The sequence below is a fragment of the Streptomyces sp. 6N223 genome, from assembly GCF_052246635.1.
Classification (GTDB): domain Bacteria; phylum Actinomycetota; class Actinomycetes; order Streptomycetales; family Streptomycetaceae; genus Streptomyces.
The window spans coordinates 1-55,159 of the sequence record NZ_JBQQCA010000034.1; the positions used below are offsets into that span (position 1 = coordinate 1).

Sequence of the window (55,159 nt, forward strand, 5' to 3'; positions counted from 1 at the left end):
GGGGCAGAACCCCCCCCCCCCCCCCCCACGGCCGTCTCCCCCGGGCCTCAGCCCTCTCTCAACTCCCCGACATCACGCCGGCGCCCGCCAGCCTGTCCTCGAACTCCCCCCTCGCTCCGCTGTCGCTGCAGCGCTCCAGGCATTCGCGGAAGTCCCTCAGATACGCCGCGCCGAGGTGAGAACGCAGTCCGCCGAGCAACTCCACCGCGCGCAACGCGTGGTGACACCCCTCGGCCACCTCACCGGACTTCACCCGCGCGGTGGCGAGCAGCAGCAGGTCGATGGTGCGGCGGCGAACGTAACGTTCCGGCAGGCTGTCGAGCGCCCTCTCGGCCCAGCGCGCCGACTCGGCCGGACGGCCGAGGTCGCGGAAGCAGTGCGCCAGCCCGTCGGCCAGGTGCGCCGTGTCAAAGTACCCGATCCACTCGGGCTCGTCGTCCGGGCGGACCCCATCCAGCGTCTCGATGGCCCGTTCGGCGCTCTGCTCGCAGGCTTGGGCGTCGCCGAGCAGGGCGTGCCCGCGCGCCTCCGCCACGTGGAACAGCGCCTCGACGGCAGGGGTTACCTGGCCGCGGGTGCCGCCGCGCGCGGCCAGGGCGAGCTGCACCACCTCGCGCGGATGGCCGAGATGCGGCGCGACGTGGCCCATGCCGTCGGCCAGCACGAATCCCCCGAAGGCGCGGTCGCCGGCGGCCTGGGCCAGCCGCAGCGCCTGGATGTAGTAGCGCTGCGCCAGATTCGGCCGGTCGCTGTCCACCGCCATGAAGCCGGCGAGCTTGGTGAGCCGTGCGACGGCGGCGAAGAGGCGGCGGCCGAGCTTCTCGGAGTACGTTCCCGTGAGCAGCCCCGAGACGAAACTGTTGAGGTAGTGCACCGCGACGGAGCGGATGTGGCCGCTGCCGAACCTGCGGTCGAGGCCGGACAGCGCCCGCGTGGTCTCCAGCACCGCTTCCACGTCGGCGACGCGCACCTGCGAGCCGCCCTTCCGGGAGACCTCCGCGTCGCAAGCCGTGATCAGCCAGTCGCGGCTCGGGCCGATCAAGGTGGACACCGCCACGGTGGGCCCGAAGACCAGGCCCCGGGGATCGGCGTCGCAGGACCACAGCTCGCAGGTCATCTCGACGGCGCCGGCCAGGTCGGGCGCGAATTTCAGACCGACACCGCTGGCCAGATTCTTGCCGTACGCCATGCCGATCTCTTCCAGTGACACGGTACGGTCGAGTTTCTCGCTGAGCACCTCCGCGATGATCACGGCCGTCCGGCCACGCGGTCGCTGGCCTCTCACCCACCGACTTACGGAGGTCTTGTCGTGCCGAAGGTCGAGTCCGAGCTTGCTGCCCCGAATATTCACTCGGCGAGCCAGTCCGGCGTTCGAGATCCCCGCCTCCTGGATCAACGCCTCAAGTCGCTGGTTCGGCTGGCGAGAAACAATCTGACGGGCAGCCATCGTTAATGATCCTTTCAATGAACTCCTGAGAGCCTAGAGCGGCCTTACCGACATCCAACAAGGCGATATGGTCAAGCGGCCTCCTTGTATCTATCTCGGACATAACAGCAACCATTCTCATTTTTCAGCTTTCACGTGACAACCGCGCCAAGAGGCGAGGTCACACCGTAGCCAGTTGCGCCCGGCGCACAAGTGGCATTTGCCGACAGGGGCGTCCGGGACGCTCTCCGCGCACGGGCTTCCCGTATACTGATTGATTCGCTTTTCAGACACGGCGCCGAGCGCGCCCGGTACTAGGCGTGACGAGGCACGACGGGCACGAGCCGCCAGAGGGCGATCAGCCGCTCAGGGGGCGGGACGTCCCCGGGCGCTCGCACAGGCCACCCCCCGGTTGAAAATGAAAATCGGCGGCCGCGCACACGACGGGGACGGTGCGCCGCCGGTGGCGGGCGCCCGCGGGATGCTGCGGCAGGCCTGGAGCCTGGGGCCGAGGGCGCCCAGAGCTGAGGCCGAACGCTCCTCTATTAAGTTGAAAGACAAACATCACTTCCTCTTGGTGGAAACTGCGGAGACAGACGAGGCACTCGTCTCGAGGCGCCCCTGACGCTGCCAAGCGCACGTCTATTTCCTCTCTCAAGCCGACTGAGAGAGGCAAGCAGCTTATCCAGAGATAGCCTCAGCGCTCGCAATGGGGACACACCACATCCTGACCGGATGCGGACCTCTGTCGTTTGATTGTCTCTTCGGCCACACCCTGCCAACGACGCTCGGTTGATCCGGGTCCGCAGGTTATCACGAATACTTTCCCTATTGCGCGTCAGGGGCGCACAGGAATTGCACTTGCCGAGTTCTTCACGTGGGGCGCACGTTGTCTTCAGGGGCGCGCAAAATTCATTTGCCCTAACCGGGACTACGCGGCGTGGCATACCCCTCGGTATTTTCGCCGTGGGTGACCACTCATCCGTAGCTCCTGCCCCATGGCGCGTGAAGTACACCATGGTGTCAACCTCGATCCACACATTCACCCCATCGAGCCAAGCCGAACCGCCATCGCCGGCGGCCTGGTGGTCACCGCCGCCGACGAGGCCGAGGCCGATGTGCTCGTCGAATGGCGAGCGGGTCGTCACCCGACCGACGTCTCCGAGTGGCTCCCCTGACTACGGCCAGCGCGCACGAAGATCCTCATGTCGAAGTGGCCCACACCCGACTGCCGCAGCTGGCACAGGCCGAGTTGTGGAGTCTGCGGTGCCACCTCGCGGGAGGGCAGGTCTCGCGCTTCAACGACGCGCAGCTCGGCACCACCGTCGTGGACCGCATCCGCAACCGCCGCATGACCCGACGCGCCCGGCGACGTTCGCTCCGGTGGGGGTGAGCGCCACGGCGACGGACGCGCGGACGCGCGGGCGGCCGCGAACGCTTGTGCGCTCCCGACTGGCAGGATGCCTCCCCGTGGCTGACAACGACGACGGCATCACCATCACGACCTTCGCCGAACGGCCGGGGCTGCTGGCGCGGGTCTACGAGATCGCCGAGGACTGGCCGGAGTTCATGGGGCATGACCCGGTCGGCAACGGCCTGTTCCACCGGGTCGCCGAGGAGTTCCCGGACCACGGCGTGGTCGCCACCGACGGCGACCGCGTCGTGGCGCGCGGGCGCAGCGTGCCCTTCAACGCCGAGCTGCCCGGCCGCGAGGAGCTGCCGGGCCAGGGCTGGGACCGGGTGATGGTGTGGGGCTTCGCCGACAAGCGGCGCGGCCACCGCGCCACCACCGCCGCCGCGCTCGACATCACCGTCGACCTCGACTACCTCGGGCGAGGGCTGTCCCACCGCATGCTGGCCGCGCTGCGGGACGCGGTCGGCAGGCAGGGGCACGAGGCGCTGGTGGCGCCGGTGCGCCCCACGGCCAAGCACCTCCAGCCGCGCGTCCCCATGGCGGACTACGTACGCCGGCGGCGCCCGGACGGGCTGCCCGCCGACGCGTGGCTGCGGGTGCACGTCAGGGCGGGCGGGGTCATCGAGAAGATCGCGCCCGCGTCGATGACCATCGGCGGCTCGCTGGACGACTGGCGCCGCTGGACCGGGCTGCCCTTCGACCGCGACGGCGACGTCGAGGTGCCGGGCGCGCTGGTGCCCGTGCACTGCGACACCGCCCACGACCACGCGGTCTACGTCGAGCCGAACGTGTGGGTTCGCCACCGGCTCCGCTCCCCCGCCGCGTGAGCCACGCCGTGTGACGCTCGTGTTATGTCCCGTCGCCCAGGATGGCCGCAACCCACTGGGACAAGGACACGAAGGGAGTTCAGGCATGGGACGCACCATGGCCGTCACCGCGGCCGCCGTCGTCTGCGGCGGGCTGGTCGGCTTCGGGGCCACCTCGTACGCCACCACGACCGTCACGCCGGGAGGCGCGGGGGCGTACGCGGCCGGCACGGCGGCGGACGACGAGGAGGAGGGATCGCGGGAGGACCACCACGGGCCGCACTTCGCGCTGTCGTGGGGCAACATGCTGCACGGTGAGACCGTCACCGAGGACCCCGAGACGGGCGAGCTCGTCCACCACGTGCAGCAGCAGGGCGAGGTCGTCGAGCGCGGCGACGGCACGGTCACGGTGGAGAGCTCGGACGGCACCACCTGGGAGTGGACGCTGACCGACGACACCGCGATCCACACGGAAGGGGGCGGGGAGGGGGACGCGGAGGCGTCCGGCATCGAGGTCGGCGACACCGTGATGGCCGGCGGCGTCCGCGAGGGCGACGTACGCACCGCCCACCACATCGGCGACCCGGCCCCCGAGCCCGGCGAGATACGGGAGGAGATCGAGCGAGGGCTGGAGGGCCTGCCGGAGGACCTGGAACTGCCGGAGCTGGAGGACCTGCCGCGCTGGTTCGACGAGCACGGCGGCGACGGGGAGGACGAGCAGGACGGCCAGGAGGAGCAGGACGCGGAGGGGTCGGCGGCGTAGTCCCCCCGTCGCGGGCCGCGCGGCGGGGCGGAGTCACGCCGTCAGGGGCGCAGGGGGGAGCCTCACGGCGATCTCCAGCCCGCCCTCGGGCAGGGCGCGGGCGGCGCAGGTGCCGTGGTGCGCCTGCGCGATCGCGGCGACGATCGACAGCCCGAGCCCGGTGCCCGTACGGGCATCGCCCAGCCGCCGGAACGGCTGGAACAGCTCCGCCACCCGTTCCGGCGGCACCCGCGGCCCGGAGTTGGCCACGCGCAGCGTGACCGTGCCCGAGGCGGCGTCGCTGGAGGTCTCGACGGTCAGCCAGCCGCCGTCCTCGTTGTAGCGGACGCCGTTGTCGACGAGGTTGGCGGCCAGCCGCTCCAGCAGGATCCGGTCTCCGCGCAGCGGCGCCGGGTCCAGGCGGGGCGTGAAACGCAGGCCGCGCGCCGCCGCGTCGGGCCACGCCGTGGCGGCGACGGCGGCGAGGTCCACATCCTCGTACCGCTCGATTCCGGTCTGGCTGCGCGCGAGTGCCAGCAGGCTGCCGATGACGCGCTCGTGGCGTTCGGTCGCGGCCCGGACCCGGGTGGCCATGACCGTCAGGGACTCCACGGTGGGGTCGGGGTCGGCGAGCGCCACGTCGACCGCGGCACGCTGCACGGCCAGCGGCGTGCGCAGCTCGTGCGAGGCGTTGGCGACGAAACGGCGCTGCGCGTCGAACGCCGCCGACAGGCGCGCCAGCATGGCGTCGAAGGTGTCGGCCAGCTCGGTGAGTTCGCCGGGCGGGCCGCTCAGGGCGATCCGCTCGTCGAGGTTGTCGGTGGACAGGCGGCGGGCGGTGGCGGTGATGTCGCGCAGCGGGCGCAGCGCGCGGCCGGCGACGACCCAGCCGAGGCCGCCGGCGACGACGGCCACGACGGCGAGCGCGATGGCCGACTGGGTGAGGAGCTCGTTGAGGGCTTCCTTGCGCTGGCCGTCCAGGGCGTCGGTCAGCAGGTTCGCGACGGCCAGGCGCTGGCCCCCGCCCGGCGTGCCCCCGGCCCCGGCGCCGCCCCCGTCCCCCAGGTCGAGATCCACGTCGAGGCCCAGGTCGTCTCCGAGCTCCTCCAGCGCATCCAGCCCGTCCAGCCCGTGCCACTCCCGCATCCCGTCGGCAGTCACCTCCCCGGGCGGGTCGGGCGCGTGGACGGCCCGGTGCTCCAGCTGGCGGGAGAGCAGCAGGTAGGTCGTGGCGAGCAGCACGATCCCGGCGGCGAGGAAGAGCCCGCCGTAGAGCGCGGTGAGCCGCCAGCGGAGCGTGGCGGGGGGCAGGGTACGCGGCGTACGCATGGCGGTGGTCCTCAGGGGATGCGGTATCCGGCGCCGGGCACGGTCTCGATCAGCGGCGGGTCGCCGAGCTTGCGCCGCAGCCGCATCACCGTCACCCGGACCGTGTTGGTGAACGGATCCGCGTTCTCGTCCCACACCCGCTCCAGCAGCTCCTCGCTGGGCACCATGGCGCCGCCGGCGGCAAGCAGCACGCGCAGCACGCCGAACTCCTTGTTCGTCAGCGTCAGCACCCGGCCCGCCCGCTCGGCCTGGCGGCGGGCGCTGTCCACGGTGAGGTCGCCGCGCACGAGGACGGGCGGGGCGGCCGGGTGCGAGCGGCGGCCGAGGGCGTTGACGCGCGCGACGAGCTCGTCGAAGGCGAAGGGCTTGGCCAGGTAGTCGTCGGCGCCGAGGTTCAGCCCAGCCACCCGGTCGTCGAGGGAGCGGGCGGCGGTGAGCATCAGCACCCGGGTGCGGGCGCCGCCGGAGACGACCGCGCGACAGACCTCGTCACCGTGCACCACGGGCAGGTCGCGGTCCAGGACGAGCACGTCGTAGCGGTGGACGGCGAGTCGTTCCAGCGCGCGGGCCCCGTCCAGGGCGGCGTCCACCGCCATGCCCTGCGCGCGCAGGCCGTCGGAGAGGATCTCCACCAGGTCCGGTTCGTCCTCGGCTATCAGCACACGCATCTCGCCCGTCGCCCTCTCCTCGTCGGCTGGCTCATCGGCCCGAAGTCCTCTCAGGCTCGCGCAGGGGACGTAATGCCGGCATAACGACGAGCGGGCAGGGGACCGTTGGGCGAACGGGTCAGCGGCCGGTGGGGATGATCAGGAAGCGCTGGGACTGGTCGTCCTCGTCGCAGGGCGCCTGGATGGCCTCGGCGCCGGAGTGCGTGTCGCCGCCGCTGACGGTGAGGCACAGGCCGCTGGACTCCGGGCGGATGCGGTAGGACTCGACGGGCGGCATGTCGGCCAGTTCGATGCGGAAGCGCTGCGCGGGGCGGTCGTCGGAGCAGTCGTCCCAGGGTTCGAGCATGTCGTCGGCGGGGCCGCCGTCCAGGACGGTCAGGCAGCCCCGGCCGTGGTCGGGGTGCTGCCACTCGATGTGGTAGTAGCCGTCGCCGACCGCCCGCAGGTAGGTGTGGGGCGGCGCCGCCTCGGCGCAGAGGCGCTGGGCGGCGATGGCCGACTCGTAGCGGCCGCTGCGCTCCCGGCCCTCCGTCAGGCACAGCTCCGGCGTGCGCGCCGGGCGTATCTCGAACCAGCCGTTGTCGAACGCCACCGCGTCGCCCATGCCGACGGCTCCCGCCGCCTCGTTGTCCCCCCACTGCACGACCACAACGCCCAGCGTCAGCAGCAGCAGCACGATACTCAGGGACCCCAGGAGGCGGAGCTTGCACGAGCGGCAGCTCCTGAGGGTGTGCACGGGCTCGGCGCGGCGCCGGGGCGCCGCCGTAGAGCCCGGTGGTCCGGCGGAGTCCGTGGGATCGGCGGTGCCCGCGGGCTCTTCGGCGTCTGCGGCGTCTGCGGGCTCTGCGGGCTCTGCGGGATCCGCGTCGGTGGCGGGCCCGGGGCCGCGACCGGGCGCCGGGGCGGGGGCGGCGGCGAGGCGTTCGCGGGCGTCGAGCCACGCCTGGACCTCGCCGTCCGCGACGCCGCAGGCGCGGACGAACGCCGCCAGCACCTCGGGGCGGGGCAGCGAGCGGCGCCGCAGCGCGTCGGCGATGGTGCTGCGCGCCAGCACCTCCCCCCGGCGCGCCGCCCGCTCCTCCAGCCGGCGGTAGGACAGCCCCGCGTCGTCTTTCAGACACCGCAGCAGGGCGACGAATTCCGTGACGTCTCGCGCCAGTTCGGGCCGCACCTCGCGATCTTCGGTCACGGCGGCCATCCTCACGGCGCCGATTGCGAAGATCAATCCACGTTCGCGCCATCCTTCCACCGTCCCGGACACACATCCGGACACCTCGTGGACCTGCCCGGACAGTGTGTGGGGCGTCCGGGACACCGATCGCGTATTGCGTCGCCGCCGGGCTCGGCGGAGGCTCGGTGACCGTGTGAGCGGCTGGCCCGAGACGTACCGGGGGCGTCCCGGGCGGTCATGCCTCGCCGGGCCGGTTCCGACCCCTTCGCGAGACGTCGCGAGGGGAGGAGCCGGCCCGGTGGGTGCGCGCCGCCGCGGCGCCGTGCCGCGCCGCCGCGGCGTTACGCCGTCACCTCGGCGCGGGCGCGCCCGCTCACCTCAGCAGCCCACGCGGGCGGTGGCGACGGCGATGTCGTCGAACCAGAGGGTGTCGGCGCCCTCGCCGTAGCTCTCCCACCCGAGGCGGAGGTCAACGGGCGAGGGGTTCCAGGCGCCGCCGTTCATCCACTGCTGGTCGACGTCCTGGGTGGGGGTGTCGTCCACGATCAGGCCCTCGACGCTCTCGCCGTTGAGCCAGGTCTGCAACTGCCCGGAGGCCGGGTCGAGCTGGTACTCCAGGCAGGACCACTCGTCGACCGGCAGCGGCGCGCTGAGCTCGACGCCCGCCGGACTCTGCGCGGGGAGCGTGGCGTCGTCGGACTCGCGGTTCCACTGCAGGGCCGCGTTCTGGCCGCCCATCCGCAGGTCGTTCTGAGGGCTGGGGCCGTTCGCGTCCTCCATCGCCAGGAAGGTGACGTGCTGGGCGGGCAGTTCCGTGGTGTGCCGGACCCAGAGGCGCACGTAGAGGCCGGAGTCCACGGCCACGTCGTCGAGCGCGGTGCCGACGAAGGCGTGGTTGCAGTAGCCGGCGCCGCCGTCCACGCGGATGGACTTGGTGCCCGCGTGGGCGACCTCGCTGTCCACGGCGACCGTGCCCGTGCCGGTGCAGTCGGCCGCCTCGAACGCCCAGCGGCCCGACGGCTCGGTGCCGGTCTGGGTCTCGAAGTCCTCGCAGAAGCCGTCGGCGGCGCAGGACGGCTGCTGGCGGGGCTGCGCCGTCGCGTCGGTCCCGCCGGACTCGCCGAACGCGGCGGAGGCGCCGGCCGCCGCCAGCGTCAGGGCGAGGGCTGCCGAAGCGGGCGCGCGCCAGCGGGTGGGGGAAAGGGCCATGGGGTCCTCCAGGGAGGTGTGGGGGTGTCGCGGCTCGGCCTCCCAGCCAAGGTCAGAACGATAATGGGAGCGCTCCCATGACCACAACAGGCGTGCCGCGACCAGCTGGACGCGATTGGGCCGGAGGCGACTGGCCGGACGGAGCGGGCGGGACGGAACTGGCGGACGCGACTAGCCGGACGCGACCAGCCGCTCCAGCAGCGCGGGCAGCGAGCGCCCGATGGGCTCGCGGATGACCTCCTCGGCCAGCGGGTCGTACGGCGTGGGCTCGGCGTTGACGATGATCAGCCGCGCGCCGTGCTCGGCCGCCAGCCCGGCGAGGGAGGCGGCGGGCTGGACCTGGAGGCTGGTGCCGACGGCGACGAAGACCTCGCAGGCGCGGGCGACGGCCACGGCGGCCCCCAGCACCTCCGGGTCGAGCGCCTCCCCGAACATCACGGTCGCGGACTTCAGGATGCCGCCGCAGGCGCGGCAGGGCGGATCGGGCTCGCCCGCCTCGACGCGCGCGATCGCCTCGGCCATGGGCGAGCGGGCCTCGCACGCCGTGCAGACCACCGTGCGCGCGGAGCCGTGGAGTTCGAGCACCTTGCGCTCGGGCAGCCCGGCCGCCTGGTGCAGGCCGTCGACGTTCTGCGTGATGACGCGCAGCGGCACCCCGGCGCGCTCCAGGCGGGCCACGGCCTCGTGGGCGGCGTTGGGCCTGGCACGGAACGCCGGGCTGTCCCGGCGCATCTGCCACGAGCGGCGGCGTACGTCCGGGTCGTTCATGTAGTAGTCGTAGGTGACCAGCTTCTCGGCCCCGGGGTCGCGCCGCCACAGGCCGTTCGGGCCGCGGTAGTCCGGTATGCCCGAGTCGGTGGAGATCCCGGCTCCGGAGAGGAGGGCCAGCATCGGGCGCGGGGCCGTTGTCATAGCGACAGATTAGGCTCCCCGGCATGTTCACCACCCGTCCCACCCTGCGGGGCACCTTCGGCATGGTCTCCTCCACACACTGGCTGGCCTCGCAGTCGGCGATGGCGGTGCTGGAGGACGGGGGGAACGCCTTCGACGCCGCCGTCGCGGCCGGCTTCGTGCTGCACGTCGTGGAGCCGCACCTCAACGGGCCGGCCGGGGACGTGCCGATCATCCTCGCGCCCGCGGGGGGAGCGGTGCGGGTGCTGTGCGGGCAGGGGCCTGCGCCCGCCGGCGCCACGATCGGGCACTTCGCCTCGCTCGGCCTGGAGCTGGTGCCCGGCACCGGGCCGCTGGCGGCGGTGGTGCCGGGGGCGTTCGACGCCTGGCTGGTGCTGCTGCGCGACCACGGCACGAAGAGCCTGGCGGAGGTGCTGCGGTACGCCGTCGGGTACGCCGAGCGCGGCCACCCGGCGGTGGAGGGCGTCGGCCAGGCGGTGGCGGCCGTGCGGGAGTTGTTCCTCACGGAGTGGACCTCGTCGGCCGAGGTGTACCTGCGGGGCGGGCGGGCCCCGGCCGGGGGCGCGCTGCTGCGGAACCCCGACCTGGCCGCCACCTGGCGGCGGTTGGTGGCCGAGGCCGAGGCGGCGGGGCGGAGCCGGGAGGGGACGATCGAGGCGGCGCGGCGCGTCTGGCGCGAGGGGTTCGTCGGCGAGGCCATCGCGGCGCACGCGACCCGGCCCGCCATGGACTCCTCGGGCGAGCGGCACGCGGGGGTGCTCGGCGGGGACGACCTGGTGCGGTGGGAGGCGGCGTACGAGGGCCCGGTGACGTACGACTGGCGCGGCTGGACGGTGTGCAAGGCGGGGGCGTGGAGCCAGGGGCCGGTGCTGCCGCAGCAACTGGCGCTGCTGGACGACGGGTTCGACGCCGACGCGCTGGGCACGGCGGAGGGCCTGCACACCCTCATCGAGGGGAGCAAGCTTGCCATGGCGGACCGTGAGGCGTGGTACGGGGACGCGGAGGGGGCGGCGTCGGTGCCGCTCGGCGAGCTGCTGTCGCAGGAGTACGCGGCGGCGCGGCGGGCGTTGATCGGCGGCACCGCCTCGCGGGAGCTGCGGCCGGGGCGGGTGGGCGGGCGCGAGCCCCGGCTCGCGGCGTACGCCAGGCGCGTGGCCGCCGCCGGGCGCGGCGCGCCCGGGGCGGCCGAGACCGGATTCGGGAGCGGGACGGGGACCGGCGAGCCGACGGTCGCGGCCGACGGACACACGCGCGGCGACACCTGTCACGTCGACGTGGTCGACCGCTGGGGGAACATGATCAGCGCCACGCCCAGCGGGGGCTGGCTGCAGTCCTCGCCGGTCGTGGCGGGGCTCGGCTTTCCGCTCGGCACGCGGCTGCAGATGGCCTGGCTGGAGCCGGGCCTGCCGTCCTCGCTGGTGCCGGGGCGCCGGCCGCGCACCACCCTCTCCCCCACGCTGGCGCTGCGCGGCGGGGAGCCGGTGCTGGCGTGCGGCACGCCGGGCGGCGACCAACAGGACCAGTGGCAGGCGCATTTCTTCCTGGCGGTGGCGCTGCGCCCGCCGGTGCGGGGCGGCCTCGATCTGCAGGGCGCGATCGACGCGCCGAACTGGCACCAGGACAGCTTTCCGAGCTCCTTTTATCCGCGCGGAATGGTGCCTGGCGGGGTGACCGTCGAATCGCGGGTCGGGGAGGAGGTCGTGGCGGGGCTGCGGCGGCGCGGGCACGAGGTCGCGGTGGGTGGGGCGTGGACGGAGGGGCGGCTGTGCGCGGTGGCGCGCGACCCGGAGTCGGGGGTGCTGTCGGCCGCCGCCAATCCGCGGGGCATGCAAGGTTACGCCGTTGGCCGATGAGGAATGTTCGTGACACTTAAACTTTCAACAGTGCTCGGCATTCGACGATGACTCGTTCGATAAAAGACATAGGCCGAAATTAGGTGGCACGAAAAACACACGTAGCCTGTCCGTAACAAAGTCTGTAACACGGCTCCGGTTCAGTGATGTCATGGCGGATGTGTCCACCCCCATATCCATGGCCGAACGCGAACTGGCGGCGCGCATGACCGCCTTCACCGACGAGCTGCGGACGGTCGCCGCCGGTCTCGATCCGGAGGTCGGCTGGTACGCGGCCTTCGCCCGTCGGCACCGAGCGGAGCTGGACGCCTGGCTGTCGGGGCGGGAGCTGCCCCCCTGGGACGCCCTCGCCGACCTGCTGCAGGACTACGCCGTGCTGCACGGCTTCGCCGCCGCCGAACGCACCGGCTGGCGGATCAGAGAGCGGTACGAGGGCGCGGCCCGCGCCTGGGACGCGCTGCCGGACGGGCGGGACGAGCTGCTGAGGCGCCTGGCAGCGGCGGGGGATGCCGAGGCGGAGGCGCACGCCCGCGAGCGGCTGCTCGCCGCCGCCGAGCACAACGCCCGCCACGCGGGCCAGGCCCAGGAGGCGGAGCGGCTGGCCGCGCTGCGCCTGTGGGCCCGCGACGACGAGGAACGCAACCAGGCCCGCCAGGCCGAGCTGCGCGCCCGGCTCGCGGCGCGCGACGCGACCTCGCCCGGCGGCGCGCGGAGCGGCGCGGCGGGCTCGCGGCCGACCGGGACGGCCGCGGCGCCGACGCCCGTCAACGGCCGGACGTCGCACGGCGCGTTCTCCGCGCGGACACAGGACGACGGTGCGGCGCGCGCCGCGTCCGACGGACGGGGCGATCCGGCCCTCCCCCCCAACGGCCCGGCCGGGGACGGCCGCGCGGCACCTGGCGGCTCCGCCCCGGGGGCGGCGGCATACGCCCTCCCGGCGGCTCCCGGGTACGGCGACGCGGCGCCCGACCCGGCCGCGCCGCACGCGCAGGAGACGCTCGGCAACCCGGCGCTCGGCTCGTCCGCACACGCCGACGCCGCACCGCAGGCGGGCGCCGGGCCCGGCCCCGCCGACGGGGCCGGGGCGGCGGCGGAGCCCGCCGCGACCGGGCGGGGCAAGGGCAGACGCAAGCCGAGGGGGGCGCGGTTCGCGGGGCTGGACGACGAGGCGGCGCCGGTGGCGGAGGCGCGGCCCGTGCCCTTGCCCGAGCCGGAGGCGGCGGGGTCGCCGCCTCCGGGCGGGTCTCGGTTCGCGGGGGCGCTGCGGGAGTCACGGTCCGACCGGCAGGTGCGCCTCAGCGAGGAGGACCGGCGGGCGGCGGCCGAGACGGCGGCGCGGGTGCGGAGGCTGCGCGCCGAGGGGCACAGCGGGGCGGCGTACGTCGAGCTGTGCGAGGCGGCGAGCGGGCCGGCCGAGCGGCTGCCGGGGCTGGTGGCCGAGTTGGAACGCGCGGGCATGGCCTCGGACCTGGCGACGCTGCTGTGGGAGGCGGCGTCCCTGCCGCCGGGCGGCCTGGCCGCCGTGGCCGAGGCGCTGGCCGCGGCCGGGCGGGGACGGGACTGCGGCCGGGTGCTGCGCCAGGGCGCGGCCCGGCCGGCCGCGGAGGTCGGGGCGGTCGCCGCGGCGCTGTGGTGGGCGGGCCGCGCCGAGGAGGCGGTCACGCTGCTGGCGGCGCTGGTCGAGGCGCGCAGCGCCGAGGAGGCGGTACTGGCGGCCGGCGAGGCGCCGGAGGTGGTGGCGCCGCTGCTGCTGGACGCCGCGCAGCGGGTCTCACCGCGCCACCACTACGCCGTCAGCAGCGAACTCCGGCGCGCGGGCATGGCGTAGGCGTGGCGCAGGCGTGGCGCAGCTCACTCGGCGTGGCCGATGCCGCCGGGTTTCCGCGTGTTTCGATGGATGAGTGCTGAACGCGGAAGGGGTGCTCGACGAAGGGCTGGCCGCCTCCGTCGAGGAGGCGGTGCGCGCGGCGGCGGCCGAGGAGATCATGCCGCGCTGGAAGCAACTCGCCGCGCACGAGGTGTCGTACAAGAGCGGGCCCCACGACCTGGTGACCATCGCCGACCGGGCGGCGGAGCGGCGGCTGACCACCGCGCTGACGGCGTTGCTGCCCGGCTCGATGGTGGTCGGCGAGGAGACGGTGCACGAGGACCCGGACAGCTACGCCGCGCTGCGCGGCGCGGCGCCGGTGTGGATCGTGGACCCCATCGACGGTACGCGCCCCTTCATCGGCGGCGAGACGGGCTTCGCCACCCTGGTGGCGCTGGCGCACCGGGGGGAGCTGCTGGGCTCGTGGACGCTCGCGCCCGCGCTCGGCCTGTTCGCGCACGCCCGGCGCGGCGGCGGGGCGTGGCTCAACGGCGAGCGGCTGCGGGCCGGTTCGCCCGAGCCGGGCGCGGTGCTGCGGGTGGCGTGCTCGCACCCCGACTACACCACGGGGGCGCAGAAGCGGGCCCTCAGGGCACTGTGGACGGACGGGGTGGCGCCCCGGTCGTGCACGGCCGCGGGTCTTGAGTACCTGCGGATCGCGGGCGGCGAGCTGGACGCGGTGGCGTTCACCTGGGAGCTGGCCTGGGACCACGCCGCCGGGCTGCTGCTGGTGACCGAGGCGGGCGGCGAGCACGCGACCGCCGCCGGCGGGCCGGTGCGGATCGCGGGCGGCAACGCGCTGCCCTTCACGGCGGCGCGGGACGCGGGTACCGCGCGGCGTATTCTCGGTTTGCTGGCGTCGGGTTCTGGCCGCCCCGGTGCGGCGGCCTGATCCGCCGCACGCGCACAGTTCGCCGACTACGCCGATCCTCACCGGTGAGGGGAGCCTCAAGTGCCGTCGATGCGTGGAGCGGTCCGCGACGCGATCGTGGTGGGAGCCGGGCCGAACGGCCTGACCGCCGCCGTCGAGCTGGCCCGGCGCGGCATGTCCGTGTCGGTGTTCGAGGCGCGGGAGACGGTGGGCGGCGGGGCCCGCACCGAGGAGCTGACGCTGCCGGGCTTCCGCCACGACCCCTGCTCCGCCGTCCACCCGATGGGCGCGGGCTCCCCGGCGTTCAACGCCATGCCGCTCGCGCGGTACGGGCTCACGTGGCTGAACGCCGAGCTGCCGATGGCGCACCCGCTGCCGGACGGCCGCGCCGCCGTGCTGGCGAGGTCGGCCGGGGAGACGGCGGCGTCGCTCGGGCCGCGCGACGCCGGGGCGTACCGGCGGCTGGTGGCGCCGTACCTGGGCCGCTGGGAGACGCTGTCCGCCGACTTCCTGAAGGTGCTGTGGGACGGGCTGCCGCGCGACCCGGTGCGGCTGGCGCGGTTCGGGCTGACGGGGCTGCCGCCCGTCTCATGGCTGACGCGCCGCTTCCGCGACGAGCCCGCCCGCGCGCTGCTGTCGGGCATGGCCGCGCACGTGATCGCGCCGACCTCCACCCCGGCGACGAGCGCGGTGGCGCTGGTCTTCGCGCTCGCCGCGCACGAGGTCGGCTGGCCCGTGCCGCGCGGCGGCTCGCAGGCGATCTCGGACGCGCTCGCGGCGTACCTGACGGAGCTGGGCGGGGAGATCCACACGGGCGTGGAGGTCAAACGGCTGGACGAGCTGCCGCCCGCGCGGGCGTACCTCTTCGACACCTCGCCCACGGCGCTGGCGCGGATCGCGGGCCTGGGCCGGGCGTTCGACGGCTTCCGCTACGGCGCCGCCGCCTTCAAGATCGACTACGCGCTGGACGGTCCGGTGCCGTGGACGGCGCCGGAGGCGCGGCGGGCGGGCACGGTGCACGTGGGGTCGACGAGCGGGGAGATCAGCACCGCGCTGCGGGCGGCGGTCTCGGGGCGCGCCCCGGAGGTGCCGTTCCTGATCGCCTCGCAGCCGACCCTCGCGGACCCGAGCCGGGCCCCGGAGGGCAAGCACGTGCTGTGGGTGTACGGGCACGTGCCCTCGGGCTGGGACGGGGACCTGACGGACGCGATCGAGCGGCAGCTGGAGCGCTTCGCGCCCGGCTTCCGCGACCTGGTGCTGGCCCGCGCCACGGCCGGGCCGCCGGAGCTGGCGCGGCGCAACGCCAACTACGTGGGCGGCGACATCGCGTGCGGCGCGTTCTCCGGGCTGCAGACGATGTTCCGGCCGCGCCCGGCGCTGAACCCGTACGCCACAGCGCACCCGGCGGTCTTCCTGTGCTCGTCGGCGGCCTGGCCCGCGCCCGGCGTGCACGGCATGCAGGGCCACAACGCCGCCAAGGCGGTGTGGCGGCGGCTGCGGCGCGCGGCGGCATGACGGCGGCGTGGCGGCGGCGTGGCGGCGGCGTGGCGGCTGCACGACGGCGTTCGTGGTCCCGTGCCAGGCTGGCCGGATAGGGTCGGCCGTGCGACGCCTGTTCGAGCCGACCACCACAGAGGCGGAACACGATGACTGACACGGGGATGACGAGGCGGGTGCTGATCGCCGCGGACAAGTTCAAGGGCTCGCTGACGGCGGTCGAGGTCGCCGAGCGCGTCACCGCCGGGATCCGCAGAGCCCGGCCGGGCGCGACCGTGGTCGCGCGGCCGGTCGCAGACGGCGGGGACGGCACGGTGGACGCGGCCGTCGCCGCCGGGTACGCGCCGCGCGAGGCCGAGGTCACCGGCCCGCTGGGGATACCGGTTCAGGCCCGCTTCGCGATGCGCGGGCGCACGGCGGTCGTGGAGATGGCGCAGGCCTCGGGCCTGACGCTGCTGCCGCCGCACACCTTCGCGCCCCTCACCGCGACGAGCTACGGCACGGGCGAGCTGATCGCGGCGGCGCTGGACGCCGGGGCCCGCTCCATCGTGCTGGGCGTGGGCGGCTCGGCGACGACGGACGGCGGCGCCGGGATGCTGAGCGCGCTCGGCGCGGAGCTGCTGGACGACGACGGCGACCCGGTGGCGCTGGGCGGCGGGCCGCTGCGGGAGCTGGCCACGGCCGACCTGTCGGGTCTTGACGAGCGGCTGCGTAGCGTCGACGTCGTGCTCGCCAGCGACGTGGACAACCCCCTGACGGGCCCGAAGGGCGCGGCCCACGTCTACGGGCCGCAGAAGGGCGCCGATCCGGTGGACGCGGAGGCGCTGGACGCGGCGCTGGAGCACTTCGCGCACGTGCTGGAGGCGTCGGTGGGCGCGCGGGCGGGGCGCTGCGCGCAGGCGCCGGGGGCGGGGGCGGCCGGGGGCGTCGGCTTCGCGGCGCTGCTCGGGCTCCACGCCACGTTCCGGCCGGGTATCGAGGTGATGCTGGAGGTCGTGGACTTCGCGAAGGCGCTGGGCCCGGCGGACCTGGTGATCACCGGGGAGGGGTCGCTGGACGCGCAGACGCTGCACGGCAAGGCGCCGGCGGGCGTGGCGGCGGCGGCGCGGGCGGCGGGCCGGCCGGTGGTGGCGGTGTGCGGGCGGCTGACGCTGAGCGAGGCGGAGCTGCGGGGCGCCGGCATCGACGCGGCGTACGCCCTGACCGACCTCGAACCGGACGTGGAGCGCTGCGTGGCCCAGGCGGGCCCGCTGCTGGAGGCGACGGCCGAGCGGCTGGCGGCCGAACTGCTGTAGCTGCTGTGGGCGCGCCGGGCGCCCGTCAGGGATGCGCCGTGGAGGCCACGTAGATCCGGGGGCGTGCCTCGTGGGTGACGTCGACGGTGACGGCTACCTCGGGCTCCTCCGGCGACTGCTGCACGATGGTGCCGGCGTAGACGCGGGAGGGGTCGTCCAGGACCCAGCCGACCTGGTCGGCCTGGGCGCGGGGAATGGTGACGGTGCCCTCGTTCAGCTCGGCGCGGGTGGTGCCCAGCTCCTCCAGGAAGAAGCTGAGCTGCGCGGGCTCGGCCCGGAACTGCACATACAGCGTGCTGCGCTCCCAGGTGTTGGTCTCGAAGTGCCCGACGTACGTGACGCCGTCGGGGACCGGCACGTCGTAGATGCGGCGCTGCACCTTGCTGGGCCACTCGTAGATCAGCGTGCGGGCGGAGGCGGCGCGGCCCTTCTCCTCACCGCTGTCCCGGCTCTGGTACGCGGAGAGCACGATGTACCCGGCGGGGATGGCGATCAGCAGGGCGATGGTGAGGGCGGTCAGCCAGCGGCGCCGCGGGCGGCGCGGCGGGAGCTGGGGGGTGCCCACGTCGGCGTCCGCCGGCGTGGCGGGGGGCACGGCGGGCGTGGTCGTGGTCATGGCCGGGTCGTCCGTCCTCTCGGCGGCAGCCGAAGCTCGAATCCGGTGCGCAGGCCCGTGCGGCGGCGGCGCTCGGCGCGGCGGCGGTTGGCCCGGCGGAAGCGGCGGGCCACCAGGCGGCTGAGGTCGGCGGCGCCGACCATGCCCGCGTCGGCGCCGAGGTGGGCCCGGACGATGCGGGCCTCCGGGCGGTACCCGCGGCCGGTGAGCTGGCGGCGGAACGCCTCGCGTGCGGGGCCGATGAGGAGGTCGTCGGCGTCGCTGACGCCGCCGCCGATGACGAAGCAGGTGGGGTCGAGGGCGGCGGCGAGGTTGGCCAGGCCCACGCCCAGCCACTGCCCGATGTCCTGGAGCAGCTCCACGCACATGGCGTCGCCCTCGCGGGCCAGCCCGGTGATGAGCGGGCCGGTGATGTCGGCGACGTTGCCTCCGACGCGCTCGAGGATGTGCTGCGCGACGGGGGAGTCGGCGGCGGCCAGCTCCCGGGCCTCGCGGACCAGGGCGTTGCCCGAGCTGTACTGCTCCCAGCAGCCGCGGTTGCCGCAGGGGCAGCGGTGCCCGGAGGGCACGACCTGCATGTGGCCGAACTCCCCCGCCACGCCGTACGCGCCGCGCTTGACGCTGCCGCCCTCCAGTATGGCGCCGCCGATGCCGGTGCCCAGCGTGATCATCACCAGGTGGTCGGCGCCGCGGCCCGCGCCGAAGCGCCACTCCCCCCAGGCCGCGGAGTTGGCGTCGTTGTCGACGAGGATCGGCACGGCCAGGCGGGCCGCGAGCGCGTCGCGCAGCGGCTCGTTGCGCCAGGCGAGGTGGGGCGCGAACAGCACGCGGGAGCGGTCGGTGTCCACCCATCCGGCGGCGCCGACGCCCACCGCGTGCACGTCGTGCCGGTCGGAGAGGTCGAGCACCAGCTCGACGATGATGTCCTCGACGACCTTGGGGCTCTTGGACTTGTCGGGAGTCTCGGCGCGCAGCCGCTCCAGCACGGAGCCGTCGGCGTCGACCACGCCGGCCATCACCTTGGTGCCGCCGATGTCGATGCCGACGGTGGGCACGCGGGGAGCGGAGAGGTGTGAGCGGCGCTCGCGGGTGGCGATGGTGCGCAGCACCGTGCCTCGGGCCGACAGGCGGTGGGCGCGCTCACTGTAAGTACTCATCGGCTCGATTCTGCCTCACGGTGCCGACACCCGGGCCTGCGGCGCCGCGCTGGTGACGGGCTGGTACCTGGCGGATACCGCGCCGTTATGGCCCCGGGTGAGTTCACACGGCGTCGTTCCGGGCTGTCCGCGCGCCTCCGGCGCGCGCGTTGTGCCAGGAAATCGGAACGGGACCGATCGGGTTGTCAATGCCGCCGCATTGCCTTTCCGCCAGTCATTCGATGACCATGTCGTAGCCGCTTCGGCGCGTTGACGCCGGCGGGCGGACCGGGGCCTGGCTGAACCGGATTAGTGATTCAGCATCGGAAACGCCGTGAGGAGAACCGTTGAAGCGTCCGACCATGCAGGACATCGCCCGGCGCGCGGGGGTCACCAAGGCCGCCGTGTCCTTCGCCCTGAACGGCAGGCCGGGGGTCTCGGAGCCGACGCGGCGCCGAATCCTGGCGATCGCCGAGGAGCTGGGCTGGCAGCCCAGCAGCGCGGCGCGCGCCCTGTCCGACGGGCGCGCCGGCTCGTTCGGCCTGGTCATCGACCGGCCCGCCAGGACCCTGGGCATCGAGCCGTACTTCATGCAGCTGATCTCGGGCATCCAGGCCGAGCTCGCCCGGGACACCACGCCGCTGCTGCTGACCATGGCCGAGGACCAGGCGGCGGAGATCGCGCTCTACCGGAACTGGTGGGCGCGGCGGCTGGTGGACGGGGTCTTCCTCGTCGACCTGCAGGTCGACGACGCCCGGGTGCCGGTGCTGGAGTCGCTCGGCATGCCGACGGTCGTCATCGGCGCGCCGATGGGCACCGGCGGCCTGCCCACGGTGTGGAGCGACGACGCGGCGGGGGTGTCCACCGTGGTCACGCACCTGGCCGAGCTCGGGCACCGCCGCGTCGCCCGCGTCTCGGGGCCGGCGCACCTGCGGCACACGCGCGTGCGCACCGAGGCGTTCGAGGAGTTCACGGTCCGGCTGGGGATCGACGGACGGACGCTGGAGGGGGACTACAGCGGGGAGAGCGGGGCGTCGGCGACGCAGGAGCTGCTGGCGGGTCCGGCCGGGCGGCGGCCGACCGCGATCGTCTACGACAACGACGTGATGGCGCTGTCCGGGCTGACCGCCGCCCAGGGCCTGGGATGCAAGGTCCCGGCCGAGCTGTCGGTCGTGGCCTGGGACGACTCGGCGCTGTGCGAGCTGGTCAGCCCTTCGCTGACGGCGCTCAGCCGCGACATCGCGCTGTACGGCGCCCGCGCGGCGCGGCGGCTGCGGCAGGCGGCGGGCGGCGCGGACGTGGGCGACCTGGAGGACCCGCCGCCCTCGCTGCGGCTGCGCGGCTCGACCGCGGCAGCGCCCGCGACCGGCGCTGACTCCGGAGCCGCGTGAGTCGTGATCGGAGAAGCCCCTTCATAAACCGGTTTAGGCCACGGGCTCGCTCCGCCTCCGCAGGGCGATAACGCCGTCACCTGCGCGCCGGTGGGCGCCCTTGACGCTTAACCGGTATAGCGAGTTCACTGCTGGACGCGCGGCACGTCCGTTCGCATCGGCCGGCGCACCACTGACCCCTGTCTTGGCCCTGTGAGGGAGATTTGATGCAGCGCCCTTCTGCCCTGCTCGCCAGCGACGGCCGCGCGCGGATCTGGCTCGGCGCCAACTACTGGTCACGCACCGGCGGCCCGCTGATGTGGCGGACCTACGACGGCGAGGTCGTCGCCGAGGAACTGCGCACGCTGCGCGACCACGGGCTGACCATGACCCGCTCGTTCTTCTACTGGCCGGACTTCCACCCCGAGCCCGACCGCGTCGACGAGGAGATGTGCGCCCGCTACGCCGACTTCCTCGACCGCCACCAGGCGCTGGGCATGACCACGGTGCCGACGTTCCTCGTCGGCCACATGTCGGGCGAGAACTGGGACCCGGCGTGGCGCGGCGGCCGCGACCTGTACACCGACGTGTGGCTGGTGGCCCGTCAGGCGTGGTTCGCGGGCGAGATGGTGCGGCGTTTCAAGGGCCACCCCGCGGTGGCGGGCTGGCTGGTCTCCAACGAGATGCCGATCTACGGCTCCCCGCCCGGCGAGCCCGAGGCGCCCCGCGAGGCCGTCGCCGCCTGGGCACAGCTGATGGTGAACGCCGTGCGCGCCGCCGGGGGCACCCAGCCGGTCTCGCTGGGCGACGGCGCCTGGGGACTGGAGAACTCCGGCTTCGACAACGGCTTCCGCCTCACCGACACCGCCGCGCTGTGCGACTTCCTCGGCCCGCACGTCTACCGCATGGAGGACGACGCCGTACGCCAGCACCACGCCGCGGCCTGGGTCTGCGAGCTGACCGGCACCTTCGGGCGGCCCGTGATCCTGGAGGAGTTCGGCCTGACCACCGACTTCGCCTCCGACGAGGGCGCGGCCCGCTACTACCGGCAGGCGCTGCACAACTCCCTGCTGGCCGGCGCGACCGGCTGGGTGGCGTGGAACAACGCCGACTACGACGCGCTGCGCGAGCAGCCGCCGTACCGCCACCACGCCTTCGAGATGCACTTCGGCATCACGGACGCCGAGGGCCGCCCCAAGGCACCGCTGCGCGAGCTGCGCGCCTTCGCCGAGGTGCTGCGCCGCGTCGACTTCGCCCGCTGCCGCCGCCCCGACAGCGACGCCGCGCTGGTGATCTCCTCCTACCTCGACACGGTCTATCCGTTCACCCGGCCCGAGGACCGGCAGTACGTGCAGGAGACCGGCCGCCAGGCGTGGATCGCGGCCCGGCTGGCCGACGCGCCGCCCGCGCTGGTGCGCGAGAGCGACGGGCCGCTGCCGGAGGGCGCCCGGCTGTATCTGGTGCCGTCGGCCAAGCAGCTGCTCTCCCCCACCTGGTACCGGCTGGAGGAGCTGGCCCGCGCCGGGGCCACGGTCTACGTGTCGTACTCCCCCGGCGCCCACGAGGAGCAGCGCGGCCCGTGGTACGCGCACCTCAACCGGCTCTTCGGCGTGCGGCACCTGCTGGAGTACGGCCTCGTCGACCCGATCGAGGACGACGAGGTCACGTGGACGTTCAGCCGCGCCCTCGGCTCCCTCCCGACCGGGGCGCGGCTGAACTTCCGGGCGGCCGGCACACGCCACAGCCGCGTGTTCCTGCCGGTCGAACCGGTGGACGCGGAGGTGCTCGCCACCGACGCCCACGGCCGCCCCGCGCTGCTGCGGCGCGCGGTGGGCGCGGGCAGCGTCGTGCTGAGCACCTACCCGATCGAGCACATGGCCGCGGTCACCCCGCGCGTCAACCCGGAGGCCACCAGCACGCTGTACCGGGCGCTGGCAGTCGAGGCCGGGGTGGCGCGGCCGGTCACGGTGGACGACGACCGGGTCGCGGTGGACCGCCTGGTGCGCCAGGACGGGCGGACCTTCGTCTGGCTGGTCAGCCAGGCGCGCGAGCGGCTTTCGGTCAAACCGACGCTGCCGGAAGGCGCCCGGCTGACGGCTCTCGACGGCGGGGACGCGGTCGAGTCGGTCGAGCTGGAGCCGTACGGCGTGGCGGTGCTGGAGCTGCGCGAGCCGGAGTAGTGCACGACGGGGCGCGCGGCGGCGTGCGTGCATCCGTTATCGCCGCAGCGTGCGCGTAACGTCCGTAGGCTCGCGTGACAGGACAGGTCAGGCAACTCACTGGCTTGACAAGGGAGTCGTCACATGGGTGCGGGCAGCAGCAAGAAGCGCGGCAACGGCAAGGCCACGCGGCAGGTGCCGCCGACGAGGCAGGCGTACGGGGAGGAGCTGCGGGTCCGGCGCGAAGCCGCCGGGCACACGCAGCTGTCGCTGAGCGAGCTGGTGATCTGCTCGCCCTCGCTCATCGCCCACTGGGAGGCGGGTCGACGGAAGCCGAGCCCGGAGGACGCGGCGCGCCTGGACGAGGTGCTGAACACGGGCGGCTTCTTCGTCCGGTGGCTGCCGACGCTGGACGACGGGCCGGTGGCGGCGTACTTCGCGCAGGCCCAGGAACTGGAGAAGCAGGCGACCACGATCCAGTACTACGCGGCAACGCTGGTGCCGGGGCTGTTGCAGACCGAGGAGTACGCGCGGGCGGTGATGCGGGCGACCCGCCCCACCAACACGGAGGCTGAAATCGAGGAACGCGTCGCCAGCCGGATGAAGCGCGCCCGCATCCTGGACGACCCGGCGATGCCCGAGTACTGGGCGATCCTCGACGAGAACGTGCTGCGCCGCCAAGTTGGTGGCCCTGCTGGGATGGCCCGCCAGCTGCGCCACATCGCCTCGCTGATCCGTTCCGGCCGGGCCAGGGTCTACGTCCTGCCACACGCGGTTGGCGCACATGCACTCTTGCACGGGTCGGTCATGCTTATGGAGTTCGACGACCAACCAACCGTCGCGTACGTTGAGGGCGTGATGATGGGGCGGGTCGTGGACGATCCGGCCAGCATCGCCGACTACCAGCGGCTTTACGCGCTCGTGCTGGGCGAGGCGCTGTGCTCGCAACAGTCGCTCGACCTGATCGAGGCTTTGGCGGAGGAATTCGAGCATGCAGGCTGAGAAGCACATCCCGGACGCGTCGGCCCTCTCGGGATGGCGCAAGTCCAGCTACAGCGGCGGCGGCGACGACCACGGACCGGACGAATGCCTGGAGGTCGCCGACGGCCACCCCGGCATACTCCCCGTCCGTGACTCCAAGAACCCACAGGGCCCGGCCGTGCTCTTCGCCGAACGGGCCTGGGCCGCGTTCATAGGCGGTCTCAAGAACCCTGAGAAGTAGGGCGGATTGGGCGAACGGGCCCAGCACTCCGCCACCGGCATCGCCGCGGCGGTGCGGGCGGGGGAGCCGACGGCGGCCGAGGTGACCGCTGACGCGCTGCGGCGGATCGGCCGGCTCGACTCGTGGCTGCGGGCGTTCACCGAGGTCTGGCCCGATGACGCGGCGGCGCGGGCCCGGTGGGTGGACGCCGAGGTGCGGCGGGGGCGGCGGCTGCCGCTGGCCGGGGTCCCGATAGCGGTGAAGGCCACCGAGGGCCGTGCCTCGGAGCACAGCCGACGGCTGCTGGCCGCCGGCTGCGTGCCGGTCGGCGCGACGTCCACACCAGGGCCGGGGACGGTGTGGCAGACGTGGGGTGGGACGGAACGAGGACCCACACTGAACCCGCTGCTGCCCGACCGCTCCCCCGGCGGCTCGTCGGCGGGCTCGGCGGTCGCGGTCGCCGCCGGGATGGTGCCGCTGGCGACCGGCAGCGACGGGGCGGGATCGGTCCGCATCCCGGCCGCGTGGTGCGGCGTGATCGGCCTGAAGCCGACCAACGGCCGCCTCCCGGCCCGCGACCGGGCGGGCCTGAACGTCGGCGGCCCGCTGGTGCGGTACGCCGAGGACGCCGCCGCCTGGCTGAGCGCGGTCACCGGGCAGGAGGTGAGCGCGGCTCCCCCGCCGCCGGGCGCGCGGGTGGTGTGGTCGGCGGACCTCGGCTTCGCCGGCACGGACGCGGAGGTGGCGGCCGTGGCGGAGGCGGCGCTGCGGGAGCTGATGGCTCGTCACGGGCTGGCGCCGGCCGCGCCGCCGGAGCCGGTGCTGCTGCGCGACCCGGCGCCCGCCTGGGCGGCGTTGCGCCGGGGCGACCCCGGCAGCGCCGCGCGTGCGCTGCGCGCCGCCAACGACGCCGCGCTCGCCGAGGTCTTCGCCGCCGCCGACCTGCTGGCCACCCCCACCACGCCGAACCCGCCGCACGGCCACGAGGGGCCGGGCGAGCTGATGTCGACGGCGCTGGCGTGGGCGTTCAACCTCAGCGGTCACCCGGCGATCAGCCTGCCCGCCGGCCGCACCCGCGCCGGGGAGCCGGTCGGCCTGCAACTCGTCGCCCGGCACGGTGAGGAGGCGCTGCTGCTGGGACTGGGCCTCGGCGCGGGGTGACGGCGGCGTCGTGCCCGTCGAAGAGGGTCCGGGTCCGCTACCGCCAGCGGACGGGCAGGCGGTGCGGCCCGCGGATCATCATGCCGCTGCGCCAGGCCAGGGCGGTGGGGTCGGCGTCCAGGGCGAGGCCGGGGGCGCGTTCGAGGAGGGAGCGGATGGCGATGCGGCCCTCCAGGCGGGCCAGCGGGGCGCCCAGGCAGTAGTGGATGCCGTGGCCGAACGCCATGTGGCCTCCGGTCTCCCGCCGGATGTCGAAGCGCAGCGGGTCGGGGAAGCGGGCCGCGTCGCGGTCGGCGTCGCCGATGGCGGGCAGCACCAGCTCGCCGCCGCCCGGGATGAGCGTGCCGCCGATCTCGACGGGGTCGACGGTGAAGCGGAAGGTGGGCGTGAGGACCGGTCCGTCGTAGCGCAGCATCTCCTCGACGGCGCCGTCGAGCAGCCCCCAGTCGGCGCGCAGCGCGGCGAGTTGTTCGGGGTGGAGGAGCAGCGCCAGCACGCCGTTGACGATGAGGTGGACGGTCGTCTCGTGGCCCGCGATCAGCAGCAGCCAGGCGGTGCCGAGGAGTTCGTCCGCCGAGAGCCGGTCGCCGTCCTCGTCGGCGGTGGTGATCAGGGCGCTCATCAGGTCGTCGCCCGGCTTCTCGCGCTTGGCGTCGAGCAGCGCGGCCAGGTACTCGGACATCTGCCGCATGATGTCCTGCTTCTCCCCGGTCGGCGCCCCGCTCAGCAGGGCGTTCGACCAGGCCCTGAACCGCTCGTGGTCCAGGAAGGGAACGCCGAGCAGCTCGCAGATCATGCGGATCGGCAGCGGGAAGGCGAGGCCGTCGACGAGGTCGGCCCGGCCGTCGGGGGCGGCGAGCATGGCGTCCAGCAGCTCGTCGGTGATCCGCTGGACGCGCGGCGCCAGCGCCTGGATGCGCCGCGCGGTGAACTCCCGCGCCACGAGCCTGCGCAGCCGGGTGTGGTCCGGTGGGTCGGCGCCGAGCATGTGGTAGCCCGTGGAGACGCGCAGCTTCCTGAGCTTGTCGGCGGCGTGGGCCCAGTTCTTGCTCAGCCGGGCGTCGGCGAGGGTGGCGCGCACCTCGTCGTAGCCGACGACGAGCCAGCCGTCGGCGCCCTTGGCCATCCGGATGTGGTGCACCGGGCCGCGTTCGCGCAGCGCGGCGAAGACGGCGTACGGGTCGGCGTCGAAGTCCTCGCTCAGCTCCGCCAGGTCGATGATCGCGTCGCCCATCGCCTCGTCCGCTCCCTGCCGCACCGTCACTGCCGGTCACCCCTTCGTTCTCCGAAGATGCTGTGCGCGGCGGGGCCGCGTCAAACGTGCGGGCTCGGCACAGGGCACGGCGCCGGGATCGAGAGGGGGACGATCCCGGCGCCGTGTGTGGGGGGACGCGAGTCTTTCAGGTGCGGCGCTGCTGCCCTGCGGCCCGCCGGCAGGGCGTCAGCGGCCCGTCAGCAGTCGTAGTTGATGAGGTCGAAGGACTCGTAGTGGTCGGCGGTGTAGTAGTCCTCCTCGTAGCTCTCGCCGGTGACGATGCGGCGGGCGCCGCGGTCGTCGCTGCCGGGCGTCTCCACGGTGTACTCGTGGTAGTAGCCCTCGGACTGGGAGGGCAGCAGGCCCTCGCGGTTGTAGAAGACGCCGCCGTCCTCCGGGTAGGGGAAGGGGCCGCCGGCCTCGATGAGGTCGAGGGTGTCGTACGCCTCGGCGGGGAGGTCGCTGTAGCAGATGTCGCCGTAGTCGAACGGAACGACCGCTGCGGCGGAGGCGGTTGTGGGGGTGAGGGTGGGGGCCGTGCTCGCGTTGGCGGTCGCGGCCGCGCCGCCGATGAGCAGGGTCGAGAGCAGGGACGCGGCGGCGCCGGTCCGGACGATCCGTCGGAAGCCTCGGGGAAAGTTCATGCCCATGCCAATCAGTGTGACGCGCGTAGTGTGACGCGCGTCAACGGCACATCGGTGATATTTCCCAGGAGTTCACAGGAGCCGTGTCTGCTCCACAGGTTCGCCGCAGACGGGGAACACCACGCCGCGACGCTGCCCCTCAGCCCCCCAGCGCGCGGTGCCGCTCCGCGAGACGCCGCGCGCCGTCCTCGGTCAGCGAGCCGTGCAGCCGCAGCCGCGCCACCCCGCCGTCCGGGAAGATGTCCAGACGTGCGTGCGTTGCCGCCGGGGCGGCCAGCACGAAGCGGTGCACGGCGTCCGGCCACAGCCGGGTGCGTGGCAGCACCTCGCGCCACTCGCCGCCCGCCCCGGGGTCGTCGGCCACCGAAAGCGCCGCCCAGCCGGGGGCGTTGCCCTTGTAGCAGCCGGTGTCGATCTCCACCGCCCGGATCACGGCCCGCCCGGCGAGCCGGTACCGCACCCAGTCGTGGCCGCCGTCCCGGCGCCGGCGGGTCTCCCAGCCCTCCTCCATGGAGCGGGAACGCCCCGGCATGATGCTGTGCTCCGGCGGCGAGAAGAAGATGTCGGAGGCGTCCTCGGCGACACCGCCGTGCTCCAGGGCTGCCAGGTCGAAGGTGCCGAGCGCCGCCAGCCACGCCGGGTCCGGCACCACCTCGCCGTGCGCGCGCAGCCGGGCCACCCCGCCGTCCGGGTACTGGCGCAGCCGCAGGTGCGTCCAGCGCCGCTCGGCGCCGACGGCGAAGGCGTTGGCGGCGTGGCCGCCGACCGGGGTGCGCGGCACCAACGTGGTCCAGGCGGCGTCGCGGGCGACGGCGCCGTCGTCGTCGCGGAACGCCGCTGCCTCGACGCTCACCTCGCTCGGGTGGTTGCCCCGGAAGTGGGCGGTGTCCACGATCAGGCCGTGGACGATGCCGGGCGCGCCGAGGCGCACGATCGCCCAGTCGTGGTCGTCCGCGGCCGGATGCGGCGCGTTGGCGGCGGCGCCCCGGCGGCGACGGGTCTCCCAGCCGTCCATCACCTTGCCCTTGTGGCCGAACGCCCCTTGGTCGAAGCGGGCGGGGCCGGGCGCGATCAGGTTCTCCCGCTCGGCGAAGAACTCGTCGCCGGCGGCGGTCACGGAGCCGCCCAGGCGGCGTGAGGCCAGGTCGGGAAGACGGCCGAAGGGCAGCGCGTCCGGGTCGGGCGCGCGGTAGTCGGCGTACGGGTCGCCGCCGCGGTAGGGCGCTGCCGCGCCCGTGAAGCGGGGAATATCCGGCGTAGCGGCGTCCCCCGCTTCCGCGCGCGGGCGGCGCCCGCTCATGCGGTGGTCTCCTTTCGCCCCGCGCTTGCCGGGCGGGCCGCGCCGACCACCTCGGGGACGCCGGTCGCGCCGCTCCCCCCACGCTCGATGAGCCGCCCGCGGGGCCCCGTGACGCGGCCGTCCGCCGCGATGAGCCGCCCCCGCAGCCACGTGGCGCGGACCACGCCGCGCAGCGTGCGCCCGGCGTAGGCGGTGACCGGGTTGCGGTGGTGGAGCGCCGCGGGGTCGACGGTGAAGGTGGTCTCGGGGTCGAGCACGGCGATGTCGGCGTCGTGGCCCGCGGCGATCGCGCCCTTGCGGCCGTCGAGCCCGGCGAGGCGGGCCGGGCCGGCGGCCATCCAGCGGGCCACGTCGGCCAGGCCGAAGCCGCGCGCGGCCGCCTCCGTCCACACGGCCGGGAGGCCGAGCTGGAGGGAGGCGATGCCGCCCCAGGCCGTGCCGAAGTCGGGGACCTTCAGCTCGGCGGTGCAGGGCGAGTGGTCGGAGACGACGCAGTCGATCGTGCCGTCGGCGAGTCCCGACCACAGCGCGTCCCGGTTGGCGGCCTCCCGGATGGGCGGGCAGCACTTGAACTCCGTCGCGCCGTCGGGGACCTCCTCGGCCGTCAGCGTCAGGAAGTGCGGGCAGGTCTCGGCGGTGATCCGCACGCCCGCCGCCCGGGCCTCGGCGATCAGCGGCAGCGCGTCGGCGGAGGACAGGTGCAGCACGTGCACCCGGGCGTCGAGCCGCCGCGCCAGCGCCACCAGCCGGGCGATGGCGTCGAGCTCGGCTGCCGGCGGCCGGGAGGCGAGGAAGTCGGCGTAGCGGCGGCTGCCGTCGGGCGAGGGCGCGGCGGCCAGGTGCCCGGGGTCCTCGGCGTGCACGATGAGCAGGCCGCCGAAGCCGGCGATCTCGGTCATGGCCTCGGCGAGTTCGGCGGGCGCGAGCTCCGGGAACTCCTCGACCCCCGATGGTGAGAGGAAGCACTTGAAGCCGAAGACGCCCGCCTCGTGCAGCGGGCGCAGCTCCCCGGTGTTCCCCGGGATCGCGCCGCCCCAGAATCCGGTGTCGGTGTACGCGCTGGGCGCGGCCGTGGAGCGCTTGACGGCGAGGTGGGCGGGCGTGGTGGTCGGCGGGACGCTGTTGAGGGGCATGTCGAGGACGGTCGTGACGCCCCCGGCGGCGGCGGCCGAGGTGGCGGTGGCGAAGCCCTCCCACTCGGCGCGGCCCGGGTCGTTGATGTGCACGTGGGTGTCGACGAGTCCGGGCAGCAGCGCGGCGTCCCCGTAGTCCCGGGCACGGTCGTCATCGGCGTACGCCTCGTGCGGCAGCACCTCGGCGATCCGGCCGCCCGCCACGGCGACGGCGGCGGCGCGGACGCCCTCCGGCGTGACCACGCGGGTCGAACGCAGCACGAGCTCCGGCGTTTCCGGCACCGGCATCCTCCTCCGTCCCGTCCGCACCATGTTTCAACAAATCGTTGAAGAGATCCTCGGGTGCGTGGGGCCGGTCGTCAAGCGGCGGGTAGGCTCGCTGAGAACCACCCGCACGGGCCGTGAAGGACCGGAAAGGACCCGACGACGTGCCGCCGTCCGACGTACGCAAGCCCACCGGCGGTGGGGTGCAGTCCCTGGAACGGGCCTTCGCGCTGCTGGAACACATGGCCGACGCCGGAGGCGAGACGGGCCTGAGCGAGCTCGCCACCAGCAGCGGGCTGCCGCTGCCCACCATCCACCGCCTGATGCGCACCCTCGTCACCAGCGGCTACGTCCGCCAGCAGGCCAACCGCCGCTACGCCCTGGGCCCGCGCCTGATCCGCCTCGGCGAGAGCGCCGCCCGGCCGCTGGCCACCTGGGCGCGGCCGCACCTGACGCGGCTGGTGGAGGGCACCGGGGAGACGGCGAACATGGCGCTGCTCGACGGCGACGAGGTGGTGTACGTGGCGCAGGTGCCCTCACACCACTCCATGCGGATGTTCACCGAGGTGGGCCGCCGGGTGCTGCCCCACTCCACGGGGGTGGGCAAGGCGCTGCTGGCCGGGCTCCCGGACCGCGAGGTGCGCGCGCTGCTGGCCCGCACGGGGATGCCGCCCGCCACGGAGCGGACCATCACCACGCCTGACGCGTTCCTCTCCGCCCTCACCGCGGTCCGGGAGGACGGCTACGCGCTGGACGACAACGAGCAGGAGATAGGCGTCCGCTGCATAGCCGTCCGCGTGCCGAACGCCCCCACCGCCGCCGCGATATCCGTCTCCGGGCCGGCGGGCCGGGTGACGGACGAGGCCACGGAGAAGATGGTCCCCCTCCTCCACGAGGTCGCCCAGGATTTGTCCGCCGCTCTTGCGGCGACACATGGGGCATGATGGTCAATCGGCCACGCGGTCGAACAAGGTGTGGAAGAGGTTTTTCAGGTGGACGCACAGCGTCGGATCGAGGCGGCTCTGGAGCGGCTCGTCGCGGAGGGGCGGGAGATCGGCCTCCAGGTAGCCGCGTACCTCGAGGGGGAGTTGGTGGTCGACGCCTGGGCGGGCGTCGCCGACCCTGAGACGGGCAGGGAGGTGGACGGCGACACCCTGTTCTACCTCTTCTCCTGCGGCAAGGGCGTCACCGCGACCGCCGTTCACCTGCTGGCCGAGCGCGGCGTGGTGGACTACGACACCCCGATCGCCGCCTACTGGCCGGAGTTCGGGACGCGCGGCAAGGACCGCATCACGGTGCGGCACGCGCTGACGCACACCGCGGGCGTACCCCATCTTCCCGAGGGCACCACCCTGGGCGAGCTGTGCGACTGGGAGCGCATGTGCGAGCTGGTCGCGGGCCTGGAGCCGGTCTGGGAGCCGGGCACCAAGTCGGGCTACCACCCGGGGACCTACGGCTGGCTGCTGGGCGAGACGGTGCGGCGCGCCGACGGGCGGCGCGTCGACCAGGTGGTCCGCGAGGACATCACCGGGCCGCTGGGCGTCGAGGACTCCCTCGCCATCGGCATCGCCGAGTCGATGCTGCCGCGCATGGCCTGGCACGTCGAGGACGGCGCGGCCGAGGAGCAGAAGGCGACGGCGGACGCGCCGCTGGAGACGCTGCGGCCCGTCACCCAGGCCAACCACCCCGGCCGGCAGCTGGCCTGCCTGCCGTCCACCTGCTCGGGCTCGGCGCGGGGCCTGGCGCGGATGTACGCCGCGCTGGCGGGCGGCGGCGAGCTGGACGGCGTGCGGATCGTCTCGCGGCAGCGGCTGGAGACCGCGACGGCGCCTGCCGTCGACGGCGTGGACGTGCTCAGCGGCCATCCGATACTGCGCGGCCTCGGGTACCTGCTGGGGCGGCCGGGCTCCCCCATGGGCGAGGCGCACGTCTTCGGACACGACGGCCTCGGCGAGACGATCGGCTTCGCCGACCCGCGCCGCGGCTTCGCGTTCGCGCTGGCGAAGAACCACCTCACGAACGACTGGTCGCCGACCAGCACCACGAACCTCCTGGTGCGCGACGTCCGCGAGGCCCTGGGCATCGCGGCCTAGTACCGTAACGGTGCTTACCGTGACGGGGCAGGCATTTTCATGGGCCGTGTTCTTCCTCGACCTGCCCACCGAGAACGAACGCCGCGAGATCATCACCGTCCACCTGCGCAAACGCCGTCGCGGCCCGCAGGCGTTCGACGTCCACCACCTCGCCCGCGACACCGACGACGCCATGGACGCCATGGACGCCATGGACGAGGCGTTCAACGAGGACCGCGACGTGACCACTGACGACATCTCCCGCGCCGCCGATCGCACGGTGCCGCTGAGCACCTCCCAGCGCGAGACCATCCAGGGCCCCCGCGTCTGGCTCCGCGAAGGCCGCGCCCACTCCGCCTCCTACGCCGGCACCGCCGAGGCCGCGACACACCCGGTGCCGGTGCTGGAGGTGTGAGACAGGGGTGATGGTCAACGACGATGACGGCGTCGCGCGGCGGCTGGCGAAGGGCGCGCGTGGCCTGGTGACACGGTGGGCGTGGCGGCGGCTGGTGCGCGCGTGCGCTGCGGGGGATCCGGCCGTGCAGGACGCGATCCGGGCGGCGGCGGCAGGGCTGTCGGAGGAGGAGGTCCTGGACCTGCTGGCAGTGGGGCCGGCCGAGCCGGCCGACCGGGCGGCGTACCTGACGCTGATCGGTCAGCAGGCCCAGCGCCGGGCCCTGGACCCGGACGGCTCGCTGCTCGCCCTGGCCTACCGCGCGGCAACGCCCGAGGTGCGCGAACGCCTGCGCGTGGTGCTGGGGGCCGACGGCGACGCCGACGTCATCCGCGTCGTGGTCACCGGCGAGGAGCGCGACCGGATCGCCGCCATGTCCCACGGCGAGATCGACTACCTCGCCCACCACCTGGCCGAACACCACCGCTGGGACGAGCTCGGCCGCCTCGCCCGCGACCTCCCCCTGGCCCAGGCGGCCGCGGTCGCCCGCCTCCTGCCGCCGCAGCCGGAGCGCCCGGCGCTGGCCGGGCACTCCGCGTCGGACCTCCGGGCGACCGTCGACCGCCTGCCGCGCGAGCCTCTGCTCAGGAGTGAGCCGGTCAGCGCGTCGCGCGTCGCCCTCGCGGCGTCCTTCGCCCCGGACGCCGCCGAACTCGCCCTGATGGTCAAGGACTTCCCACGCACCCAGTTTGGCCGCGCCCGGTTTGGGGTGGACACGCTCCGCATCGGCACGGGCGAGGTGTCGGACGCCGGCGAGGTCGTGATTGAACAGGGCTCGATGGACACGGTGCTGCACCTCGGCGACGAGATTCTGGTGAGCTTGGTGAGCCATGGGAAGTATCTCGTCGTCAGGATCGTGCCGGACCGCACGGTCCTCCGCCCGCCCTTCGAGCTCTCGGCCCTGGGGCGGTCCAGCGGTGGGGCCGTGGCCGTCGGTCCCCAGGGGCTCACCTTCGCCGATCCCGGCGCGACCACCCTGCGGTACCAGCCGATCCGCGGGCCGCTGGCACCGGGCGGGAAGGGAGCCCGCTTCAGGCACGACATCGATCACCGCTGTCTCGCGACGCTGCCGGAGGCCCGGCGCGTCGCCTTCTTCGACGGGCACGGCATCTGGGTGGTGAGCGAGGACGGCGAGGTGGTTCACCAGGCCGAGGCGGGACCGCGCGGCCCTCACGGCGACCGGCGGATCGCCTCTCCCGGCAACCGGCGCATCGGACCCGTGCTCACCTTCCTCTCTCCGGACTCGCTGGCGTTGCACTACAACTACGAAGACGGCTTCAGTTACCGGCCCCACACCGAGATATGGGAGTTCCCGGCGAAGGGAGCGGCACGGCGCACCGCCCACCACGATGGCCCGATCCGGGAGCTGTGGCCCTTCGAGACGTGGTTCGGGCTGCCGTTGCAGGACGAGTTCGCCACCCGGATAGGGAATCCCGTCCCGGACGGCCCCTGGCTGCATCTCCCCGAGGGCCATGCGCCCCGCCTTCTTCTGGCGATCTCTCCGGAGAAGGACATGATCGCCACCCACGTCCACACCGGCCATGGGTGGGCCGTTGAGGTGCACAGTCCTCACCTGGCCGCCGCGCGTGAGCTCCTGGAGCGGCCGCTGCTCCACAGCCGCCCGGGGGACCTGTCGCGGGCGCGGGAGCTGCGCCCCAAGATCGGCGATCCCGCGGTGCGGGACGCGCTCGGCCTCCTGACGGCGCGCCTCGCAGACCGCTTCGGCGACGCGATCTCCCTCGGCGACGGCGCCACCCCCGCCGCTGGGCCGGACGACATCGCCCTCGGCCGGGGCGGGGAGCGGTGAGGCCCATGCGTCCGAGGATCGCCGCGCTGCTGCTGCGCCTCAGCGCCGCGCCGGACTCGCCGGCGTGGAACCGGGCCCTGGGCGCGGTGCTGCGCGAGGCCGCCTCCGGCGCCTCCGGCGCTCCCGCGGCGATACGCGCCGCCGCCAGGGCCGCGGCATCCCACCCGGAGGCGGTGTGGCGGGTGTGGCTGGAACCGTCGGTCTCAGGGCCCGCCCCGCGGCGGTGGGCCTCCCCTCTGCTCCCGGCGTTGCTCGACGGCGGCGACACGGCCGCCGTTCCCGACCTGCTGGTCGACGCCGCGTGGCGGGACTGGCTCGATGACCACCACCCCGCGCTGTGGTCCCTGTTGGAGCGCTGGAACCAGCCCGCGAGCCCAGCCGCCGACCCCGGCGTACGGTCCCTGAGCCGACTGGTCCTCGGCGACCAGGGCGCTCCGGTGGCGCCACGGCTGCTCGCCGGCACCGCCGCCCGCTTCGGCCATCCCATCGGCGAATCCGCCCGCGCCCGCCTGCTGGCCCCCGACGCCCAGGAGGCCGTCGACCTGTTCTGCGCGGCGGCGCTGGACGCCCCTGACGCGATGGCCTTCTGCCTCGCCCACCGCCTCGCCCCCTCCGGTGATGTCCAGCGCGCGGTCTTCTTCGTCCGCACCGGACAGCACGAGCAGCACCGGGCGCTGGACCCCGAAGGGGAACTGCTCGCCCTCGGCTACCAGGGCGCGACGCCTCAGGAGCGCGCGGCGCTGCGGACGGCGATGACCACGCTCGGCGAGATCGACACGCTGCGGGTCGTGGCGGGGCAACAGGCCGGGCGGCAGGGCCTCAAGCACCTCTCCGACCAGGAACGCGCCTACCTGGTACGCCAGCTCACAGAACGGCGCGACTGGGACGGCCTGTGGCGCCTCACCCTCCAGATGCCGCTGGCCGAGGCCGTGGAGGCCGCCGCCCGCGTCTCCGGTGACTGGCTGCCGCCCGGCGAGGACGACCGCGGGCTCTTCCAGGCGCTGCGCACCGCGGACCCCCGGGCGGTGCGCGACCAGGTGGCGGCGTTGTCCAGCCCCGTCTCCCGGCTCACCCCCCAAACCCGGATCAGCCTCCGCGACCTCGGCCTCGGCGCGTGGTTGACCTTCATCGACGACCTCGACTTCGCTCCGGACGGCACACAACTCGCCTTCGCCGGTGGTCATGTGAACGGCGGAGAGCGGGTCTACGGCGGAGTCGGGATCATGGACATCGCCAGCAGGGCCGTGTCGTTGTCACGGGTGCATTCCGGCTTGGAGCACCGCGTGAGGCAGGTCAGACATCTGGGAGCGGACACGGTCGTGGCACTGGATGTCGCACGGAAACTGCACCTGTGCGCCGGCCCTGAGGGGAGGTCGTACCGCTCCGACCGCCCCCGCATGGTCGAGGTGGTACGCATCGCCGGGGACCGGGCGTTTCTCGCGTGCTCCTACAGGGACGGGATGACCAACTTCTTCATCGGCACGGCCGGGATGGACCTCGTCAGAAGCGGCATGCTCGACGCTTGGGCTTCGTCCTCCCTCCCGCGGGTGCCGTCCATGGCCACGGACCCCGATGGCCGGACGGTCGCCATCCTCCGCAACGAACGGACCATGATCGCCGACCTCAGCTCCTCCACCGTGAAGGAGCTGAGGTTCCCGGGATCGTGGCCGGGCCCTTCCCCGATCGCCGCCATGTCGCCCTCCATCCTCCTCGCCTGCTGCGGAACCGACCTGCACGTCCTGCACGAGCCGCTCACGTCTGCCCAGGCCCCGCAGGCCTCGGAAGCCGTATTCGCCGGGACGCTCGACGTGCGTCCGACGAGGCTGGCCTGGTCTCCCGCGCTGCGTCAGTTCCTGGCGCTCAACGGCGAGCATCTGACGGTCCTCAGGGTGCCGCCGACGCGCGACAGTCCCAGGCCCGAGTCCGTCGTCCGCGGGAGGATCACCCTTGGCCGCACGCCCTGGGAGCACGATCCCGTATGCCTGTCGCCCCGGGGTGACGTCCTGGCCGTAGCGCCGCGCGTCGAGGGGACAATCGACCTTTACCTCCTCACCGCCCTCTCCCTGCGTCACGTCATCGGCAAGCCCTTGAGCCAGAAGACCCACCGGCATCTGGCGGACGTGGTCGCGGTGCAGGAGCACCCCGTCTGCGGCGACGCGTCACGGGAGACGCTGGAGTTGCTGCGGACCTGCCTGGAGCACCGGTTCCGCCACGATGTCGTGATCGGCGACACGACGAGCGCTGTGCCCACGGCCGACGACGACATCGAGCTGGGTGCGACGGGGAGCGACGATGGTGCTCAGCCTGGATGACGACGCCCGGCTGGTGAGCCGGGCCGGGAGACGGCGGGCCGACGGCTCACGGGGGCCGCTGGCGCGGCGGGCGTGGCGTCGGCTGGTGGGCGCCTGAGCGGCCGGCGATCCGCACGCGCAGGAGGCGATAGGCGAGAACGCCGGCGCGTCGCCCGAGGCGAACGTGCGGGACCTGCTCGCGGCGGCGGCGGCCGAGCCCCGCGACCGGGCGGCGTACCTCACCCTCATCGGGCAGGATGCCCAGCGCCAGGCCCTGGCCCCGGACGGCTCGCTGCTGGCCCTCGCCTACCGCGCCGCACCCGCGCACCCGCCTCAACCCCGGCGAGGCGCTGGGCGCCCCCGCGATCCACAGGATGTGACCCTTGCTCCCGTCGAGCGCGCGGACCTCCCGCCGTATCGGCGGGTGCACCGCGAAGCCGCCCTTCCCAATTTCGCCGGAACGCCGTACCTTCCGCGGCGACACGACCCGTTCGAGGGCCGGTGTTCGTCCTCACGCACCACCCCGGACGCGCGGCCCGCCGACGGCGTGACCTCCCTGAGCTGCGACAACCCCGAGGCCCCCCCTGTCCGGTTCCAGCTCCTCAACGGCGTTGACCACTCGGCTGCGGTGGACGTGCGGTACCGACCGGTCGTGGCCGAATGACGCTGCCCTGTTCACCGGTCCCGGCCGTCACGGGTTGATCAGCGGCCGGTAGGCGTCACGTATGTCGTCGGTCGAAGTGAAGACGTAGTCGTCCGACGGTGGGCCGGGGTCCTCGCCGTAGTACTCGTAGCTCAGGATGGCGGGGCAGTTGCCGCCGACCTCGATGGTGGAGGTGTCCAGGCGCCGACCGGTCCGCACCTCGTAGACCCGGACGGAGAGCACCATTGTGTGGAAGGTGACGCTGTCGTACCCGGAGGGGCTGGTGTCGGACTCGTAGGTGCAGGTCTCGACGACGGAGCCATACCGCGGCTCGCTGACGCAGATCACCAGCACCGCGTCGGCGGCGCCGTCGGCGAGCCAGCCGCCGGGGAGTTCTTCCGCGTGGTCGAGCTGGCCGGAGAGCTCGGTCTCGCCGAAGAGGAGGGCAGGGTGCGGGCCGCCGCCGCGGTAGGGGTCCGCACCGCGGTATGGGGCCGGGTCGTCGCAGTAAGCGGGTTCTTCGCCGTCGTAGTCGGTCTGGACGAGGTCGCGCAGCCGGTCAAGCTCGATGGCCGTCTCGGCCTCGTCGATTCCCCGCTCGGCGTCGGTGGCGAGGTCGTGGCCGGGGTACTCGTCGAGCAGTTGCTGGTACTGCTGACGTGCCTGGTCCCAGGCCTCGTCCTCCAGGGCGTCGTCGCCGCATCCGACGATCGCCGCCGGCTCGACCTCCGGGATGACGTCCGTGGCGTGGTCCAGCACATCGCCGCGGCCCGGCCGGTTCCCGAGCCAGTCGGTGATCCGCAGGGTGGTGCAGGCGTCCTCAGTGGGCAGCCGGTCGAGGAATCCGTTCATCACCTCCCCGACCTCGTCCTCCCGGCCGGGGAACTCCGCCAGGACCGCGGCGAAGTGGTCGAAACCGGTGGACAGGGCCCCGATGTCGCCGGTCAGGGCGGTGTCGAGCTCGTCGGCGGCCTCCGCGAGGACGAGGTCGGCCCTCAGGTCCGGCGCCCCCTCCCACAGCGCCGCAGGATGTTCTTCGTAGGTCCACAGCGTCCGCTCGGCGCGCAGCCGGCCGGTGAGGGCCTGCTGCTCGGCCGCGACCAGGAGCTCGCACGCCTCGGCGCTGTCGTCGGCGCGGGTGACCAGACGCCCGTCGGCCACCCGGTGGCCGGCCCACAGCCCGTCCAGGATCGACAGCGCCCGCGCGCAGTCGCCGTCGCGGTGGGCTAAGGCCGCGTCCCGCTCGATCCCGGAGGCGTCGGCCCGGAGGGCGGCGAAGGCCAGCAGCACCGTACCCGCGACGCCGAGGGCGAGGAGCCGCTGCCTCCACACCCGGCTTGCCCCAACGCCCCGAGGGAACGCCTCCCAGCCGGATCGCCGGGGCCATCCGCCCGCCAGCCACCAGCCGTGCACGGTGACGGCCACCCACCACAGGAGCATCGCGAACCGGAACCATGTGGGCTGTTCGCCCGAGGCGAGGACGGTGACAAGGATGACCGTGACCGCCAGGCTCGCGGTGGCGAGCCGCCGCCGCCCGAGGAACAGGTATCCGGCACCGGGGAGGCCAGCGTTGGCGAGCGAGGCGGTGAACGGGTCGCGGGGCCGGGGAGCGGAGGCGGAATCGGTCGGCTCCGGCCGTGACGTGTCGTCAGGAGTCGCTGGTGCCGGTTCCGTCGGGTCCCTTGGACTTGCCTCTCTGGACGAACCACCGATGGTGGCTGCCCATGTTAGGAAGCGCGGCCTGGGAGGGGTCCCGAGTCGGGAACGGATCGGCTGACAGCAGGTCTGAAACAGCACCGCTTCGACGATCGAGTGCTCTATGTCGCACTCACTCGCGCTGCAAGACAAGTCGTCCGGTGCTAAACAGCCGCCTGACGTCGCCTCGGTGGGCTGACCGCGGTGGCGCAGGGTGGGGATGAGGGTGCCGTCGAGCAGGACCACCTCCGCGCCCCGCTTGGCGAGCTTCGTCACGGCGGGGTCCAGGCGCGGGGCGCGGGTGGCGAGCGGGCCGATGAGCTCACCTGACGATGTTCGGTGAAAGATCACCGGCGGGATCCGCTGCCTTGCCCGCAGGACCCTGGCGAAAGGATGGCATGCGCAGATCTACGGCTTGCTGCCGCCGGGCTTCCTCGGCGTCGAGCTGGATGATCTTGTCCTGGGCTCCCGCGAGGCTGACTTCGAGTCCCTCGATCTCGCCAAGCCAGCCCTCGCGCTCGGCTTCTGCGATGCGTGCGTTGAGGTTGTCGCGGATCTCGACCAGCCGTGCACGCTGGCCTGCGTCTGGTCGCAGGAGTGAGCATCGGACGCCCCGTTGACTGAAGGAACTGGGGAGATTTCCCAGTTCAGAGGGCAAGTGCTGTTCGCGGTCGCTACGGTCATCAGTCGTGACGAACGATGCGCTCGAACGGGATCTGGCTGTCTTGGTGGTTCCTCGGTGGGGACGGCTGGTGGAGACCGACGATCGGTACCAGCCCTACCGGCTCCTCGCCCCCGATGGTGTGACCGTGGAACCGGTCGCGGTCTACTTCCAGGAGTTGCTGGCGGCCGGGAAGGCTCCGTCGACTGTCCGCTCCTACGGCATGGATCTGCTCCGGTGGTGGCGGTTCCTTCTCTGCACTTCGTCAAGTCGGGTGAGCGCCCGCTGGCGAGGGGATGCGGGGCCTCAGATCTGCTTGGCCGCGCGCTGAGATGCCTCAACCTTGTCGAGCAGGCGCATGAGCAGATCGGCAAGCAGTACGACTTCCGCGGCTTCGGTGGGGTCTGCGTAGTCGACGCGGCGATGACTCGCGGGGTTCTTGAAGGTCCCGAAGGCGCCTTTGACTACTGTCCCGACCAACGAGCCGCCAGCCCCGCCAGGCACGGAAGCCAGCAGAATCGGTGACACGTTCATTACAGTAACCTCGTGCCTTGGCCGCCAGTGCCTGGCGCCCCTCCGCACCGGGCTTTCGACCAGGGGTGTCCGTCTGCCGTACTGCAGTCCGGCTTCTCGTCGTTGGTCGGGTTCCCGTTCGCCTGGGTGGGCGCTGGACGGCGAGCCGGCCACTTGCCTGTGTGCGTGGCGGACTCGTGGCATCAGTGCGGCGTCATCTGCCTGCTGGTGGTCACTTCGCCTGAGCGAGCCGGACCGCGTCGGGACCGGCCGGGAATCGCAGCTGGCCGGTCATGTCGTGCACGGCACGCCACACTGTCTCGGCGACGTCGCTCTCCTTGGTGAACAGGTCCTGGCCCGTGAAGTCGCCCATGGCCTTCTTCGCCCATGGTGCGTAGGGCGCCGGGACCAGCTCGTCGAGCGAGGCGCCGTTCGTCGCGTTGGCCGCGAAGTTCGTCGTCAGGCAGGCGCCCGGCTCGACCGTCTTCGCCTGCACACCGAAGGGCGCGAGCTCGAGCGCGAGGGATGCGGTGAACCCCTCGATGGCCATCTTGCTTGCCTTGTAGACGGCCGAGAGCGGCATGTGGCCCAGCACCACGCTGGAGGTCACGTTGACCACCACGCCGGAGCCGCGCTCGCGGAACTGGGGCAGCACCGCCTGCGTCGTCGCCATCACGCCGAACGTGTTGGTTTCGAAGACTTCCCGCACTCGGGCCATGGGGGTGCCCTCGAACACGCTGATCGATGGGACGCCCGCGTTGTTGACCAGGACGTCGATGGGGCCGGCTGCCTCGAACGCGGCGGTGATGGTCTCGGGCTTGGTCACGTCGAGCTCGACGACGTAGAGCCGGTCCGACTCGGGCAGGACGCCCGCACGCGGCGTGCGCATCGTGGCGATGACGTTCCACCCCCGCGCGTGGAAGTACAGGGCGGTCTCCCGCCCGTATCCGGAGGAGGCACCAGTGATCAGGACTGTCTTCATGCTGTGATCCTCGCGATGTCGTGGGAGCCGCGGAGGGACAGGCATTTTCCTGCCCCGCGGAAGAACTCGTGATCCCATTGAATCGCTCTGACCTGCGCAAATAGTAGAACTATCCTCGCTCCCTCTTGCACGATCCTCCTCCGAGGAGCAACCCCGCTCAGGGCAGAACGCCCGCGGGAGTGCCTGTGGTGTTCCGCAGGCGGGCCGCGTCCCGGCTCGGGGGTGCGCCGAACTGGCGCCTGTACTCGCGGCTGAACTGCGACGGGTTGTCGTAGCCGACGCGGTGGCCGACTCCGGTGACGTCGCCCGGGTGGGTGGCGAGCAGCAGCCGGGCCTCCTGGAGCCGGATCTGTTTCTGGAACTGGATGGGGCTCATCGCGGTCACCGCCTGGAAGTTGCGGTAGAACGCGGAGACGCTCATGCCGGACAGGCGTGCCACGTCCTCGACCCGGAAGGGCTCGGCGTAGTGCTCGCGGATCCAGCGCACGGCCCGGGAGACATGGCTGAGGCCGCTGTCGGCGAGGCCGAGCTGGCGCACTGCCGCGCCCTGCTCGCCGGTGACCAGGCGCCACAGGATCTCGCGTTTGACCAGCGGGGCCAGTACGGCCCGGTCGCGGGGTTCGTCGAGCAGGCGCAGCAGCCGGACCACCGCGTCGAGCAGCCCGGGCGGGGCGTCGCTGACGGCGATCCCCGACGGCGCGCCTGTGCCGGCGCGGGGGGCGTCGCCGGGATCGGCCTGCAGCAGCAGTTCGGCGACGGCGGACGGTTCCAGCGTGAGACCGAAGCCCAGGGCCGGCCGCTCGGGGTCGGCCTGGGTGAACTGCCCGGTGACGGGCAGGTCGACGGATGCGACCAGGTACTGCCCGGCGCCGTACTCGTAGACCCGGTCGCCCAGCGCGAGGCGTTTGGCGCCCTGGGCGATGACCGCGAGCACCGTGCCGGACATGGAGGGCGCCGGCGGATCCGGCCGGTCGACCTTCGAGATCAGGACACCGTCGATGGCCGTGGTCCAGTCGGGGCGGGCATGCCGGGCCAGCAGAGTGCGGAGCTCTTCGAGGTACATGCGTCCATTGCAGCACCATTCGGCACCCGGGCTCCCGTAGCCGCGAGGATTATGCAAGTAGCAGCGAGCATCGTTCTAACGTTTCCGCAGGTCAGGACTGTTGAATGGAGTCACCTCACTCCATCAACGCAGAAGAAGGCCTCCATGATTGCCAAGTACGGCTTCAACGCCACCCTGACCGCCAGGCCCGGAATGGGCGACCGGCTGGTCGACCTGCTGCTGACCGGCCTGGACGAGGGCAGCCCCGGCGCGAGCGAACACTGCGTCGTCTATCTCGTCTCCCGTTCCGCGTCCGCCCCCGACGTCGTCCACGTCACCGAGGGCTGGACCAGCGAGGAGGACCACCACCGGATCTTCGCCGGCGAGGCCGCCCAGGCCATCGTGGCGCAGATCGACGGACTGCTGGCCAAGGAATCCGAGTACACCGACTACGTCCCGGTCCGCGGCAAAGCCGCCTTCTGACCCGCCGAACACCCCACACCCCCAGCCCCTGCCGCCTCGGTGCCCGCCGAGGCGACCCCCCTCCTCGCCCGACCGTCCCGCCACCACCCACGAAAGGCAACGACCATGACCACAGCACGACCCGCCCTCGACCCCGAACTGCATGAACTCTTGGCCGACATGCCGCTGATGTCCCAGCTCAGCCCGGAAGTGCTGGCGCAGGTACGCCCCTTCTCCTCGATGCCCGTCGAACCCCTCCTCGAGGGTCGCGCGATTGACCGGCGCGAGGTCACCGCTGCGAGTCCGGACGGCACCACCATCCCCTTGTCCGTCTTCAGCCCCGCGAACACCGATCGCACCACCGCCGCACCCTGCGTCTACTGGATGCACGGCGGCGGGATGGTCATGGGCGACCGCTTCTCACAGATCGACATCCCGCTGGAGTGGCTCGACGAGTTCGGCGCCGTCGTGGTCTCCGTCGACTACCGGCTCGCGCCCGAGGCCACCGGCATCATCCCGGTCGACGACTGCTACCAGGGACTACTCTGGATCGCCGAACACTCCGAAGAACTGGGCATCGACCTCGCCCGGATCATCGTCGCAGGCGCCAGCGCGGGCGGCGGCCTGGCCGCCGGCGTCACCCTGCTGGCCCGCGACCTCGGCACCCCAACCATCGCCGCCCAAGTCCTGATCGGCCCCATGCTCGACCACCGCAACACCACCACCTCCAGCCTCCAGTACTCGAACGGGCCCGGCGTCTGGACCCGCGAGATGAACGGATTCGGATGGCGCTGCCTCCTCGGCGACCTCACCGACGACGAGGTACCCGCATACGTCTCACCCGCCCTGGCCGACGATCTCGCGGGCCTGCCGACCACCTACATCGACACCGGCTCCGCCGAAGTCTTCCGCGACGAGGACACCGACTACGCCACCCGCATCTGGGCGGCCGGCGGCCAGGCCGAACTCCACGTCTGGGCAGGCGGCTTCCACGGATTCGACGCTCTGTACCCGCAGGCACACATCTCGGCCACAGCCCGCCGAACCCGCACCGACTGGCTCGCCCGAGTCCTGCCCACGAACCCCGCCGCATAACGCCACCGAAAACCTGATGATGCAGTGTGCACGAGCTTGGCGCTTACAGTAGTGGCACCCGTAGTCGGGAGCCATCCTGATACAGCGGCTGACGCACTCCGGGTCAGGCTCAGCGCTTCCATGCCGGTCAGACGGTCGGCACTCGAATGCCTCCGTACGCTTCATCATCTGCCTCGCCCTCGACGCGACCACAGCCATCGCAGTCGGGACACTCGATCGTGGTCATGACTGCCTCATCGGCCTCCTCGTCCCAAATCAGGGTTTCCAGAGTCCCCAAGCCGTCGCAGTCACGGCAGTGATACCAATATTCATCTATTCATCGTTCACCGCTGGCATGCCGACCGCCGTCGCGCGGGTGCTGGCAAGGGCGACGGCGACGAACCCTGCGACCACCGCAGCGGCCACGCCGCAGAACACACCCACTTTGCCAGCGATCCCAAGACCGTTCCAGCGGTCAACGATGTGCCAGCACAGGGGCCGTCTCCCATCGCTGCCTTCTGGTGGCGGGTCGGTCTCCACGGCCACCAACGAAGGTTCCGGGCGGTCTGTGTTCTCGTTGGAGGCCATGCGGCGAGCCTGGGGCCCTCATCGCACGTAGGCTCGCGGCATGAGTGAGAGCGTCGCGGGACTGCTGCTGGCCGCCGGGGGCGGGACCCGGCTGGGCGGCGCGGTCAAGGCGTTGCTGGAGCGCGGCGGGCGGCCGCTGGTCGAGCTCGCCGCCGAGGCGCTGCGCGGGGCCGGGTGCCCGGCGGTGCACGTCGTGCTGGGTGCCGGGGCGGGCGAGGTGCGGGCGCGGGCGGAGCTGGCGGGCTGCGTCGTCGTCGAGAACCCCGGGTGGCCCTCGGGCATGGGCTCCTCGCTGCGGGCCGGGCTGGCGTCCGTCGCCGCGGCGGGGGCGGGCGGCGCGCTGGTGGCGCTCGTCGACCAGCCGGGCGTGGGGGCCGCGGCCATGGCGCGCGTGCTGGCGGCGTACCGCTCGCCGGGGACCCTGGCGGCGGCGGCCTACGCCGGCCGTCGCGGGCATCCCGTGCTGCTCGGCGCGGCCCACTTCGCCGCCGTGGCGCGGGCGGCGGACGGCGACCGGGGGGCACGCGACTATCTGCGGGAACACGAGTCGCACACCACGCTGGTGGAGTGCGGGGACGTGGCGGCGCCGTACGACATCGACACGCCCGGCGACCTGCCGCTGCTGCGCCGAAGCTGAAGCCGAAGCTGAAGGGGGTCCCGGCCCGCCGTTGATGTTCCGCCATGAGAAAACTACTCTCCAGCAACAGTCCGCGAAGGAGTGACACCAGTGAGCCCCATGCCCGTCACGCGAGTTGACGCCCCCGCCGCCCTGCCCCGGCAGGACGAGATCCTGACCGACGAGGCCCTGCGCTTCCTCGCCGCCCTGCACGAACGGTTCACGCAACGCCGCGACGAGCTGCTGGCGCGCCGCGCCGAGCGGCGGGCCGCCGTCGCGCGCAGCGGGCGCCTGGACTTCCTGCCGGAGACGGCGGGCGTGCGGGAGGACGACGGGTGGCGGGTGGCGACCACGCCGGCGGCGCTCAGCGACCGGCGGGTGGAGATCACCGGGCCCACCGACCGGAAGATGACGGTCAACGCCCTCAACTCCGGCGCCCGCGTCTGGCTCGCGGACTTCGAGGACGCCTCCTCCCCGACCTGGGCGAACGTGATCGGCGGCCAGCTGTCCCTGGCGGACGCCTTCCGCCGCCGCATCGACTTCACCGACGAGGTGAGCGGCAAGCGGTACGCGCTGCGGCCGGACGAGGAACTGGCGACGGTGGTGACGCGGCCGCGCGGCTGGCACCTCGACGAGCGGCACATCCGGGTGGACGGGGCCCCGGTGCCGGGCGCGCTGGTGGACTTCGGGCTGTTCATGGTGCACAACGCCCGGCTGCTGGCCGAGCGGGGGCGCGGACCGTACTTCTACCTGCCGAAGCTGGAGTCGCACCTGGAGGCGCGGCTGTGGAACGACGTCTTCGTCTTCGCGCAGGAGGAGCTGGGCCTGCCGCGCGGCACGATCCGGGCCACGGTGCTGATCGAGACGATCACCGCCGCGTTCGAGATGGAGGAGATCCTCTACGAACTGCGCGAGCACGCCGCCGGCCTGAACGCCGGGCGCTGGGACTATCTCTTCTCGATCGTGAAGAACTTCCGGGACGCCGGGCCGGAGTTCGTGCTGCCGGACCGCAACGCCGTGACGATGACGGCGCCGTTCATGCGCGCCTACACCGACCTGCTCGTCCGCACCTGCCACCGGCGCGGGGCACACGCCATCGGCGGCATGGCGGCGTTCATCCCGAGCCGCGACGCCGAGGTGAACGCGGTGGCGTATCGGAAGGTCAAGGCCGACAAGGACCGGGAGGCGGGCGACGGCTTCGACGGCTCGTGGGTGGCGCACCCAGGGCTGGTGCCGGTGGCGCGGGAGTCCTTCGACGCGGTGCTGGGCACCCGGCCGCATCAGAAGGAGCGGCTGCGCGAGGAGGTGAAGGTCACCGCCGACGACCTGCTGGCCATCGGCTCGCTGGCGGCGCGGCCGACGCGCGAGGGACTGGTGAACGCCGTCCAGGTCGGCACCCGGTACCTCCAGGCGTGGCTGGGCGGCCGGGGCGCGGTCGCCGTCTTCAACCTCATGGAGGACGTGGCGACGGCCGAGATCTCCCGCTCGCAGATCTGGCAGTGGATCAACACAGGTGTGGAGCTGGCGGACGGCGAGCGCGTCACGCGGGAGTTCGTGCGGCAGGTGGCGGCCGACCAGTTGCTCGCCATCCGCGACGAGGTGGGCGAGGACGCCTTCTTCGCCGACGGCTGGCAGCGGGCGTTCGACGTGCTGATGCGGCTGTCCCTGGGGGAGGAGTACGTGGACTTCCTGACGCTGCCCGCGTACGAGCTGCTCGACGCCGAAGGGCGCGGATGAGCGTGTGGGAGCCGGGTTCGGCTTGTCGTCGCCGTGGCACGTGAAGGGAGTTGTTCGTCATGGTGCGGGTTTTCGAGGCGGCGGCCGGTTGGCCGTCGGTGCGCGAGCGATTGGCGGGGCGCGTCGCAGATCAGGACCTGGCCTCGCTGGATGAGGCGGTCGAGTTCGCCGTGCGGTGGCACGCGGACCAGAGGCGGCCGGCGGGTGAGCCGTATGTCGAGCATCTGCTCGAGGTCGTGTGCGTGCTGGCCGAGGCGGTGGGAACGACGGACGTCGATGTGTTGCGCGCGGCCGTTCTCCACGACGTGGTCGAGGACACGGAGTGTTCGCTCGAGGACGTGCGGGAGCGCTTCGGTGACCGCGTCGCGGTCCTGGTCGACTGGGTCACCAAGCCCGCGCCATCGGAGGGCCAGACCCGCGAGGAGGCGCGGGCGGCGTACTTGAGGCGCCTTCGCACCGCCCCGACTGATGCGGTGTTGCTGAAACTGGCGGACCGGCTGAGCAACGTGCAGCGGCTGGACACCCATCCCCGTCCGGAGAAACGCCGTTCGTACTATCTGGAGACGGTGCACTCCGTCGTCCCGCTCGCGCAGTCCCACCCGTGGTTCCGCCAGTGGTATGCGGCCTGGCGCGACGCCTTCGGTCATGTGGCTGCCGACAGCCCGGACGCGCGCTCTCAGTGACACGCGCCCGGCGTGAGCGGTCGTCAGGAACTGTGGACGGGAGCCGCGCCGACCCAGCGGTGGTAGGCGGCCGCGTCGACGTTGCTGCCGCACACGATGGTGACGACGTGTCGGCCGGCGAAGCGGCCCGGGTCTTCGAGGATCGCCGCGATGCCGAGCGCGGCCGACGGTTCGGCGACGAGACCGGCGTGGTGCAGCAGCATCCGCATGCCGGCGATGATCGACGCCTCCTGCACCAGGACGGCGTCGTCGGCGACCAGGAGGAGGTCGTCCAGGACGGCCGGGATGGGACGCCGGCCGGCGACGCCGTCGGCGATGGTGTGGGTCGCGTCGGTGGTGACGACGCGCCGCCGGCGCCAGGAGTGTGTCATCGCCGGTGCGCCCAGCGGCTGGACGCAGATCACCTCGATGCCGGGCGCCAGGGCCTTGATCACGTGCCCCACGCCGGTGGCCAGCGCCCCGCCGCCGAGCGCGATCAGGACGGCGTCGAACGACGGCGCGGTGTCGGCGGTGTCCACCGTGTCCACCAGTTCCAGGCCGATGGTCGCCGCGCCCTCGCAGGTCTCGATGTCCAGGCTGTCTTCGACCAGCCGGATGCCGTCGTGGCGCGCGATGGCCGCCGCCCGCTCGCGAGCCGCGTCGAAGTCGCCGTCCACCAGCTCCAGCGTGGCGTCCAGGGCTCGGATGCGATCGAGCTTGGCCGCGGGCGCGAAGCGGGATGCCACGACGGTGGCCTCCAGCCCCCGTCCGCGAGCGGACCAGGCGAGGGCTTGGCCGAGGTTGCCCGCGCTGGCGCACACCGCGGCTCGCGGGCCGTTCTCGGCGAGCAGGCTCGCGACGACCTCGGTGCCGCGGGCCTTGAAGCTGCGGACCGGGTTCGCCGTTTCGAGCTTGACGCTCACCGCGCACCCGAGGACCGGCTCCAGCGCCTCGCAGCGGTAGAGCGGAGTGTCGAGAAACGTCGGGTCGATCACCTGGCGAGCCGCCCGGATCCCCGCAGTGTCGAGCCGCGTCTCCTGCACGAGACGGCAGTGTAGCGCCGCCCGCGCCGGCCACGGCCCTAGGTGATCGTCACCGGGTGCCGTACGACGGCGCCGAAGAGGTAGCCCTGCTCGTTGAAGACGGTTCGCTCGGGCTGGATGGCGCCGGAGGTGTCGCTGGCGCGGGCCAGCAGCTCGGCGCTGCCGGGCGCGGGCGGGGTCCACTCGGCCGACCAGCGGGCCCAGCCGTGCTCGCGCGGCGCGTCGTACAGCCGCGCCGGGTGCCAGGTCGCGCCGCCGTCGGTGCTGATCTCGACGCGCGTGATGCCGCCGTTGCCGGACCAGGAACGGCCGGTGAGGCGGTGGGGGACGCCGCAGGCGAGCGTGGCGGGCCAGGGCAGCTCGAAGGCGCTCTTGATGGTCTGCCGGGTGAGCGGCGCGCTGCCCTCGGGCGGGTAGTCGGGGCCGAAGAGGCGGTAGAGGTCGGTGTTCCACGGGGAGTAGAGGGGCTCGGCGGAGACCTCGATGTCGCCGACCCACTTGATGGAGGCGATGCCGACCCAGGCGGGGACGAGCACCCGCACCGGGTGGCCGTGGTCGGGCGGCAGCGGCTCGCCGTTCATCTCGTACGCCAGGAGCACGTCGTCGAGCGCCTTGGCCAGCGGCAGGGGTCGGCGTACGCGGCCGAGGTTGGTGCCGTCGCTGCCGATGACCTCCTGGTCCAGGCCGCGCGGCTGGACGTCCACGGCGTGAGGGGCGAGCCCGGCGCGGTACAGCACCTCGGCCAGCCGCACGCCGCGCCAGCGGGCGGAACCGACGGCGCCGAGCTGCCAGGCGGTGCCGGTGACCTGCTGGCCCTGCTGGGTGGTGAAGAAGGCGCGGCCGTTGCCCGCGCACTCCAGGACGGCGCAGCGGGTGGTGGCGGGCAGGGCCTTGAGGTCGTCGAGGCCGAAGTCGACCGGGCCGCCGGTCAGGCCGTTTCCCCACACCGTGAGGTGCCAGTCGTCGGTGTCGATGCGGGGGGTGGCGGTGTGGTTGCGGACGAAAAACAGCCGGGTGGGCGTGTGGTAGACGGTGCCGCGCAGCGCGGACCAGCGGGTCTCGGCGTTGGTGCCGTGGACCATGAACTGCTCATCGGGCAGCGGCTTGACGATGCCCGGCGCGGGGTCGTCGGCGTTGGCGGAGTACGCGGTGGCGGCTCCGGGGCCGGTGGTGGCGGCGGCGGAGGCGGTGCCGACGATGGCGAGCAGCCGCAGCAGATCGCGACGGTGAACGCCGTCGGCACGGGCGGTGCCGCTCAGCCACTGGCGCAGCCGGATGCGGTCGTAGGTCCGTTCGCTGATCGTCATGTCACCGATCGTGCGCTGTGGCCCGCCGCAACACCATTGCGGCATATTGCAGGCGGATGAACAATCCTGAGGGTCCGTCAGTCCGGAGGTCGTTGACCCGGACCGTTCAGGACTCGGCGAGCTCGGCCAGCCGGCGGGCCTGGGCGCGGGCGGCGCGGGCGATGGCCTCCTCGTCGGCGGTGAGCAGGCGGCCGTGCTCGACGACGGGGACGCCGCCCACGAGGGAGAGGGTGACGGGGGCGGGGGCGCCCAGGACGAGGGCGGCGACGGGGTCGGCGATGGTGGAGTGGGCCAGGCCGTCGAGCCTCCACAGCACGACGTCGGCGAGCTTGCCCGGTTCGAGGGAGCCGATCTCGCGCTCGCGGCCGAGGACGCGGGCGCCGCCGTGGGTGCCCAGGCGCAGCGCCTGGCGGGCGGTCAGGGCGTGCTCCCGGTGGCGGCCGAGCCGGTTGATGAGCAGGGCGTTGCGCAGCTCGGTGTGGAGCTCGCCGGACTCGTTGGAGGCGGTGCCGTCGACGCCGAGGCCGACGGGGATGCCGGCCGCGAGCATGTCGGGGACGCGGGCGATCCCGGCGGCGAGGCGGGCGTTGGAGGAGGGGCAGTGGGCGACGCCGGTGGCGGTGCGGGCGAACGCCGCGAGGTCGTCGTCGGTCATGTGGACGCAGTGGGCCATCCACACGTCTTCGCCGAGCCAGCCGGTGGACTCGAAGTAGGCGGTGGGGCCGCAGCCGTGCGTCTCCTGGCAGTACTTCTCCTCCTCGACGGTCTCCGAGCCGTGGGTGTGCAGCCGCACGCCGAGGCGGCGGGCGAGGGCGGCGCCCTCGCGCAGCAGCTCGGTGGAGACGGAGAAGGGGGAGCAGGGCGCGACGGCGATCTGGAGCAGGGAGCCGGGCGCGGGGTCGTGGTGGGTGCGGACGGCGTCCTCGGTGGCGGCCAGGGCCCCGTCGGTGGTCTCGACGGCGAAGTCGGGCGGCAGGCCGCCGGCCGTGGTGCCCAGGTCCATGGAGCCGCGGGCGGCGGTGAAGCGTACGCCGATCTCGCGGGCGGCGCGGATCTCGGCGCCGAGCAGGTCGCCGGCGCCGCGCGGAAAGACGTAGTGGTGGTCCATGGCGGTGGTGACGCCGCCGCGGACCATCATGGCGAGGGAGCCGCGGGCGGCGGCGTGGACCATGGGCTCGTCGATGCGGGCCCATATCGGGTAGAGGGCCACGAGCCAGTCGAAGAGGCCGGCGTTCTGGGCCAGGCCCCGGGTGAGCCACTGGTAGAAGTGGTGGTGGGTGTTGACCAGGCCGGGGGTGGCCAGGTGCCCGGCGGCGTCGATGCGGCGGGTCACGCCGTCCAGGTGGCGGGGGGCGGGGCCGGGGCCGAGGGACTCGATGCGGTCGCCGGCGATGACGAGGTGGCCCGAGGCGTGCTCGGTGTCGTCGGCGTCGACGGTGGCGATGGCGCAGTTCTCGATCACGGTCCTGGCGGTCATCGAACGCCGCCCTCCGCGGGGATGCGGGCCTCGGCGCCCTCGCGCAGCACCGTGGCCTCGATCAGGCCGTAGGGGCGGTCGGCGGCGAGGTACACGGCGCCGTCGGGGCCCTCGTTCTTCATGCCGAACGGCTCCAGGTCGACGAGGAAGTGGTGCTTGTTCGGCAGCGCGAGGCGGATCTCGTCGATCTCGGGGCGGTGGTCGAGGACGCGGCTGCCCATCTGGAAGAGGGTCTGCTGGAGGGAGTAGGAGTAGGTCCGGGCGAAGGCGTCCAGCAGGTGCCGGGCGGCGGCGGCGTAGCTGGCGTCCCAGTCGGGCGCGGGCCGCCCGGGCTCGCCGGTCCAGGCGTGGCGCCACACGGCGTTCACGTCGGTGGCCAGGACCCGGTCGCGGGTCTCGGGCAGCGTGGTGTAGCGGTCCCTGATGTAGCCCCGGAACTCGGAGTCGGTGGAGTTGAGGACGGTCAGGCCGGTCAGGCCGGTCAGGACCTGGACCGCCGCGCCGTCGAAGGTGACCTGGGCGGTGCGGGTCTCGCGTCCGGCGCGGACGAAGGAGTGCTCGGCCTCGCCGGGGGTGGGGATGCGCTCCCAGGCGTACTCCTCGATGCGGACGCGGGCGCGGGCGATGGTCGGCTGGGAGGTGACGAAGTGCCGGGCCAGGCGGATGCCGAACTCCTCGGGGGCGTCGATGCCGTGTTCCCTGGCGAAGGCGTAGACGGTGTTCTTTGTGGTGTCGGTGGGCAGCACGGCGGCGTTGGAGCCGGTGAGGTGGACCTCGGTCATCTCGCCGGAGAGGGCGATCGAGACGTTGAGGTCCCTGATGTGGTGGGTGGGGCCGTCGCGGGTGACGCGGACGACGCGGGTTTCGGCTTTGCCGTACTGGTTCTGGCCGAGCGTGGGCATGGCGTGGTCAGCTCCCTCGGTACACGGAGTAGCCGAACGGGGTGAGCAGCAGCGGCACGTGGTAGTGCTCGCCGGCGGTGACGGCGAAGGCGACGGTCACCTCGGGGAAGAACGCGGGCGCGGTGCCGTGGCGTTCGAGGTAGGGGGCGACGGCGAAGGTGAGCCGGGCCTGGACGGCGTCGTCCGGCAGGGCGGGCAGGGCGGCGCAGCGGCCGTCGGCGTCGGTGCCGGCGGCGGCGTGGCCGGCCCAGGCGGCGTCGCCGGCCGGGCGGACGGCCAGGTGGACGGCGATGCCCGGGGCGGGGCGGCCGCGGCTGGTGTCGAGGATGTGGGTGGAGACGGTGGCGGCGCCCGCCAGGCGGGTGAGCCGGAGGCGGTTGATGCGGCCGAGCTCGGCGCGGACGATCTCCCGCTCGGCGTCGGGGGCGTTGCCGAGCCGCGAGCGGAGCGCGTCGCGCATCTGCCCGGCGGTCAGGCCGGTGGCGCAGATCAGGAAGACGTGGCCGAAGCGCTCCTGGTAGGCGAGGCCCAGCTCCAGCATCTCCGCGCGCAGCGCCTCGGGGGCGTCGGCCATGCCGCGCTGCTCGCGGGCGGAGCCGGGGTCGCCGGGCTCGGGGCGGCCGATGGGCGGGTGGGCGGCCATGGCCTCGTCGAGGTCCTTGTCGGTCAACGCCGCCGTTGCGGCGTCGTTCGCGGCGAGCAGGGCGTCGAGCCCGGGGAAGGGGCGGGCGGCGAGCAGTCCTTCGGCCCAGGCGCGGGCGGCGCACACCCGGTGCAGGGCCTCCCGCGCGGCCCCCTCCTCCGCGCGGTTCAGCCAGGCCAGCCCGGCCTGGGGGGCGTTGGTCACGTGAACCCTCCGAGGGCGTGAGGGGCGGTGTCGGGCACACACAGCTAAGCGGCCCGCACCGGTTGCGTCAACAATTTGTTGACGGTGGGTGAGTCCTGCCGCGGGCCCCGCCGGGCGCAGGGCGCTGCGGGGGCGCTGGGGGACTCAGCCCTCGCGGTTCAGGTAGTTGTAGACCGTGAAGCGGCTCACGCCGAGGGCGCCGGCCACGGTCTCCACGCCGTGCCGCATCGCGAACGCGCCGCGCGTCTCCAGCGAGCGCACGACCTGCTGCTTGGTCTTGCGGTCCAGCTCCGACAGCGGCACGCCGTGCCGGCGCCGCAGCTCGCTGAGGATGTGGTCGAGCGACTCCGACAGGTGCGGCAGCCGCACGGCCGCCACCTCCGAGCCCTCCCAGGAGAGCACCACGTCGTCCTCGCCCGCCGTGCCGGGGGCGACCAGCTCGCCGCCGATGGCGTCCACCAAAGGCTTGATCGCGTCTATGAAGGCGTGGTCCTCCGGCCTCGTCATGGCGTGTCCTCCCGCCCCTCGCCGCCGAGGGCGTTGACCTGGAGCGAGATCCGGGTGGCCCCGACGGCGAGGGACCGGCGCAGCAGGTCGTTCACCGCCGCCAGCACCTCCTCGGCCGGGCCGACGGCCGTGTTGCCGAACGGCCCGACGTCCACCGCGTCCAGCCGTGCGCCCAACACCACCTCGCGGGCCACCAGCGCGTGCGGCGGGGGCTCGTCCAGGTCGAATGGCTCGGTCGTGAATTCCAGTCTCAGTCGCACGCCCGTCAACCTAACGCGGCGGCGGGACGGCGGAGCCTGTCCTGCGGGGCCCTCAGCGACTGGCGGCCCTGACGGCCTCCGGGGCGTGCGGGCTGTGATGGGTGTGAGCGGTGTGCGGCACGCCGAACGCCTCCACCGCCTCGCGGAGCCGCGCCACGGCCGGGGCCAGCGCGCTGACCGAGCCGACCGCCGCCGCGATCAGCAGCAGCGCGTCGCGCATGGCCACCCCGTCCGGCTCTCTCGCCGCGCTCATGGCTCTGAGCGCCGCCAGCTGCCGCTCGGCGACCTCCCGGTCGGCCAGCGCCGCCTCGTAGTCACCCAGCTCGCCGCCCAACCGATCCACCGCGGCGCTCAGCGCCGACATCCGTGGGTCTTCTCCTGTCGACACTCGGCCCCTCCCGATGACGTCTTCGTCGACACGCCCGCACCCGCCGGGCGCACTTCGCTGGGGGCGGCACCGGCAGGACGAACAGGGACAGTAAATATCACTGTCCGCGCATCGCGCCATACGGAGGGCGAAATTCCGTGTCACATTCGGATGAACGCCAGCCTGCGCGGCGGCGGTCGACACGGTGCTGAGCTGTGAGGTGACGGGTGTTTGCAGCATACGCCTGCGGGATCGCCGCTCCTGCTGGCACAGTGTGAGGATCTCGTCGAGAAGTTCCGTCCCAGGAGCGGCAGATGACGAAGAGCGTGCTCGTACGGTGCCCCGAGTGCCGCCGGGAGCACACCTATGTGCCCGCGCACTACCCCTGCGCTTGCGGGGCACCGGTCACCCCGGGGCCGCGGGGCGCGAGCGTGCCGGTGCCCGTGCGGCACCGGTCCTGGTCCGAGGCGTGGACGGAGGTGGACTGCCCCGCCTGCGGGCTGCGGGGGCAGTGGCCGCGGCCGGAGCTCGACTGCCCGTGCGGCACCACGCTGCGGCTCGCCGCACCCGGCGAGGTGCGGGACGCCGCCGCGGAGCCGGGCGCGGGCGGACGGCCGCCGTTCCGCCCGCTGACCATCCGCACGGCCCACGACGCCGTGGCCTGCGCCGCCCGCTTCCTGCGCTGGCTGGGCTTCGAGGAGGTGTACACCGCCGCGCCGTACCCGCGGCCCGGCGTGGACCTGCGCGGCCCGGCGGTCGTCGGCCTGGTCGACGCGAGCACGGGGACCACGGGCGCCCGGACCATCGAGACGCTGTGGCTGCACGGCCTCCACGAGGCGGCCACCGCGGTCGCCTTCTCCCTCGCGGGCTACGACCGGCCGGCCCGCGTCCGGGCCGACGAGCTGCACGTGCCGCTGTTCGTCTTCGACCTCACCGGCTCGCCCCAGCCGGTGAACGACCTGGCGGACGAACTGCTGCGCGCCGGGCGGCCCTAGGCCGTCTCCTCCTCCCAGCGCAGGTCGTGGGAGGCGCCCGGCGTGTGGAAGGCGAGGAGGCGGGCACCCTCGTCCTCCAGCGAGGCACGCTCGGCGCGGCTCGGCCGGTCGAAGGGGGTGAGCACCAGCGTCGCCTCGGTGTGCCTGCGGTCGGCGTCGATGCGCCAGGAGCCGCGTACGAAGCCGTCCGCGAGGAAGACCGGGATCGCGCGGTTTCCCAGCCAGGACCGCCGCTTGGCCGCGTCGGATATCACGCGGGTGCGGTCGTCGTGGCCTATGAAGACGTTGTCGAACTCCGGGAGGAAGCGGGCGGGCGCCGGGACGTCGGCCCCGGGGCGCGGGGCGTCGGGCAGGTCGAACAGCTCGGTGCCGCCCGCGTCGCGCAGCCGCACCAGGCGGGGCGCGAGCCGGTCGAAGACCTCGCGGAGCCTGGTCAGGCCCGACCAGATCTGGGCATCCCTGACGGACGCCGGGCCGAACGCCGCCAGGTACCGCAGCACGAGGTCGTCCAGGGTGGCCGCCTCGGCCGGCTCGCCGCGGAGCCACGACTCGGCCGTGGTGTGCCGCGTGGCGCCGCCGCGCTGCCACAGCCCGCGCGGCGGTGTCTGCACCATCGGCAGCACGACGCGCACCGCCATGCCCAGCGCCTGCGGGTCGCTGTCCGGCCACTCCCCGGCCAGCGCCTGGCCGAACTGGTGGAACGTGCGCGGCTCCTCCTCCGCCAGCTCGCGCGCCCGCCGCGCCAGCCGCTCCAGGTCCACCCCGGCCAGACGCTTGCCGTACGCCGACTTCAGCATGCGCTCCTGCGGCGGCTGCAGCAGCGGCCGCAGCGCGAGACAGTCACGGGCCGTGACGG

General features: G+C 73.5%; 54 protein-coding genes (1 of these 54 cut by a window edge). 27 read left to right on the forward strand and 27 right to left on the reverse strand.

The features are described 5' to 3' along the window. Positions 1-58 precede the first annotated feature (58 nt). Entirely contained in the window at positions 59-1,447 is a 1,389-nt protein-coding gene (locus ACTWQH_RS20705; RefSeq protein ID WP_443288141.1) for a helix-turn-helix domain-containing protein, read from the reverse strand. 977 nt (positions 1,448-2,424) lie between these two features. Here ACTWQH_RS20705 and ACTWQH_RS20710 point away from each other — a divergent pair. The 4 genes from ACTWQH_RS20710 (at position 2,425) to ACTWQH_RS20725 (ending at position 4,409) form a co-directional block, all read left to right on the forward strand. Further along, positions 2,425-2,604, forward strand: coding sequence for a hypothetical protein (locus tag ACTWQH_RS20710; RefSeq protein ID WP_443288142.1), 180 nt, complete (start codon positions 2,425-2,427; stop codon positions 2,602-2,604). A gap of 35 nt (positions 2,605-2,639) precedes the next feature. Continuing rightward, positions 2,640-2,819, forward strand: coding sequence for a hypothetical protein (locus tag ACTWQH_RS20715; protein WP_443288143.1), 180 nt, complete (start codon positions 2,640-2,642; stop codon positions 2,817-2,819). Positions 2,820-2,896: 77 nt separating this feature from the next. After that, complete coding sequence (locus ACTWQH_RS20720; RefSeq protein ID WP_443288144.1) at positions 2,897-3,667, forward strand: N-acetyltransferase; 771 nt, start codon at positions 2,897-2,899, stop codon at positions 3,665-3,667. A gap of 85 nt (positions 3,668-3,752) precedes the next feature. Next, complete coding sequence (locus tag ACTWQH_RS20725) at positions 3,753-4,409, forward strand: hypothetical protein (RefSeq protein ID WP_443288145.1); 657 nt, start codon at positions 3,753-3,755, stop codon at positions 4,407-4,409. A gap of 33 nt (positions 4,410-4,442) precedes the next feature. On the opposite strand, the gene ACTWQH_RS20730 is transcribed toward ACTWQH_RS20725, so the two are convergent. From ACTWQH_RS20730 to ACTWQH_RS20750, 5 genes are all read right to left on the reverse strand, one after another. Next, positions 4,443-5,717 carry a sensor histidine kinase gene (locus tag ACTWQH_RS20730; protein WP_443288146.1) on the reverse strand — a complete coding sequence of 425 codons (1,275 nt, stop codon included), beginning with the start codon at positions 5,715-5,717 and terminating at the stop codon, positions 4,443-4,445. 11 nt (positions 5,718-5,728) lie between these two features. Beyond that, entirely contained in the window at positions 5,729-6,385 is a 657-nt protein-coding gene (locus tag ACTWQH_RS20735) for a response regulator transcription factor (protein ID WP_443288147.1), read from the reverse strand. Between the two features lie 118 nt (positions 6,386-6,503). Then, positions 6,504-7,574, reverse strand: coding sequence for an RICIN domain-containing protein (locus ACTWQH_RS20740; protein ID WP_443288148.1), 1,071 nt, complete (start codon positions 7,572-7,574; stop codon positions 6,504-6,506). Positions 7,575-7,934: 360 nt separating this feature from the next. Then, a complete protein-coding gene (locus ACTWQH_RS20745) occupies positions 7,935-8,765 on the reverse strand; it encodes a hydrolase (RefSeq protein ID WP_443288149.1) in 831 nt (276 codons plus the stop codon). A 171-nt stretch (positions 8,766-8,936) separates the two neighbouring features. Beyond that, positions 8,937-9,677 (reverse strand): SIR2 family NAD-dependent protein deacylase, encoded by a 741-nt coding sequence (locus ACTWQH_RS20750; RefSeq protein ID WP_443288150.1) that lies wholly within the window; start codon positions 9,675-9,677, stop codon positions 8,937-8,939. Positions 9,678-9,700: 23 nt separating this feature from the next. Between ACTWQH_RS20750 and ACTWQH_RS20755 the strand changes: the two genes are divergently transcribed. The 5 genes from ACTWQH_RS20755 to ACTWQH_RS20775 all read left to right on the forward strand — a co-directional run bounded on the left by ACTWQH_RS20755 (position 9,701) and on the right by ACTWQH_RS20775 (position 17,060). Next, complete coding sequence (locus tag ACTWQH_RS20755; protein ID WP_443288151.1) at positions 9,701-11,530, forward strand: gamma-glutamyltransferase family protein; 1,830 nt, start codon at positions 9,701-9,703, stop codon at positions 11,528-11,530. Between the two features lie 160 nt (positions 11,531-11,690). Further along, positions 11,691-13,358 (forward strand): hypothetical protein, encoded by a 1,668-nt coding sequence (locus tag ACTWQH_RS20760; RefSeq protein ID WP_443288152.1) that lies wholly within the window; start codon positions 11,691-11,693, stop codon positions 13,356-13,358. A 73-nt stretch (positions 13,359-13,431) separates the two neighbouring features. Then, on the forward strand, positions 13,432-14,289 hold the full coding sequence (locus ACTWQH_RS20765; protein ID WP_443288153.1) for an inositol monophosphatase family protein: 858 nt from the start codon (positions 13,432-13,434) through the stop codon (positions 14,287-14,289). A 69-nt stretch (positions 14,290-14,358) separates the two neighbouring features. Continuing rightward, positions 14,359-15,783 carry a phytoene desaturase family protein gene (locus ACTWQH_RS20770; protein ID WP_443288154.1) on the forward strand — a complete coding sequence of 475 codons (1,425 nt, stop codon included), beginning with the start codon at positions 14,359-14,361 and terminating at the stop codon, positions 15,781-15,783. A 131-nt stretch (positions 15,784-15,914) separates the two neighbouring features. Beyond that, positions 15,915-17,060 carry a glycerate kinase gene (locus ACTWQH_RS20775; RefSeq protein ID WP_443288155.1) on the forward strand — a complete coding sequence of 382 codons (1,146 nt, stop codon included), beginning with the start codon at positions 15,915-15,917 and terminating at the stop codon, positions 17,058-17,060. Positions 17,061-17,085: 25 nt separating this feature from the next. On the opposite strand, the gene ACTWQH_RS20780 is transcribed toward ACTWQH_RS20775, so the two are convergent. Beyond that, positions 17,086-17,676 (reverse strand): hypothetical protein, encoded by a 591-nt coding sequence (locus ACTWQH_RS20780; RefSeq protein ID WP_443288156.1) that lies wholly within the window; start codon positions 17,674-17,676, stop codon positions 17,086-17,088. Then, entirely contained in the window at positions 17,673-18,833 is a 1,161-nt protein-coding gene (locus ACTWQH_RS20785) for an ROK family glucokinase (RefSeq protein ID WP_443288157.1), read from the reverse strand. Before ACTWQH_RS20785 ends, ACTWQH_RS20780 begins: the two co-directional genes overlap by 4 nt. 326 nt (positions 18,834-19,159) lie before the next feature. Here ACTWQH_RS20785 and ACTWQH_RS20790 point away from each other — a divergent pair, with 326 nt between their 5' ends. The 5 genes from ACTWQH_RS20790 to ACTWQH_RS20810 all read left to right on the forward strand — a co-directional run bounded on the left by ACTWQH_RS20790 (position 19,160) and on the right by ACTWQH_RS20810 (position 24,703). Beyond that, positions 19,160-20,203: a LacI family DNA-binding transcriptional regulator gene (locus tag ACTWQH_RS20790; RefSeq protein WP_443288158.1), complete on the forward strand. Its 1,044-nt coding sequence runs from the start codon at positions 19,160-19,162 to the stop codon at positions 20,201-20,203. Positions 20,204-20,409: 206 nt separating this feature from the next. Further along, on the forward strand, positions 20,410-22,362 hold the full coding sequence (locus ACTWQH_RS20795; RefSeq protein WP_443288159.1) for a cellulase family glycosylhydrolase: 1,953 nt from the start codon (positions 20,410-20,412) through the stop codon (positions 22,360-22,362). A gap of 123 nt (positions 22,363-22,485) precedes the next feature. Further along, positions 22,486-23,343, forward strand: a complete 858-nt coding sequence (locus tag ACTWQH_RS20800) for a helix-turn-helix domain-containing protein (protein ID WP_443288160.1) — start codon at positions 22,486-22,488, stop codon at positions 23,341-23,343. Beyond that, positions 23,333-23,563 (forward strand): DUF397 domain-containing protein, encoded by a 231-nt coding sequence (locus ACTWQH_RS20805; RefSeq protein WP_443288161.1) that lies wholly within the window; start codon positions 23,333-23,335, stop codon positions 23,561-23,563. Before ACTWQH_RS20800 ends, ACTWQH_RS20805 begins: the two co-directional genes overlap by 11 nt. A 6-nt stretch (positions 23,564-23,569) precedes the next feature. After that, complete coding sequence (locus ACTWQH_RS20810) at positions 23,570-24,703, forward strand: amidase family protein (RefSeq protein WP_443288162.1); 1,134 nt, start codon at positions 23,570-23,572, stop codon at positions 24,701-24,703. A gap of 37 nt (positions 24,704-24,740) precedes the next feature. On the opposite strand, the gene ACTWQH_RS20815 is transcribed toward ACTWQH_RS20810, so the two are convergent. From ACTWQH_RS20815 to allB, 4 genes are all read right to left on the reverse strand, one after another. Beyond that, complete coding sequence (locus ACTWQH_RS20815) at positions 24,741-25,937, reverse strand: cytochrome P450 family protein (protein ID WP_443288208.1); 1,197 nt, start codon at positions 25,935-25,937, stop codon at positions 24,741-24,743. 218 nt (positions 25,938-26,155) lie between these two features. Further along, positions 26,156-26,602, reverse strand: a complete 447-nt coding sequence (locus ACTWQH_RS20820; RefSeq protein WP_443288163.1) for a ribonuclease domain-containing protein — start codon at positions 26,600-26,602, stop codon at positions 26,156-26,158. A gap of 139 nt (positions 26,603-26,741) precedes the next feature. Then, positions 26,742-27,902 carry an allantoicase gene (gene alc, locus ACTWQH_RS20825; protein WP_443288164.1) on the reverse strand — a complete coding sequence of 387 codons (1,161 nt, stop codon included), beginning with the start codon at positions 27,900-27,902 and terminating at the stop codon, positions 26,742-26,744. Further along, positions 27,899-29,317 carry an allantoinase AllB gene (allB, locus tag ACTWQH_RS20830; RefSeq protein WP_443288165.1) on the reverse strand — a complete coding sequence of 473 codons (1,419 nt, stop codon included), beginning with the start codon at positions 29,315-29,317 and terminating at the stop codon, positions 27,899-27,901. The genes alc and allB overlap by 4 nt, the downstream gene beginning before the upstream one ends. Before the next feature lie 146 nt (positions 29,318-29,463). Between allB and ACTWQH_RS20835 the strand changes: the two genes are divergently transcribed. The 6 genes from ACTWQH_RS20835 (at position 29,464) to ACTWQH_RS20860 (ending at position 36,587) form a co-directional block, all read left to right on the forward strand. After that, positions 29,464-30,243 (forward strand): IclR family transcriptional regulator, encoded by a 780-nt coding sequence (locus ACTWQH_RS20835; protein WP_443288166.1) that lies wholly within the window; start codon positions 29,464-29,466, stop codon positions 30,241-30,243. 48 nt (positions 30,244-30,291) lie between these two features. Then, a complete protein-coding gene (locus ACTWQH_RS20840) occupies positions 30,292-31,392 on the forward strand; it encodes a serine hydrolase domain-containing protein (RefSeq protein WP_443288167.1) in 1,101 nt (366 codons plus the stop codon). Between the two features lie 10 nt (positions 31,393-31,402). Next, positions 31,403-31,786 (forward strand): hypothetical protein, encoded by a 384-nt coding sequence (locus tag ACTWQH_RS20845; RefSeq protein ID WP_443288168.1) that lies wholly within the window; start codon positions 31,403-31,405, stop codon positions 31,784-31,786. Positions 31,787-31,796: 10 nt separating this feature from the next. Further along, entirely contained in the window at positions 31,797-33,632 is a 1,836-nt protein-coding gene (locus ACTWQH_RS20850; protein WP_443288169.1) for a hypothetical protein, read from the forward strand. A 5-nt stretch (positions 33,633-33,637) separates the two neighbouring features. Continuing rightward, complete coding sequence (locus tag ACTWQH_RS20855; RefSeq protein WP_443288170.1) at positions 33,638-35,944, forward strand: hypothetical protein; 2,307 nt, start codon at positions 33,638-33,640, stop codon at positions 35,942-35,944. Between the two features lie 163 nt (positions 35,945-36,107). After that, complete coding sequence (locus tag ACTWQH_RS20860) at positions 36,108-36,587, forward strand: hypothetical protein (protein WP_443288171.1); 480 nt, start codon at positions 36,108-36,110, stop codon at positions 36,585-36,587. Positions 36,588-36,614: 27 nt separating this feature from the next. Here ACTWQH_RS20860 and ACTWQH_RS20865 read toward each other — a convergent pair whose 3' ends face one another. Both ACTWQH_RS20865 and ACTWQH_RS20870 read right to left on the reverse strand, forming a co-directional pair. Then, positions 36,615-38,537, reverse strand: coding sequence for a hypothetical protein (locus tag ACTWQH_RS20865; RefSeq protein WP_443288172.1), 1,923 nt, complete (start codon positions 38,535-38,537; stop codon positions 36,615-36,617). Positions 38,538-38,583: 46 nt separating this feature from the next. Further along, complete coding sequence (locus ACTWQH_RS20870) at positions 38,584-38,919, reverse strand: hypothetical protein (RefSeq protein WP_443288173.1); 336 nt, start codon at positions 38,917-38,919, stop codon at positions 38,584-38,586. Between the two features lie 31 nt (positions 38,920-38,950). Here ACTWQH_RS20870 and ACTWQH_RS20875 point away from each other — a divergent pair, with 31 nt between their 5' ends. Then, entirely contained in the window at positions 38,951-39,253 is a 303-nt protein-coding gene (locus ACTWQH_RS20875) for a hypothetical protein (protein ID WP_443288174.1), read from the forward strand. Here ACTWQH_RS20875 and ACTWQH_RS20880 read toward each other — a convergent pair. The 3 genes from ACTWQH_RS20880 to ACTWQH_RS20890 form a co-directional block, all read right to left on the reverse strand. After that, entirely contained in the window at positions 39,229-39,450 is a 222-nt protein-coding gene (locus ACTWQH_RS20880) for a TIGR02391 family protein (RefSeq protein ID WP_443288175.1), read from the reverse strand. The two genes, ACTWQH_RS20875 and ACTWQH_RS20880, sit on opposite strands and share 25 nt — an antisense overlap. A 217-nt stretch (positions 39,451-39,667) precedes the next feature. Further along, complete coding sequence (locus ACTWQH_RS20885) at positions 39,668-40,417, reverse strand: SDR family oxidoreductase (RefSeq protein ID WP_443288176.1); 750 nt, start codon at positions 40,415-40,417, stop codon at positions 39,668-39,670. Between the two features lie 157 nt (positions 40,418-40,574). Beyond that, the gene (locus ACTWQH_RS20890) at positions 40,575-41,480 is read right to left on the reverse strand and encodes an AraC family transcriptional regulator (protein WP_443288177.1); all 906 of its coding nucleotides are present in this window, start codon (positions 41,478-41,480) and stop codon (positions 40,575-40,577) included. Positions 41,481-41,624: 144 nt separating this feature from the next. Between ACTWQH_RS20890 and ACTWQH_RS20895 the strand changes: the two genes are divergently transcribed. Together ACTWQH_RS20895 and ACTWQH_RS20900 are read left to right on the forward strand one after the other, a co-directional pair. Then, positions 41,625-41,942 (forward strand): putative quinol monooxygenase, encoded by a 318-nt coding sequence (locus ACTWQH_RS20895; protein ID WP_443288178.1) that lies wholly within the window; start codon positions 41,625-41,627, stop codon positions 41,940-41,942. A 105-nt stretch (positions 41,943-42,047) separates the two neighbouring features. Then, positions 42,048-43,016 carry an alpha/beta hydrolase gene (locus tag ACTWQH_RS20900; RefSeq protein WP_443288179.1) on the forward strand — a complete coding sequence of 323 codons (969 nt, stop codon included), beginning with the start codon at positions 42,048-42,050 and terminating at the stop codon, positions 43,014-43,016. A 312-nt stretch (positions 43,017-43,328) separates the two neighbouring features. Here ACTWQH_RS20900 and ACTWQH_RS20905 read toward each other — a convergent pair whose 3' ends face one another. Further along, on the reverse strand, positions 43,329-43,583 hold the full coding sequence (locus tag ACTWQH_RS20905) for a hypothetical protein (protein ID WP_443288180.1): 255 nt from the start codon (positions 43,581-43,583) through the stop codon (positions 43,329-43,331). Between the two features lie 40 nt (positions 43,584-43,623). On the opposite strand from ACTWQH_RS20905, the gene ACTWQH_RS20910 reads away from it, so the two are divergent. The 3 genes from ACTWQH_RS20910 to ACTWQH_RS20920 all read left to right on the forward strand — a co-directional run bounded on the left by ACTWQH_RS20910 (position 43,624) and on the right by ACTWQH_RS20920 (position 46,619). Continuing rightward, entirely contained in the window at positions 43,624-44,220 is a 597-nt protein-coding gene (locus ACTWQH_RS20910; RefSeq protein ID WP_443288181.1) for a nucleotidyltransferase family protein, read from the forward strand. Positions 44,221-44,319: 99 nt separating this feature from the next. After that, entirely contained in the window at positions 44,320-45,936 is a 1,617-nt protein-coding gene (gene aceB / locus ACTWQH_RS20915) for a malate synthase A (RefSeq protein WP_443288209.1), read from the forward strand. Positions 45,937-45,995: 59 nt separating this feature from the next. After that, positions 45,996-46,619: an HD domain-containing protein gene (locus tag ACTWQH_RS20920; RefSeq protein ID WP_443288182.1), complete on the forward strand. Its 624-nt coding sequence runs from the start codon at positions 45,996-45,998 to the stop codon at positions 46,617-46,619. 23 nt (positions 46,620-46,642) lie between these two features. Here ACTWQH_RS20920 and ACTWQH_RS20925 read toward each other — a convergent pair whose 3' ends face one another. The 8 genes from ACTWQH_RS20925 to ACTWQH_RS20960 form a co-directional block, all read right to left on the reverse strand. Further along, on the reverse strand, positions 46,643-47,641 hold the full coding sequence (locus ACTWQH_RS20925; RefSeq protein WP_443288183.1) for a threonine ammonia-lyase: 999 nt from the start codon (positions 47,639-47,641) through the stop codon (positions 46,643-46,645). A gap of 38 nt (positions 47,642-47,679) precedes the next feature. Then, positions 47,680-48,948 carry a sulfite oxidase gene (locus ACTWQH_RS20930; protein WP_443288185.1) on the reverse strand — a complete coding sequence of 423 codons (1,269 nt, stop codon included), beginning with the start codon at positions 48,946-48,948 and terminating at the stop codon, positions 47,680-47,682. A gap of 106 nt (positions 48,949-49,054) precedes the next feature. Continuing rightward, complete coding sequence (locus tag ACTWQH_RS20935) at positions 49,055-50,425, reverse strand: 8-oxoguanine deaminase (protein ID WP_443288186.1); 1,371 nt, start codon at positions 50,423-50,425, stop codon at positions 49,055-49,057. After that, positions 50,422-51,327: a factor-independent urate hydroxylase gene (gene pucL, locus ACTWQH_RS20940; protein ID WP_443288187.1), complete on the reverse strand. Its 906-nt coding sequence runs from the start codon at positions 51,325-51,327 to the stop codon at positions 50,422-50,424. Before pucL ends, ACTWQH_RS20935 begins: the two co-directional genes overlap by 4 nt. A gap of 7 nt (positions 51,328-51,334) precedes the next feature. Continuing rightward, positions 51,335-52,174: a 2-oxo-4-hydroxy-4-carboxy-5-ureidoimidazoline decarboxylase gene (uraD, locus tag ACTWQH_RS20945; protein WP_443288188.1), complete on the reverse strand. Its 840-nt coding sequence runs from the start codon at positions 52,172-52,174 to the stop codon at positions 51,335-51,337. Between the two features lie 144 nt (positions 52,175-52,318). Beyond that, on the reverse strand, positions 52,319-52,681 hold the full coding sequence (locus tag ACTWQH_RS20950; RefSeq protein WP_443288189.1) for a helix-turn-helix domain-containing protein: 363 nt from the start codon (positions 52,679-52,681) through the stop codon (positions 52,319-52,321). Continuing rightward, entirely contained in the window at positions 52,678-52,941 is a 264-nt protein-coding gene (locus ACTWQH_RS20955) for a hypothetical protein (RefSeq protein WP_443288190.1), read from the reverse strand. Before ACTWQH_RS20955 ends, ACTWQH_RS20950 begins: the two co-directional genes overlap by 4 nt. Positions 52,942-52,993: 52 nt before the next feature. Further along, positions 52,994-53,329, reverse strand: coding sequence for a DUF5955 family protein (locus ACTWQH_RS20960; protein WP_443288191.1), 336 nt, complete (start codon positions 53,327-53,329; stop codon positions 52,994-52,996). 293 nt (positions 53,330-53,622) lie between these two features. Between ACTWQH_RS20960 and ACTWQH_RS20965 the strand changes: the two genes are divergently transcribed. Then, the gene (locus tag ACTWQH_RS20965) at positions 53,623-54,303 is read left to right on the forward strand and encodes a hypothetical protein (protein WP_443288192.1); all 681 of its coding nucleotides are present in this window, start codon (positions 53,623-53,625) and stop codon (positions 54,301-54,303) included. On the opposite strand, the gene ACTWQH_RS20970 is transcribed toward ACTWQH_RS20965, so the two are convergent. Further along, positions 54,300-55,159 carry the 3' portion of a winged helix DNA-binding domain-containing protein gene (locus ACTWQH_RS20970; RefSeq protein ID WP_443288193.1) on the reverse strand. The gene runs 262 nt beyond the window's last position, so 860 of the gene's 1,122 nt are visible here — the last part of the coding sequence; its start codon lies beyond the right edge, outside the window; it ends in the stop codon at positions 54,300-54,302. The genes ACTWQH_RS20965 and ACTWQH_RS20970 overlap by 4 nt on opposite strands.

Excerpts from the sequence above, each read along its gene's own strand:
- ACTWQH_RS20705 (WP_443288141.1), bottom strand. The coding sequence starts at position 1,447 with ATGGCTGCCCGTCAGATTGTTTCTCGCCAGCCGAACCAGCGACTTGAG.
- ACTWQH_RS20710 (WP_443288142.1), top strand. The coding sequence starts at position 2,425 with ATGGCGCGTGAAGTACACCATGGTGTCAACCTCGATCCACACATTCAC.
- ACTWQH_RS20725 (WP_443288145.1), top strand. The coding sequence starts at position 3,753 with ATGGGACGCACCATGGCCGTCACCGCGGCCGCCGTCGTCTGCGGCGGG.
- ACTWQH_RS20730 (WP_443288146.1), bottom strand. The coding sequence starts at position 5,717 with ATGCGTACGCCGCGTACCCTGCCCCCCGCCACGCTCCGCTGGCGGCTC.
- ACTWQH_RS20735 (WP_443288147.1), bottom strand. The coding sequence starts at position 6,385 with ATGCGTGTGCTGATAGCCGAGGACGAACCGGACCTGGTGGAGATCCTC.
- ACTWQH_RS20745 (WP_443288149.1), bottom strand. The coding sequence starts at position 8,765 with ATGGCCCTTTCCCCCACCCGCTGGCGCGCGCCCGCTTCGGCAGCCCTC.
- ACTWQH_RS20750 (WP_443288150.1), bottom strand. The coding sequence starts at position 9,677 with ATGACAACGGCCCCGCGCCCGATGCTGGCCCTCCTCTCCGGAGCCGGG.
- ACTWQH_RS20755 (WP_443288151.1), top strand. The coding sequence starts at position 9,701 with ATGTTCACCACCCGTCCCACCCTGCGGGGCACCTTCGGCATGGTCTCC.
- ACTWQH_RS20770 (WP_443288154.1), top strand. The coding sequence starts at position 14,359 with ATGCGTGGAGCGGTCCGCGACGCGATCGTGGTGGGAGCCGGGCCGAAC.
- ACTWQH_RS20775 (WP_443288155.1), top strand. The coding sequence starts at position 15,915 with ATGACTGACACGGGGATGACGAGGCGGGTGCTGATCGCCGCGGACAAG.
- ACTWQH_RS20780 (WP_443288156.1), bottom strand. The coding sequence starts at position 17,676 with ATGACCACGACCACGCCCGCCGTGCCCCCCGCCACGCCGGCGGACGCC.
- ACTWQH_RS20785 (WP_443288157.1), bottom strand. The coding sequence starts at position 18,833 with ATGAGTACTTACAGTGAGCGCGCCCACCGCCTGTCGGCCCGAGGCACG.
- ACTWQH_RS20795 (WP_443288159.1), top strand. The coding sequence starts at position 20,410 with ATGCAGCGCCCTTCTGCCCTGCTCGCCAGCGACGGCCGCGCGCGGATC.
- ACTWQH_RS20800 (WP_443288160.1), top strand. The coding sequence starts at position 22,486 with ATGGGTGCGGGCAGCAGCAAGAAGCGCGGCAACGGCAAGGCCACGCGG.
- ACTWQH_RS20805 (WP_443288161.1), top strand. The coding sequence starts at position 23,333 with ATGCAGGCTGAGAAGCACATCCCGGACGCGTCGGCCCTCTCGGGATGG.
- ACTWQH_RS20815 (WP_443288208.1), bottom strand. The coding sequence starts at position 25,937 with ATGGGCGACGCGATCATCGACCTGGCGGAGCTGAGCGAGGACTTCGAC.
- ACTWQH_RS20820 (WP_443288163.1), bottom strand. The coding sequence starts at position 26,602 with ATGAACTTTCCCCGAGGCTTCCGACGGATCGTCCGGACCGGCGCCGCC.
- alc (WP_443288164.1), bottom strand. The coding sequence starts at position 27,902 with ATGAGCGGGCGCCGCCCGCGCGCGGAAGCGGGGGACGCCGCTACGCCG.
- ACTWQH_RS20850 (WP_443288169.1), top strand. The coding sequence starts at position 31,797 with ATGGTCAACGACGATGACGGCGTCGCGCGGCGGCTGGCGAAGGGCGCG.
- ACTWQH_RS20855 (WP_443288170.1), top strand. The coding sequence starts at position 33,638 with ATGCGTCCGAGGATCGCCGCGCTGCTGCTGCGCCTCAGCGCCGCGCCG.
- ACTWQH_RS20885 (WP_443288176.1), bottom strand. The coding sequence starts at position 40,417 with ATGAAGACAGTCCTGATCACTGGTGCCTCCTCCGGATACGGGCGGGAG.
- ACTWQH_RS20890 (WP_443288177.1), bottom strand. The coding sequence starts at position 41,480 with ATGTACCTCGAAGAGCTCCGCACTCTGCTGGCCCGGCATGCCCGCCCC.
- ACTWQH_RS20895 (WP_443288178.1), top strand. The coding sequence starts at position 41,625 with ATGATTGCCAAGTACGGCTTCAACGCCACCCTGACCGCCAGGCCCGGA.
- ACTWQH_RS20900 (WP_443288179.1), top strand. The coding sequence starts at position 42,048 with ATGACCACAGCACGACCCGCCCTCGACCCCGAACTGCATGAACTCTTG.
- ACTWQH_RS20905 (WP_443288180.1), bottom strand. The coding sequence starts at position 43,583 with ATGGCCTCCAACGAGAACACAGACCGCCCGGAACCTTCGTTGGTGGCC.
- ACTWQH_RS20910 (WP_443288181.1), top strand. The coding sequence starts at position 43,624 with ATGAGTGAGAGCGTCGCGGGACTGCTGCTGGCCGCCGGGGGCGGGACC.
- aceB (WP_443288209.1), top strand. The coding sequence starts at position 44,320 with ATGCCCGTCACGCGAGTTGACGCCCCCGCCGCCCTGCCCCGGCAGGAC.
- ACTWQH_RS20920 (WP_443288182.1), top strand. The coding sequence starts at position 45,996 with ATGGTGCGGGTTTTCGAGGCGGCGGCCGGTTGGCCGTCGGTGCGCGAG.
- ACTWQH_RS20930 (WP_443288185.1), bottom strand. The coding sequence starts at position 48,948 with ATGACGATCAGCGAACGGACCTACGACCGCATCCGGCTGCGCCAGTGG.
- ACTWQH_RS20935 (WP_443288186.1), bottom strand. The coding sequence starts at position 50,425 with ATGACCGCCAGGACCGTGATCGAGAACTGCGCCATCGCCACCGTCGAC.
- pucL (WP_443288187.1), bottom strand. The coding sequence starts at position 51,327 with ATGCCCACGCTCGGCCAGAACCAGTACGGCAAAGCCGAAACCCGCGTC.
- ACTWQH_RS20950 (WP_443288189.1), bottom strand. The coding sequence starts at position 52,681 with ATGACGAGGCCGGAGGACCACGCCTTCATAGACGCGATCAAGCCTTTG.
- ACTWQH_RS20965 (WP_443288192.1), top strand. The coding sequence starts at position 53,623 with ATGACGAAGAGCGTGCTCGTACGGTGCCCCGAGTGCCGCCGGGAGCAC.